This is a genomic window from Epibacterium ulvae (assembly GCF_018678075.1).
Classification (GTDB): Bacteria; Pseudomonadota; Alphaproteobacteria; order Rhodobacterales; family Rhodobacteraceae; genus Epibacterium; species Epibacterium ulvae_A.
Map to the genome: position 1 here is coordinate 1 of NZ_JAHHIR010000081.1, position 57,671 is coordinate 57,671.

Consider the following 57,671-nt stretch of genomic DNA (forward strand, 5'->3'; position numbering starts at 1 on the left):
GATGCCGGGACTGAACAAGTAGCTGAACGTCCGTTCGATATTGGCGGCAGTGTCCCGCCGCGGACCTTCTACCAGGTCTCCCATGCTCTCAAATCGCGTGGACGGGACCGGCGCCGAAATCGCATGCATTCCGCCATCCCAGTCGTTAAAGGCAAATCCAATCGCCGAGATCCCGTTGGCGTGTTCATCCCAGTCATAGGCCAAATCATGCCGGCGCACATTGGCCAACTCTTTGAGAAACGAGGGCAAATCCCCATTCACTCCGTTGCGTTCCCAATCGCTGTTGATCAACTTCAGGGCAGCCTTCTCGTCCAGCGCGGCTTCGTTGCACAAATCGGGTGAGGGTCGGACGTCGCCTTTTCCCAGAGGAACTTATCCTACGGCCTCTGTGAGAAGTACGCCAAGGGCCGTGTATTGATTGAGGACGGCGATGCGGATTGGGATCTCCGCGACCTGCCTGTCGAAGTCCTTGGCCATCAGCGATTGACCGAGCAGTTTTATACAATGCATCTTGGTTTCGACACGGCTTCGGCGGTGGTATCCGCCGGAGCCGTCGCCACAGAGTGCGGCCTAGAAACCGCTGCGCATTGACGGCCTCGTTTCGGGCGGAGGCACTGGCGCTTGTGGGCTTCCATGGCTTGGCATTCTTGCGCGGTGGGCTGACAGCATGGGCATTGCGAGCGGCAATCACCTCGTGACATTTTCGAGTGTCATACGCCCCGTCTGCTGTGACACTGCCGATGTTCTGATCGGGTGGAATTTGATCCAGAAATTCTGGCAGCTTCGGCGCATCACCAATATCGCAGGTGGTGACCTCGCCCCTCGGCAGATTTCTACGCAATCGCCTGTCGGGCAATGGGACGGCAAAGGGTGCTAAAATCAGGTGCCGCCGTGTCCAGTCCGACCAGTCAGCAGGCTTTGCACAAAGCCAGTGGTCTGCCGTAATGGGAGCCCGAACAGGACCTTCAAAGTCAGGCACGTCTATCGCCGCGTCGCTGAAACTCTGTTATCGACCGCGCTTGCCGCTTGGCGGTGGCACCCAGGCCATCGGTGCCAAAATCGGTCCCGGTTGGAAGCTCTTGGCAAGCCATATCGCCTTTCTGGTTATCCTTGCCATTCGTCCGAACGGCCTTTTCCCGAGGATTTCAGCATGAACATTCGAGATTACGCCGTCACCCGTACGTCAAACACCGCCCGTGCTTCTGCCATCCTTGGGTCTGCGGCACCCTACTGGGCCGGACGTGCCGATCTGCGCCTAATGGGAGAGCTATGCCTTTACTTCGCCCTCGCTTCCCTTTGGAAACTGATGGCGGGCTATGCCGGGCTGGATTCGGTCGGACAGCGAGCATTCGTAGGCTTTGGCGACTATATGCTGTTTGCCCTGACGATGTTTGGGGGCCTGCATCCCATCGCCGCAATTGGCGCTGCCGGCGTCCTTGGCGCGTTGATCTCAGTCCCTGTCGCCTTTTTGATCTTCCGCCTGCCTTTTGCCCAGATCAGTTCACTTGGCGGTGGCTCCGGATCCTCGCTGCCGATTGCCATTGTCTAATCCCTGGCGGGGTCGCACAGCGCACGGGAAAGTCTCAGCTACTGGTGGGCGCTTGGGTCTGCGGTCTTGGTTGTTGTATCGGTCTATGCCTTCCTGCGGTCCCGCAAAGGGCTGGCGCTGACCGCAATCCGTGACAACGAGCTGGCGGCAGGCTCGCTGGGTATCGACATCTGGCGCACCAAATTCGTCGTCTACGTCGTGACATCCGCTCTGGCCGCGATGATCGGTGCGCTTATTTTTCTGCAAAAACTATGGATTTCGCCCGATGCGGCCTTCAGCGTCAATGACTGGGCCGCTTTTGTGATCTTCACCGTGGTGATCGGCGAGATCGGCACTATCGAGGGGCCCATCATCGGCACGCTTGTGGTCTTTGCACTGCGCGAAACGGTGGCCGATCTAGGCACCATCTACCTGCTGGTTTTGGGCGTCGTTGCCATCGTCATGATGCTCAAATTCCCCAAAGGTGTTTGGGGCTTCATCCGACAACGCTTTGATCTGCAAATCTTCCCGCTCGCCTACCGTGTGGTGCGACGCGACAAAAAAGGATCCTAATCCATGGCACGCCAGAAGAAGACCGTCCTCACCTGCGCGATCACCGGGGCAATTCATACGCCCACAATGTCAGACGCGCTGCCCTACGCCGCAGATGACATCGCAGCCCAAGCCGTCGCCGCGTCCGAGGCCGGCGCGTCGGTCCTGCATCTCCATGCCCGCAATCCGCAAAACGGATCTGTGTCCATCAACCCGGACGATTTCGCAGCCTTCCTGCCGCGGATCAAACAATCGACCGATGCGGTTGTGAACATCTCGACCGACGGCAGCCTGAACAACACAATCGAAGAACGCATTGCCCCAGCCCTGCGTTTTTCGCCCGAGATGTGTTCGATGAACATGGGCTCAATGAACTTCTCGTTCCACCCGCTGGCGGGAAAACACGATGAGTTCAAATTCGACTGGGAACGCGACTATATCGCCAACTCAGACAGCTATATCTTCCGCAACACATTCGCCGACATCAAGAACGCAGCCACACAGCTGGCCCCACACGGCATCAAGTTCGAACATGAATGCTACGACGTCGGCCATCTTTATAACCTGAAGTTCTGCATGGGCATCGGCCTGTTCAAAGCGCCCATCTTTATCCAGTTCATTTTTGGCATCCTTGGCGGAATTGGCCCGGACGTCGAAAACCTAGTCTTTATGAAGCGCACGGCGGACAAGCTGTTTGGCGACAATTACCGCTGGTCAGATTGGAAGACAGCTTGTTCATTTCCCGCGGCAAACTGGCGGAAAGCAACGCCCAACAGGTGCAAAAAATCCGCCGCATTGTTGAGGATCTGGGCTGTGAAGTTGCAACCCCGGATGAGGCCCGCAACATTCTTGACCTCAAGGGCGGCGATCAGGTCAATTTTTGACGCGCCTCACGTAGCGCACGGATCCTTCCCCAATCTTGGGGAAGGACCCTTTTTCGAACGACCGACGATCAGGCGCTTTGCGCGGTCAGATAGGCATCGAGCTTGGTGAAAAACTCCATCGGCGTTTCCAGCATTGGATAGTGCCCGGCGCCCTCGATCACCTCAAGACGGGCGTCTTTCAACTGGATCATATAGGTTTCCCGCATATGATCCGGACCCAGCGCCCCGTCATGGGCGCCGGCCAGAACCAGGATCGGTGCTTTTATGGCCGCAACATCTTCGGAGAAATCAGTGTTGGTCCAGGTGTTCAGGTAGCCAAGGTAGGCCGCTTTGCTGGTGCCCGCACGTGCGCGTTCGACCAGGACATTCATCACCGACGATGCATGCAGCTTGCCGGTCAGAATGTTGAAAATCTCCGCCAATGCGGCGTCATCATCGCCAGACGACTGGAAGAACGCAGCCGTATCCGCATCCAGACCAAAGCCAGACGCAGGCACAGGTGCCGCAGCCACACCCGAGATCACCCGCTCAGGTGCGAGCAGCGCGATCTTTTGCATGACCATCCCACCCATCGAGTGGCCGACGACGTGGAATTTATCCCAGCCAACGTGATCCACCACAGACAAGGCGTCTTGGGCAATTTCGTCGACGGAATAGTCGCCTGTAAACTCCTCGGACAGTCCGTAGCCCCGGAAGTCCATGAAAATCAGGCTGTATTTTGCGGGGTCAAAGAACGGTTTGACCTGATCGTATACGCCTGAATCGCTCAACCAACCGTGCAGTACGAGCACGCGGATCGGCCCGTCTCCGATTGTGGAAAATCCTACATTCATTGCATTACTCCTCTAATGCGGTGTTAGTTTGCGCGGCGGTGGCAACAGCGCGTGTCACAGACATCACGCGCACCAACCGGCCCCGAATTGAAACCGAGGTGGCCTAAGGGGCCTTCGAAAACTTTTGAAACACACCCACAATACCCTTGCGAAACAGCAGAACGCTTATCACAAAAACCACGCCGATGACTACGTTCACCGGGACCGAGGTGGCGGCAAGATAATTCTGCATCGTCACGATCACAGTTGCGCCAGCTGCCGGTCCGGTCAACGTGCCCAATCCCCCCAACAAAGCCATCAAGATCGCCTCACCGGACATTTGCCAGGACACATCCGTCAGCGTTGCGATCTGAAAAACCAGGGCCTTGGTTGACCCAGCAAGCCCTGCCAGCGCCGCAGACACCGTGAACACAGATAGCTTGTAACGGTTCACATTATAGCCAAGGGAAATCGCGCGCTGTTCGTTTTCGCGGATCGCTTTGACCACCTCACCAAAGGGCGATGTGACGATCCGCCAGATGGTAAACATGCCAATCGCAAAAACCGTCAGAACAAAGAAATACATCGTGACGTGATCTGTCAGATCAAAGATCCCAAGCAGCGTGCCACGGGGCACATTCTGGATGCCGTCCTCGGCGTTGGTGAACGGTGCGCGCAGAAAACAGAAATAGGCGAGTTGCGACAGAGCCAGCGTTGTCATCGCAAAATAGATACCCTGGCGACGAATGGCGATAACACCAATGGCCAGGCCCAAAACAGCCGCTCCGCCAACACCGATCAAGATCCCAGTCAGCGGTCCAACATCCAGAATCTTGACGCAATAGGCGGTGAAATAGGCCCCGCCGCCAAAGAACGTCGCGTGACCAAAGGACAGCAGACCTGTGTATCCCAGCAGCAGGTTCAAGGCGCTGGCGAACAAGGCAAAACACAGGATCTTCATCAAAAACACAGGGTAGAGAACGGCCGGCGCCACCAGCAGCACCACCGCCAGGATAGCAAATGCTGCAAGCTTTAGAACTCGCGCGCTTGGCAGGCTTTGCGCCGGTCCCGGCACATGTGTGGTTGTGTTGGACATGCTATGCATCCTTTCCAAAAAGACCCGCCGGGCGGAAGTAGAGAACGATTGCCATGATCACAAAGACCACCACGTTGGACGCCTCGGAATAGATGACCTTGGTCAACCCTTCGACCAAACCCAGTGCAAAGCCCGAGATGATGGCGCCCATGATCGAGCCCATGCCGCCAATGACGACCACCGCAAAGACCACGATGATCAGGTTCGACCCCATATAGGGGCTCACCTGAAACACCGGCGCCGCCATGATGCCTGCGATGCCTGCAAGCGCTGCACCAAAGGCGTAAGTGGCTGTAATCAATACCGGAACATTCAGGCCAAAAACCTCGCTCAGGGACGGATTTTCAGTTGCAGCACGCAGGATCGACCCGATCTTGGTCCGCTCGATCAAAAGCCAGGTGCCAAAACACACGATCAGCGACACCACGATCACAAAGGCGCGGTAGTGCGGCATGAACATAAAGCCAAGGTTGCTGGCACCGGACAAGGACGCCGGCGGCGAATAGGGCTGCCCCGCAACGCCAAAGACATATTGCATGCCCCCTTCCAGGATCAACGCAAACCCAAAGGTCAGCAACAATCCATACAGCGGATCCAACCCGGCCAGACGCTGCAACATCGATCGCTCCAAAACGGCCGCCAAAGCCGCCAGAATCAACGGAACGATCAACAAGGAGACCCAAAACGACGCCTCCAGATAGGCCGACAACATATAGGCCGAAAAGGCACCCAGCATGTAAAACGCACCATGGGCAAAATTGATGATCCGCAGCATGCCAAAAATGACCGCCAGCCCGAGGCTCAGCAGCGCGTAAAAGGCGCCGTTAAAAAGACCAATCAACAACTGGCCCGCCAGCGCAGGCACTGAAATTCCAAAGATTTCCATTATATTTCCTCCGCCTAGACCCCAAGAACCCGGCTGATAAGCTCTTCGTTTTCCGACAGTTCCTCGGCAGGGAAATCGGCCACGACTAGGCCGTTCTCGATCATGTAAAAATGATCCGCCAACTTGCGGGTAAAGAGCATGTTTTGTTCGACTAAAAGAATGGTGAGCCCACGTTTTTTCAGGTCCTGCAGCAGTTCAGCGATCTTTTGTACAAAAACCGGTGCCAGCCCTTCGGTAGGCTCGTCCAACAAGATCAAGTCCGGCCCCGCCAACAACACCCGCGCCATGGCCAGCATCTGCTGTTCGCCACCAGACAGGGTGCCCGCAGGCGCGTGACGGCGTTCCTGGATATTGGGGAAAAAGCTGTGCAGCTCATCAATGCTCATGCCGCTGTTGCCAACCTTGGGCAGCAGCTTCAGATTTTCCTGAACGCTCAAGCTGTTATAGGTTCCGCGGTCTTCGGGGACAAAGCCTATACCCTTGTAGGCCAGCTTGTGACGCGGCACCGCGCTGATGTCCTGCCCGTCCTTTGTGATCGACCCTTCGGTCCGCGTCAGCTGCCGGGTGATCGCACGCAGGGTCGTGGTTTTCCCCGCCCCATTGCGCCCCATCAAGGCGACGGTTTGGCCGCGTTTGACGTTGATCTCGATACCATGCAGCGCTTTGCTTTCACCGTACCACCCGTGGATGTCCGAGAGCGCGAGACAGTTTTCTTCAATCATAATCTGTTCCAATATATGCGCGCCGCACTTCGCTGTCGTTTCGGATTTCTGAAAACGTCCCCTTTGCCACAATCTCACCACGTGCCAGAACGGTTGCGGTGTCACACAGATCTTCAACAACGTTCAGATTGTGCTCCACCATCAGCGTGGTGCGATCTTGGGAGATCTCTTTGATCAGCGCCGACACCATGCCGATGTCTTCGATCGCCATGCCCGCCATGGGTTCATCCAGTAAAATCACCTTTGGATCGAGCGCGAGTGTTGTGGCGATCTCCAACGTGCGTTTGCGCCCATAGGACAGGTCTGCCGCGCGTTTGTCGGCAAGATCGGCAATGCCAACCCGGTCCAACAGATACATCGCCTCGTCCCGCAGGCTGTCCAACAAGCCCAATCCGCACCAGAATTGAATGTCGCGTCCGGTGCGCCGTTGCAGGGCCACACGCACATTTTCCAGCACCGTCATTTCCGGAAACACGGCTGAGATCTGAAACGACCGCACCATACCCATCCGCACAACCTTCTCGGGTCGTATCCGTGTAATATCCTGGCCCGCCAGTGAAATTGTACCCGATGTCGGTTCATGGAATTTGCTGAGCAGCGAGAAAAACGTGGACTTGCCCGCACCGTTCGGCCCGATCAGCGCATGAATTTGACCAGGTTGAAAATCAACATCTACATTCTTAACCGCATGAAATCCGCCGAAGCTTTTGCACAGACCTCGTACGGAGAGAACGGGCGTGTCCGACACCGCCTGCCCGTCATTCACAAGCTCCTGGATCATTGGAACACCGTTGATGCCAAGGACGGCCGCTGCGTCAGCTGTTCGGACAGTGTGTTGAGAGCCGGAACCCGCGCATGCCAGGCAGCATCCGCAAATCGGAACTGGGTGTAGTTCAGCGCGTTCACAACCGCGATGCCAACAAACCGCTCGGTCAGGACGGCAGCGTTGGACTGCGCGATCTTCTCCAACGCCATCAACAGATCATCAATCGCTTGAAACCGCCGCTGACCCATTTCCGTTTTGTCAAAACTCGGATCCGCTGGATTCCCCGTCGATGCCTTGCGGCTTATGATAATATTCACGGACAGATCGACAACGCTTGCCGCCAGCGACAGCGCCTCAAGCTCTGGGTCACCGGTCGCAAAATACTGCGGATCCGACTTTGTGTTCTCTTTGGCGTATTGCACAATCAACAGCGCTTCTGAGATCGCATGCCCCGCGTCCGTCACCAGAACAGGAACCCGGCGGGCGGGATGCACCTCGGTCAATTCTTTCGGGTCAGACCAGGGATCGACGATTTCAAGTTTCAGATCATCATAGCCAGCTTCGACAAGCGCAGCATGTGCCAGACGACCATAGGGAGAGGTCGGGCTTTTTATCAGCAACATGGGGGAGTTTCTTTCGATGGATTTGCAGCGACAAGACAGCGCCACACCTCATGCGGTGTGGCGCCTATCATCAATTGACGAGCGGGCAGCCACTTTCGGCCGCAGACAGGAAGAAATCCGACCCATCAATGCGCGACAGAATTTTATACAGATCCGTGGGACCTGTGGATTCTGATGGCGCCTTCACCTCGGCCAGCAGCATGTCATAAACCACGCGGCCATTTTCTTGGATGCTTGCGTTCTCAAGAATTCCGGCGTCGACGGGCAAGGAATGCATCATCGCCGTGACCTCAGCCGCGTCTTGCGATTTGGCGGCAGCAACGCTTTTGAGGTAATGCGTGGTCGCGGCATAGGCATTTGCATGCCCCATGGTCGGAACCTGGCCACCATTGCGCTCCATGAACCGTTCGGCCCAGGCTGTGGTGGTGTCATTCATGTTCCAATAAAACGAGGTGCTGACCCGGATGCCCTGCGCCACGTCCAGCGTCAAAGCCTGCGCATTGTTGGAAAAGAACAACAGCGCCGCCAGCTTGTCGCCAACCCCAAAGGATCGCGCCTGTTTGATCGCGGTTTCGGTGTCAGACCCGGCATTGGCAAGCCCCACAACATCCGCCCCAGACGCCTGAGCCGCCAACAGGGCCGACGCCATATCATTGGTGTTGAGCGGGTGCAGCGTCTCGCCTTTCATACCACCGCCGGCATCGACAACGGCATCGGCGGCATCTGTCGACAAGGCGCGGCCAAACACATAATCCGCCGTGATGAAATACCAATCCTTCAAGCCCTGATCGACCAAAGTGCCCGCAACCCCGCGCGCCAATTCACGCGTCGTAGGAGCCCATTGGGTGCCATAGGGGGAGCATTGATCGCCCACAAAATTGGGCGCATAGCCCCCTGTTGTCATGGTGATCACTTTGGATTCTGCCGCACGCCCCTGCACCGCAAGGCCAACCGCGCTGGAGCCGCCAAAGGTGATCGCATCGACGCCTTGTTCATCAATGAAACGCTGCGCGAGGGATGATCCAACGTCGGCTTTGTTCTGGTGATCGGCGCTCAGAACCTCAACCGTGGTTCCCAGGGACGAGGTGTCAAAATCCTCGACAGCCATTTGCACCGCCAGCAGCGTGTTTGGCCCACCATTGCCCGAGAAAATGCCGCGCATGTCGTCCAGAACCAGGATCTTGACCGGGTCCTCAGCAGCGAAAACCGTTTGCGACGTTGCGAGACAGGTCGCAAAAGCGACAGATGTGAGTTTTGATAACGTGCTCATAAGTATCCTCCCAGATTGAGCAAAGTTTTATGGGGCACGCGTGGCCTTTTGATGGGACCCTCGCGCGCCGTGCAAACTCGACAGACCTCCTCCAGCCCGCCGAATTTGCAATCTGCCGCCGGTTAGACTGACATGCAGACGTATTTCAGTTCGAGATATTCATCGATGCCGTATTTAGAGCCTTCCCGACCCAGGCCCGACATCTTGCTGCCGCCAAAGGGCGCTTCGGCGGTGGAAATCAGACCGGTGTTCACCCCGATCATGCCGCTTTCGATCGCCTCCATCACACGGGTGATCCGCGAGATGTCTTTGGCGTAGAAATAACTCGCCAGACCGAACTCAGACGCATTGGCCAGCTTGATAACTTCTTCTTCGGTTTCAAACCGGAAGACGGGCGCCAGCGGGCCAAAGGTTTCCTCGTCGGCCAGCAACATATCGGGCGTGGCATTGGTCAAAACCGTGGGGTTCAGGAACAAATCACCGGCGTCAGAACGCTTGCCGCCCACCGTGACCGCAGCGCCTTTTGACAGGGCGTCCTGCAGGTGGCTTTCGACCTTGTCCCGCGCGCTGGAGGTGATCATCGGGCCGATTTCCACACCCGCCTCGGTGCCGTCGCCAACCTTCAATTTCGCCACACGGGCGCTCAGCTTGTCGACAAATGCATCGTGAATGCCCGCTTGAGCGTAGATCCGGTTGGCGCAGACACAGGTTTGACCGGCGTTGCGGAATTTCGCAATGATCGCGCCCTCGACTGCCTCATCCAGATCCGCGTCGTCGAACACAATGAACGGCGCGTTGCCGCCAAGTTCCAGGCTGACCTTCTTAATTTGCGGCGCCGCATTGGCCATTAGGATCTGACCCACACGGGTGGACCCGGTAAAGCTCAGCTTGCGCACAGCAAAGTTTTCGCAAAACTCTTGGCCAATGTCGGCCGCATGGGTCGACGGCACCACGTTGAACACGCCATCCGGAATGCCCGCTTGGCGACCCAATTCCGCCATCGCCAGCGCCGAAAGCGGCGTCAGCTCGGACGGGCGCGCAACAAAGGTACAGCCCGCCGCCAACGCAGGCGCAACCTTGCGTGCGATCATCGCATTGGGAAAGTTCCAGGGGGTGATCGACGCCGCAACACCAATCGGCTGTTTCAGGACGTGAATACGTTTGTCGGGCTGGTGACCGGGAATGATATCACCATACACCCGGCGCGCTTCTTCGGCGAACCAGTGAATGAACGACGCACCATAGGCGATCTCGCCTTTGGCTTCCGCCAGAGGTTTGCCCATTTCAGCCGTCAACAAGGCCGCCAGCACGTCAGAGTTCGCCAACATCAGATCGCCCCAACGGCGCATGATGTCGCTGCGGCTTTTGGCGGTCAGCGCGGACCAGGCAGGAAAGGCTGCCTCGGCTGCGGCAATCGCTTTTGCCACTTGGGCGCGCGTCAGATCGGCAACCTCGGCGATCACCTCACCTGTGGCCGGGTTTGTCACCTCAAACCGGGTCTCTCCCTCGACCCATTGCCCATCAACAAATGCGCGATCTTTAAAAAGACCTGACTCCGCGATCTGGCTCAACATATTCATTCCTTCTCAAAATCGCCGCATAGCACCGTGGACAAATGCGAACCACGTGCTTTATTGTGATTATCGTTCTGTATATCGAACACCATTCGTTTATATTCTTGATTTACGCTTGTCAACGCTTCGGGTCAGACGACATCACCCGCCCGGCATTTGCAGTTGACAAAGCAAGATTATTTCGGTGGTACAGAGAGACCTTGCAGGGAGCCTAGATGCGGAAGCCCATGACAAAACCGGGATCAAAAAGCCAAGCACCAGCCGTTGTTAAGTCCGTGACCATATTGGATTTGGTTGCGGCCTCGCCGGACGAACTGACGCTTGCGGAACTGTCCCGGCGCATGGACATCGCAAAAAGCTCTGTCTTTTCAGTCTGTTCGACCCTGGTTGAACTGGGTGTTCTGACGCGCAATCCGGATCAGACCTATGCCATTGGCCCCCATGTGATGCGGTGGGCCACGTCGTTTACCCGCCGCAATGATTTGGCAACGGAATTTGCCCGTATCTGGGACGAAAGCACGGTAGAACTGAGCGGTGCGACCATCACGTTGACCGTCCTTGACGGTAATGAGGTGGTCTATATCGCCGCGCGAAACTCTAGCAAGACGGCGTGGTTCACCTATCGCATCGGCATGCGGCTGCCCGCGCCCTTCACCTCAACCGGTCATGCATTTTTGGTTCAGGAATCAGATGCCGCCATTCGCCACCGCTTCAAAGATGGCTTTCCGGAACCACTGACAGGCAACTCTCCCAAAGATGTGGAAGAACTCGTCGCACTGCTGCATGAGGCCCACGAACGCGGCTTTACCCAAGATCGGGAGTATGTGTCGGAAGGCAAAACCTGTTTCGGCGCCCCCATCCACGGCGTCGCAAACGAGGTGATCGCGGCCATTGCGGTCAGCGTTCCAACACCCGAAGTCACGCCCGAGTTTGCAACCGATGTCGTTGATACCCTGCGTCGCCTGTCCGAAGCGATATCTGAACGAATGGGCGCGGAAATCGAAGAACGGTCCAAGATCGGCTCGTAAAACAGCAAAACGACCTTGCGCTATGGCACAAGCCCCGTCTCGGACATGGTCTCGACAATCGCCAGAATGTCCTTTTCAAATTGCCGCGCGGCGGGCGATAGCTCTGTGTCCGCCTTGCGCAGCAGATGAATGTCGCGTTTCGCCGAGGTATCCGCCAGTGGGCGCACCAACAATCCCGATGACCTGACGGATTTCACCGCAATCTCCGGCAACAAGGTGACCCCGCATCCCGCATGCACCATTGCGATGATGGACGTGATGTTATGGGCCATCAGGCGTGATTTGGCGTGGAGCGCGCGCGATGCCTCACTGTTTATGATCTCGGACAGGCTATTGGCGATCAGGCGCACGTCCTGCAAATCGCCCCAGTCCACCGGGGTATCCGATTGGGCAAAGGGATGCGCGGGGTCAAACAGAACAAAAAACCGGTCCGAAAGCAAAGGCAGGCTCTCCATACCCGACACGTTCCCGCTTTTGGTTGCGATGCCAATATCCACCCGACCGCGTGACAATTCATGCAAGATCGAACGGGAGTCCATGTCCCGCAACTCGATACTGACATTGGCGTAAGCCTCTGCACGCAGGGACATAACCTGCGGAATAATGGTGCCCGCAACCGACGGCACCGTGGCAATCCTGACATGACCCAGGGTCGCATTGGCAAAACCGGTAATCGTGCGCACGGTATTGTCAAAATGCTGCACCTCCGCCTCTGACTGTTCCAGCACAAACTCGCCAAGCGGCGTCAGCTTGTTCTTGCGGTCCGTTTCAAACAGACGCTCGCCAAGGTGGTCTTCAAACTGGCTCAGCATCATGGACACCGCCGACGGGGTCCGGCCCAGGATCTCTGCCGCGTCCCGCAGATTTCCGGTCCGTGCAACCGCAGCAAAGCCGCGCAGCATGTCGATCTTCAGCGCCATGATTTCAATTTTCCTGAAGCAAAGTTCAATAACTTTAGTTTGATTGAATTCAAGATTCATGTCCATACATATTTGACACATGCGAAAAGGGACGAGATTGCCATGTCTGACACCCAACGAAACCTGATCGCGGGCGAGTGGCTCGCAGGCGAAGGTGAAATCGAAAACCGCAACCCATCCGATTTGAGCGATCTGGTCGGCATGTTTGCCCAGGCCAGCGCCGACCAATTGGACGCAACCCTCGCACAGGCCAAAGTGGCACAGGCACAATGGGCGACCTATGGCATTGAACGCAAACAGGCCGTTTTGAATGCCATCGGCACCGAGCTGATCGCCCACTGCGAAGAGCTCGGCACGCTGTTGTCGCGCGAAGAGGGCAAACCCTTTGCAGAAGGCAAAGGCGAAGTCTATCGCGCCGGCTAGTTTTTCACCTATTACGCCGCCGAATGTCTGCGCCAGATCGGTGAAAACGCGGGTTCCGTGCGCCCAGACATTGAAATCGACGTGCGCCGCGAGCCGATTGGCACCGTTGCGATCATCTCTCCGTGGAATTTCCCCACCGCAACCGCCTCGTGAAAAATTGCGCCGACCCTGTGCTAAGGCAACGCTGTGGTCTGGAAACCGGCCAATGTCACCCCGGCCTCGGCGGTGGCACTGGCAGAGATCATCAACCGTCGGGACATCCCCAAGGGGCTGTTCTCACTCGTCATGGGTGCCGGGCGCAGCATTGGCCAACGGCTGGTCGAAAGCCCGGACATTGACGCGATCTCCTTTACCGGTTCTGTCCCTGTGGGCAAAGGCATCGCCACCGCCGCCATCCAGAACCTGACCAAAGTGCAGATGGAGATGGGGTCGAAAAACGCATTGGCCACAGTGAATGACACCAATTTCGGCCAGACCTCTGGCATCGTGACCAAATCCCTGGCCCGCGCCACCCATTTCCGCCGCAATGCACGCACGGGCGTTGTCACCGTCAATCGGACCACCGCGGGCACCGACTATCACGTGCCGTTTGGCAGACGCGGCGACAGCTCCTATAGGTCACGCGAACAAGGCAAAGCGGCAGCGGAGTTCTACACCACCGTCAAAACCGCCTATATCAGCGCCGGTCCGGTCTGATGCGTATCGACGGTCTGCAATATGCAAATTGGTCCGAGAAGATCTTTCGCCAACTGCGCGAAGGCGGTCTGGACGCGACCCATGTCACCATCGCCTATCACGAGAGCTTTCGCGAAACCGTTCTGAACTTTGAAAAATGGAACCGCTGGCTCGAGCAGTTCCCCGATCTGATCATGAAGGGGCAATGGGCCTCGGACATCGACATTGCGCGCGAAACCGGGCGCACGGCCGTGTTCTTTGGCTTTCAAAACTCCTCACCCATCGAAGACGACATCGGCCTGGAGGTGGATATGAGCCATTCCGCCGACCGCTCCACGATTGAGGCGGCCGAGTTCTCCGAACGCCCCATCGCAATCACCCATGCCAACCCCTATGACTGGTCGCCCGCACTGCGCAACAAGAAGGATCCGGTCATTCAAGCCGTCGTCGACAATGGCGGCATGCTGGGGTTCTCGGTCTATCCGCATCATCTCAAGGATAAATCGAACTGCACCCTGCACAGCTTTTGCGAAATGATCGCCCGCGCGGCCGACACATACGGCGTGCAAAATCTCGCGATAGGTTCGGACCTGTGTCAGGACCAGCCTGACAGCATCGTCGAATGGATGCGCACTGGGCGCTGGACCAAGGAAATTGACACTTTATCGCGGTGACGCCGCTGTCTTTGGCGCACCTGGATGGTTGGGCTGGTGGACCGTGTTCTTTTGGGGGTGGTTCATGGGCTACGGCCCGTTGATGGCAATGTTCATTGCCCGCATTTCTCGGGGACGTTCGATCATCATTATGCTGTCGGTCATCGCCCCGATTGTCACCAACTTCTGGTTCACCATCATCGGCGGCACCGGAATCGCGATGGAACTGTCGGAACCTGGCACGATCTCAACGGCATTCGAAGGCTTCAACCTGCCCGCCGCGCTCCTGGCGATCACCCAGAACCAGCCAATGGGCTTTGTGATCTCACTCCTGTTCCTGATCCTCACGACAATCTTCGTGGCGACAACCGGGGACTCGATGAGCTATGTTGTCTCAGCAACCATGAGCTCTGAGGGCACGCCGCCAACCGCAATCCGCATTTTCTGGGGGGCTGCGATGGGGGTCATGGCCGTGATCTTGATCTCGGTCGGATCGGGCGGCGCCTCCAAGCTGCAAAGCTTCATTGTCGTCACCGCCGTGCCGGTCTCGCTCATCCTGCTGCCATCACCTTGGCCAAGGGCAAAGACAGCTAAGAAACCATTGGGCACCCTACCCCGGCGCCCAATGCTTCGCCGCATATTCTGGTTGCGTCACGCAGCAACCGATTTGCACCTGTTTCGTCAGCAAAGGCTTATTGGAATGACTGACATTCTCTGCCGCGATCCAAACACAGTCATGCGCCTTGCGCGACTTGACTCGATGCACCAATCCTGCCTGTCCTTTATGCGCGTTCTGACCCGCCGCTTGGCACGGGACAACTGGCGCTTTGAACAAACCGCGTTTGAGATCAACGACAACGGCGAAGGGCACGCGGTCTATACTGCGCATGGCCCCCACCGCACCTATTCACTGATCGCATTTGCGCATAATCTCCCCGCTGAGAAGCGATCAGACCGGGTCATTGCCGACGCCTGGGACGCGACGTTTACACTGTTTGACGGGGTGCCAACCCCCTCGGACATCGAACGTATGTCACAGAATATTCCGGTTCAAGAAGCCGGGCGCGTGACATCCAGTGAACTGTCGGTGTCGCGCGATTGGCCGCAGGGCAACAGCCCCACCGTGACCAGATCGATGCGGTCGGTTATCTGATGCGCACCACTGCCGTCTATGGCTCCGGAAAACTCGGGGCCGCCGATCGGGAAATGATTGCCGATCGCCCCGAATTCGCAGTGCCTTTCCAGGTTGAGATGCTGTCAGTCTACCTGACCCGCTGGTTCGTGGTCGATCTGGTGCAATTCATGGCCGACCGTCGCGCTGCCGCAAACGGCGACATGGCCGCGCGGTTGGATCCCGACATCGCCCGCAGTCTTGCATCGGGAATTCCACCGGCCTTGGCATGGCGCCATTTCTGTTGAACCACTCGGTTTTGTTGAACAATTGGATCGCCGCGCGTGAAAACGCCACCCAGACCGTGCGCAGCCTCGACCAGGCGCAACCGGCGCAGATCGAATTCTTTCATGATCAGGTCGCCCGCAGCAAAATCACCATCCAACGTTGGACAACCAGCCACCCTGTTCAGTTGAAAAAGCTCGATGCGTTGCAAACGGATGTCGCCCTGCTCGATGCCTATCTGCGCGACAATGCTCTGACCGCCCCCCGACCCTGGGACGCGCTCTATCGTTGGGCCGAGGCCGAGCTGTCGCTTGAAGGTCAGGAATGGATCGCCTCGCTGATCCTTGAACCCTATGGTGGGCGCGTCGATCATTTTGCCGAGGACATGGCCGCAGACAACACCGCCACCTTTCGGATCGCAGGCGCTATGCAGATCAAAGACCTGCGTCAGCTGCTGAAATCCATCTACGCCTGGGCCATCGAAACCGATTGGAGCGCGCCAGAAAACCGGGCGTGGGCCTGGTATGTGTCCGAGGAAAAGCTTGAACCTCGTCTCGGCGAACGTTTTGAAGAACTTATTGAGGACTACGATCAACCCCTCGCCCCCGGTCGCGATGCCGCCCGTCTGTATCACGCGCTGACCCATTGGCCCGATGATGCCCAGGCTTCGGAATTCCTCCTGCGCCACTCAGAACATCGCCACGTCCTGCGCCGGGCGCAAATCGTCAACCGCGCGCCCTATGCGGAAATCCGCGACAATACGATCTCGGACCAGGTGCTGCCCATCGACATGCTGCGGTGCAAGCTGTCCTTCTTTGGTGCCACCCAATTTGACCCGCGCTCTGACCGTTGGGTACGTATCTGCATGTATGGCATTGCCCCGCTGCCCAAGGACCTCACACCCGAGAACGCTGACTTCTGGATCTACCCGCAGGCATCCGGACCATCAGGGGAGACCCGCACATGAGCTTTTCTCTGAACGAAATCGAAGCCATGGTCAAACGCGCAGCACGCGGAGCCGGTCTGTCGTGGGGCCTGGCTGAAGAGGCCGCCAAAGGCACCCGCTGGCTCTCCGCCTTTGGCTATCCGGGTGCCGAGATGTTGGTCAAACCGTTGCATCTAAACGACCGAGTGCCCTCCATCGATGTCTCCCCTGTCTCATTGCGCGCCGCCGTTTGGCACGCACCTGCCCGCCGGATGAGCCCGCTGATCGCCGGTGCCGCGCTGAGCGATTGCGCCACGCGTCTGCTGGATCGCAGCGCCATCACCATGGAAGGCGTGAGCTTTCCGCTTTTGGCGGTCCCCTTTATGGGCGGCGCGGCGCTTCGCCTTGGCGTGCCTGTGGCCGCCGAATGGATGGGCGTGCGGATGGCCACCGATGGCAGCCAGCTTTGCGTCACCGGCGACACGGACGCCCTGTCCAGCGCCACCATCGAACAGATGATATTCTTTGCACCGGCTGTGATGTCCCAGCATTGCACCCCGGTGATGCGCGCCCAGATCTCAAACACATGCTGGTCCGCGCTTGGCGCATTTGCCCATCGCTACTTTGCACCCGCCACCGAAGAAAGCCGCAAACGCGGCGCAGGCGCGGGTCAAGGCGACAACGACTGAACCGGTCGATCATTTACTCTAAGATCTTGAACAGACGGAAAAATAATATGGTGGCAACCTAAGCCCTCTCCCTTTTTGATATCGAAGACCTGGCCTTTCGCGCGCGGGTCAAGGTCGGGACATCCGACGTCAACGCACGCCCGGTTGCGGTTGCCACGGCGATGACCGAAGCCGACGGCGCATCCTCGCACGGTCTGGCCTATGTGCCAACCTACGTGCAGCATGTCCTCTGCGGCAAGGTCGATAGCCAGGCGCAGCCGCAAATGTCACAGCCGCGCGCATCGGTTTTGACGGTGGATGCCGCCACGGGCTTTGCCCACAGTGCCATTGACCTGGGGTTCGCATCCCTCGTTCCATTGGCCAAAGAGATGGGCGTCGCCGTCTTGGCCGTCAACAACTCCTACAACTGCCGCGTCCTCGGCGTGCACACGCAACGCCTCGCCCAGGCTGGGCTGGTGGGGATCGGCGTTACCAACGCACCGGCCTCGATCGCGCCCTCTTGCGGTGCAAAGCCCGTGCTTGGCACCAACCCGTTTTCCATCGCAGCCCCCGACGCACAGGGCAAAGCCGCGGTGCTCATCGACCAATCCGCCAGTGTGATCGCAAAAAAGCGAGGTGATGAAACACGCCCGCGAAGGTCAATCGGTGCCGGTCGGCTGGGTCCTGGATGCCAACGGACAGCCCACAACCGATCCAAATGTGGGCTTACAAGGCTCCATGGTGCCGTCCGGCAACTACAAAGGTGTGGGCATCGCTTTGATGGTCGAACTCCTGGCCGCCGCGATGGCAGGCGCGACGTTGGGCACAGCCGCAAGCCCGTTTTCCGGCACCGCCGGTGGGCCACCCAAAACCGGTCAGTTCTTTATCGCGATTGACCCCCAGGCCACATCAGGCGGTCTGTTCCAGGACAGGCTGGCAGATCTCACTGCCTCGATCCGCGACCAGACCAACGCCCGCGTTCCCGGCGATGGACGTCGCAGCTGTCGTGAAAAAGCCGCACTGGACGGCGTGGCGGTGAATACAGCCGTCCTGGAAAAAGTCAGAGCGCTTGTCTAACCCAAACAACCGGCCCCTGTCATGCGTGCGACCACAGGCATGACAGCGGGGCCGCAAACATATTCTCACCAAATGGCACAACCTGGTCATGGTCATAGAGCACCAGACCTTGCACGAATTTCTCACCACAGGCATCGGCGAGCTTGCGCATGCCAGAAAAATCACTTGCCGAAACCGTGGCCGAGGATTTGACCTCAATCCCAATGACGTCGCCGCGTCGGTTCTCCAACACGATGTCGACCTCGTTCTTGTCCTTGTCCCGAAAATGGGAGAACGTGCAGTTCTGATCGCTCCACGTCTCAATCTTGCGCAATTCGCTGAACACAAATGTCTCAAGTATCGCGCCAAATTGGGTTTTATCCGTGCGCACTGTGTCCGGCGTGACATCGCGCATCGCAGCCAACAGACCCGCATCCAAAAAGTGAAGTTTGGGAGATTTGGTCAATCGTTTCAGCCGGTTCGTGAACCACGGCCGCAGGGTATGCACCAGATAGAGGCTTTCAAAAACACTGACATATTTCTGCGTGGTCACATGGTTGAGACCAAGACCAGTGCCGATGCGGGAGTAATTCACCAGCTGCCCCGCATGTTCAGCCAGCACCGACAGCAGTTTCGGCATGATCGCAAGCTTTTCGATCTGGGCGACATCTCGCACGTCGCGCTGGACGATTGCATCCAGATAGCTGTGATACCAATCCTGTTTTCGCGACCACCGCGCCCGGCCAAGCGCTTCTGGATATCCCCCCGACAGCACATTCTGAATCAGATCGTCGCCCACAATCATCTGGCGTGCCATCGGTGTCTTTGCGGCAAATGCCCGATCGATCAGGTTTGACTGGGTGCCCTGTATTTCTGCCTGCGCAAGCGGCAGCAGGCGGACAATTTCCATTCGGCCGGCCAGTGAATCCGCCACTTTTGGAATGGTCATCAGATTGGCAGAGCCCGTCAGTAGAAACCGTCCGGGTGTTTTATCGTCATCCACCAGGTTCTTAATCGCCAGCAACAGGTCGGGCGCGCGCTGGATCTCATCGATCACCGCACGATCCAAGCCACGCACAAACCCTACCGGATCATTGACCGCTGCCCGCAAAACGTTCGCATCGTCCAGGGTCAGAAACGGCGTCTTGCCCGCTGCGATCTCGGTCGCAAGCGTCGTCTTCCCGGACTGACGCGGCCCCGCAATAAGAACCACGCGCGTGTCCTGCAGCGCTTCTTCCACGCGGATCTTGGCAAACCTTGGGTACATCGTCGCATATCCTCTTTCGACCAGTTGAAAGTACGATGCCGACGGATTGAAAGTCAACGTTCGACCAATTGAAAGTGAGGAAACGGCGTGCGCAAGGGCGCCGCCGATATGCGCCCTTGCGCACGCCCTATCTACAAAAACGCATCCAGCTTGACGGGCAGTCCGGTCTGCGCGGATTGCGTGGCAGCCTCGGCCATCGCCAATGCGGTCACCCCATCCGCCAAGGTGACCGGCAGCGCCGCCCCACCTGACAACGCATTTGCAAAGGCATCCCACTCCGCGCGGAACGCCGCCATGTAACGTTCCAGGAAGAAATAGGTCGGCCTGGCTCCAACCACACCCGCCTCCGTCGATTTGACCACGGTGTTCTCCAACATGTTCTGCGCCTGCAACAGACCCTTGGAGCCCAGCAGCTCCACACGCTGATCATAGCCATAGGCCGCACGGCGGGAGTTTTTGATCACCGCAATCCGCCCATCCGCATAAGTCATTGTGATCACGGCCATATCCACATCACCGGCCGCTGCAATCTCGGCCGAGACAACCGACGCGCCATGGGCAGAAATCATCACCGGCGTCTCCCCCATAAAGAAATTCGCCATGTCAAAATCATGGATCGTCATGTCCCGGAACATACCGCCAGAGGTTTTGACATAAGACGTCGGAGGCGGCGCGGGGTCAAAAGACGTGATCGACAGCAGCTCGGGCTTGCCCACTTCGCCCGCATCCAACGCCTGTTTCAAGGCGGCGAAATTCGGGTCAAACCGACGGTTGAAGCCCACCATAACGGGCTGTCCGGTCTCGGCCACGGTCTGCGCACAGGCGCGTGCGCGCTCCAGGTTCAAATCCACCGGTTTTTCGCACAACACCGCCTTGCCTGCCGCGGTGGCGCGTTCGATCAAGTCGGAATGGGTGTCCGTCGGCGTGGCAATCAGAACCACATTGATGTCCGGGTCCATCAAGATTTCCTCGGTGGTTGCAACCGTGCTGTTGAACGCATCCGCCAGTTTCTCAGCGTTCTCAACAAAGACATCCGCCACGGCGGTCAATTCACTGCCCGCATGCGCGGCAATCGCACGTGCATGCACAATGGCAATGCGCCCTGCCCCCAACAATCCAACTTTAATCATGACCTTCCCTCCCGAATCTCCATCGTCGACCACAGGCTTACTATCTTTGCACACGGGTGCAAGTCTCATGTGCACACGGGTGCAAAACGAATGGCAATGCGACCCCTTTTCCGCTATGCAGGCGGCACGGAACGACATGAGAGCGACATGAGCATTGATCCCAAAACCGCCATGGCTACGGCAGATGATGTCGCCAAACTGGTTGGCGTGTCGCGCTGGACGGTGAACCGCGCGTTCAAACCCAATGCCTCGATCTCACCCAAGTCCCGCGCCAAGGTGATGGCCGCTGCCGAAGAGCTTGGATATGCGCCGGATCTATTGGCCGCCAGCCTCGCCTCGGACCGCAGCAATCTGGTGGCGTTGTTGATCGACGACTTCGCGAACCCGCATAAATTGCAGATCATCGAACAGCTGACCCGTATCCTGCGCGGCCATGGTTGGGACACGTTGTTGGTCAATACGTTGAACGCCGCCGACGCGCCCTCTGCCCTGTTGACCGCGAGCCAGCGCCGGGTTGATGCTGCCGTTCTGATCGGGGTGCAATTCAACGACCAAGAGCTGGAATCCGCCCTTGGTGCGCGGCGGGTGCGCAAATTGATCCTCTTTGCTCGCCAGTCCGAAAACCCCAACACAATCTCCATCTGCTGCGACGACCAGGCCGCGATGACGACACTCACCGACTATGTTGGGGAACAGGGCTACACACGCCCGCTCTTTGTGGCCGGGCCGCAGACAACCTCGGCTCATCTGTTGCGGAAAGAGACGTTTGTGTCCCGGTGGCAGCAAGTTCACGCCCAGCAACTGCCCTTTGTCGCGGTCCCCGCCTATGACCCGCAGCTGTCCTATCAGGCCGTTGCCGACCACCTCCGCACGGACGGTGAACGCCCCGATATCTTGGTTTGTGAAAATGACGCGCTGGCGATGGGGGCAATGGATGCCTTGCGATTTGAATTCAACCTCCGCACCCCGGACGATATCGCCGTGATTGGCTTTGACGACGTCCCCCAGGCCGCAACGCCGCAATACCAGCTGACCACCTACCGCCAACCCATCGCCGAAATGGTCAACGCGCTGGTCGATGTGCTCAAAGGCACCGCCGACATGGAAACGCTCAACCAATTCTCCGGCCAGCTGGTGGTGCGCGCCAGCGCCTGATCTGCGAACGCGCGCGCGCCCTCGAAAAGGCCCCTGCGTTCCTGAGCGCAAAAACGGCCCACGGCACCCATACATTGGCACCTCTTGCAGTGAGCAACCCCATAATTTAAATTCCATGAACAAAGACGGTCACAATGACCCGCAACTCTGACGAGTTGGTGTCAGGGGCCAAAGGCTCAACAGCGTCCTGAAACACAATAGAACAAGGAACGACCCTTAATGATCACCGACGTTGATTTACAGAACGCCCTCACCAAATGGGGTAACGGAAAAGTCGCCATTTCAAAGGCATTTGAGGACGACGGCATTGAGAAAGCGCGCGAAATCGCCTCTGCCAATCTCGATCATTACTACGGCTATAATCTTGGACCGGTTCTGTTCAAACCAACCATGGCCAGCGGCGCGCAAACATTCCGCCCCACAAAAGACGGCGCGTTGGCCTATTTCTGCGGCCACTCGGACGAATACCCCCTGGACAACGGCTTCGCGATCATGGGCTGGCGTTCAATGGAAAGCGTCACCTCGGCCACCTTTATCCAAGGCGACGTGGCCATGTGGATGGGCTGGGTCAAACTGACCAACAAGGATGGCTCTGTCACCACAGTGGACAAGAGTTTCGGATACAAGCAAGACGCAAACGGCGACCTGCGCATCGTGCTGCACCACTCCTCGTTGCCGTTTCAGCCTTAACCACCTGGCAAAGGAGACTGTTGCATCATGTGACAAGTTTGGCCGCGCTCTGGATCTCGACAAACCTACGCAACAGTCCCCTTTCGTTGGCGCCATAAACGCCGCGCGCGTCGATCTCCTGCTCGGTGCTGCTTTGCTGGAAAATCCAGGCTCCGGAATCCTCGGCGTTGAGTGCTCCAATAGGGGTATCTGTGCGATCTGCGCCGTCAATCTTATCGAAAAATTGCACTGATCGAAAAACGCGCGTTTGGCTCGCGAATGCCCAAGATCTGTGAAACATGCGCGAAATCTGCGGCGCGGGGCAAAATTTGGAATTGATGATCGTTACGTTATAACGTAGCTAATGATTCAAATTGAGCCCCCCCCGCAAGACCTCAATGGCGATGCGTCGCCCCCACAGGTCACCACAGATCCACGCCAAAGCCGCAGCGTACCGCTGCATCCATTGCCATTGTTTATAGACGAGCCATCGCCATGAAAGACTTCGACCCCACAGATACCCGCCTTCCCGTGACTGTCCTTTCCGGCTTTTTGGGCGCGGGCAAAACCACGCTTTTGAACCGTGTGCTCAACAATCGCGAAGGCCGCCGTGTGGCGGTGATTGTCAATGACATGTCCGAAGTGAACATTGACGCCGATCTGGTGCGCGACGGCACGGAATTGTCCCGTTTCGAAGAGACTTTGGTAGAGATGTCAAACGGTTGCATCTGCTGCACCCTGCGCGATGATCTGCTGAAAGAGGTGCGTAAACTGTCCGAAGAGGGGCGGTTTGACTATCTGCTGATCGAATCCACCGGCATCTCTGAACCGCTGCCCGTGGCGGCGACCTTTGATTTTCGCGATGAAGACGGCGACAGCCTGTCGGATGTGGCGCGTCTGGATACGATGGTCACGGTTGTCGATGCGGTCAATCTGCTGGAGGATTTCTCCAGCCATGATTTCCTGACAGATCGCGGCGAATCCCTTGGCGAAGAGGATGATCGCAGCCTCGTCAGCCTGCTCACAGAACAGATCGAATTTGCCGACGTGGTGATCTTGAACAAGGTCGACGATGCGGGCCGTGAACGCACTGATACCGCGCGCAAGATCATTCGTGCGCTCAACGCAGATGCCAAAATTGTTGAGACGAACCATTCGGATGTCTCGGCGGATACGATTTTGGACACCGGCCTGTTTGACTTTGAAACCGCCCATGAACACCCCATGTGGGCCAAGGAGCTCTATGGCTTTGCCAACCACACGCCGGAGGACGAGGAATACGGTATTTCCTCCTTTGTCTACCATGCCCGCGCGCCTTTTGATCCGCAGAAACTGCACAAGGTTCTGAACGGAACCCTGCCCGGTGTGATCCGCGCCAAGGGCCATTTCTGGCTGGCAACCCAGCCACAATGGGCCGCCGAATTCAACCTCGCCGGGGCGCTGTCCTCGGTCAAAGCTTTGGGGTTCTGGTGGGCGTCGGTTCCCGAAGATCGCCTGCCAACCCATCCAGAAGCCCAGGCCGAAATCGCCAAAAATTGGGCGGAACCCTGGGGAGATCGCCGCCAAGAGCTGGTCTTTATCGGTGTCGGACTTGAGCGTGAGACGATCTGCGCCCGCCTGAATGCAGCACTTTTGGACGTTGAGGAATTCACCCCCGAAGCCTGGACAGACCTGCCCGACCCCTTCCCGCGTTGGGGCCAGCGTTCGTGACTATGGCCACTCAAATCTCTGATTTTGCCACCGCGCCCGGCTTGAAAAGCGTGGCCGTTGTCGAGGGCAGGCCTGGCTTGTCCGCGATCCGGGATCCGGGTTGTGCGGCCGTCATCTGGCAACGCCAGCTTGGGGCGAATGTGACCGATTGGCTCGGCGCGCTCTCTCCCGATCAACTGCCGCGGGCACGGGCGATTCTGTTGCCCAACCGGGTGGCAGAGGCGGTTGACCAGATTTGCGATACCTGCGGCACGCCCGAAGGACCACAGCGCACCACATTAACAGATGACATCGCCGCGCTCTCTGCGCAATTTGCCGAGATGATGGCGGCGCCCTATCTGCGTCTGGATGTTGTCACCACCAATGCCTGTCGCAAATTTCACATCGATGCGGTGACCGCGCGGCTTGTCTGTACCTATCGCGGTCAAGCCACCCAATTTGGTGAGGCGGATCAAGGGCATGACCCGGACATGATCCTGTCAGCCCCCTTGGCCTGCCCCGCCGTGTTGCGCGGCACCAAATGGGCAGGCGACGCCCCACCCCGGTTGCGCCATCGCTCACCGCCAATCGAAGGCACCGGTGAGACACGGCTCGTTCTGGTGTTGGACCCGATCTATGACATGGAGGAAGAGGTCTGAATTTCACCTCTGTCTCGGTTCCCAGCTTGACAGAGCGTTCATGAATAGGCAGGTCTGAGGGCGATGGTTCCCGGAACGCCAAAGGTTATACGGGATGAAAAGGGAACACGGTGAGGCGTAGCCATAAGGCACCAAACCCGTGACTGCCCCCGCAACTGTGAACGGCATATGCGTTGTCAAAACCACTGGCCCTGTTTGGGTCGGGAAGGGACCACGCTGACGACGCCGTAAGTCAGGAGACCTGCCATCCATATACACTTTTAACCCGGGCGAGGAGTCCGGGCGAATCACAGCTACGCCTTGGCTTGATCCATGGTGTGCGGTGACATTTCGCCCAGGATCCTTGCCCTTCTGCGGAGGGCGGAATGGTCGAACGAAAGACGTGCAGAATTGCTGTATGCACCAGCTGCAAGGACAAGCAGACGGGCCAGAACCCCGGCTACCGGATGATTCATGCCCTGCGCGATGCGCTGAACGCCGATACGTGCATCGCCGCAGAGTTTCAGGTCATGGGTGTCGCCTGTATGGCCGGATGTAATCACCCCTGCACGGTTGGCTTTCATGGCCAGGGCAAAGCCAGCTACCTGTTTGGCGACAAACAAGCCCCCGATGACATTACCGATCTTGCGCGTTTTGCCGAACAGTACGCGGCGCTGCACGATGGTTGGTGCTCCTCGGTGGACCGGCCTGGTAAGCTGCGCAAGACCACGCTTGCCCGCATTCCCGCCACGCTGTTTGCAGAAGCCCCATCTGTGGAGGCCGCCGAATGAGCGCTGCTGATCTCACCGTCACCTCCGTCAGCTGGGGCAAGGGGCGCACGCAGCCTCTGATCCTCCATCCAACCTCCTTTCACCTCAAGGCGGGGCGCGTCATGGGGGTCGTTGGTGCCAATGGCGCGGGCAAAACCACCCTGCTGCGGATGATCTACCGCCACGCCCGCCCGCTGTCTGGGTCGGTTCAGGTTGGCGGCGATGACATCTGGTCGATGTCGCCGCGCAGATGCGCCCGTAAAATCGCCGCCGTCCTGCAGGAACAGCCCACCGATTTTGCCCTCACAGTGCGCGATATCGTGGCCCTAGGACGGATACCCCACAAACAGGGATTCTCGGCCCTCAGCACCAATTGCGTCACTGTGATCGAGGCAAGCTTGCGCCGCATGGAACTGTTGAACTTTGCCGACCGCGAATTCGGCACCCTATCGGGGGGCGAACGTCAGCGCGTCATGGTGGCCCGCGCCATCGCGCAGGAGCCGCAAATCCTGGTGTTGGACGAGCCCACCAACCACCTGGATATCCGCAACCAGTTGGAAGTGCTGAAACTAATCAACGATCTGGACATCACGATTGTCACCTCGCTGCATGATCTCAACATGGCGGCCAGCGTCTGTGACGACGTTCTGCTGCTGCACAAGGGTCGCCAAATGGCCTTTGGTTGCCCGACTGAGGTCCTGTCGTCTGACCGCGTCTCGGACGCCTTTGGGGTGCGCGCCGAAGTGGACTGGCTGTCCCGTCGCGATCACCAACATCTCACCTTTGCTCTTCATTCCTCTGACTAGGACACGACCATGAAACACCTGCTTTGCTCCTGCGCCCTTGTGGCCCTCTCTGGCGCGGCATTTGCTGAAACCACCGTCGACAGCTGCAACCGGACCGTCACTTTTGACACGGTGCCCACGGCCGCCGTCTCTAACGATGTGAACCTGACCGAGATGATGCTGGTTCTGGGGCTCGCCGATCACATGGTGGGCTACACCGGGATCTCTGGCTGGAAAACCCTCGACGAAGAGATGCGCGCAGGCGTCAAAGAACTGCCCGAGCTGAGCGCCAAATACCCAACCAAAGAAGTCCTTTTGGGCGCGGATGCCGATTTCTACTTTGCCGGTTGGAACTATGGCATGAAGGTCGGCGGCGAAGTGACGCCAGAAACGCTCGAACCCTTTGGCATCAACGTCTATGAGCTGACCGAAAGCTGCGTCCACATCGCGGACAAACCCAAAGTATCCATGGAGGACATGTACAATGATATCGCCAACCTCGGCCGTATCTTTGACGTCGAAGATAAAGCCAGCGCGCTGATCGACGGCTACAAAGCCGATCTGGCAGCGTTCTCGGCCGACCTCAACACCCAAGGCACCGCCCCGCGCGTCTTTGTCTATGACAGCGGCGAAGAAAGCCCCTTTACCGCAGGGCGTTACGCGATGCCCACCGCATTGATCGAAGCGGCCGGCGGCAAAAACATCATGGATGATTTTGAAAAAAGCTGGGCCACTGTGACCTGGGAAGAAGTTGTCGAACGCAACCCCGAGGTCATCGTGATCGTGAACTACGGCTCGGTCACCGCAGAAGAAAAGCGCGCCTTCATGCTGAACAACCCGGCCTTTGCCAGCCTTGATGCGGTGAAAAACGACCGCTTTGTCACTCTGGAATATGTCGAGGCCACACCTGGCCCGCGCAACATCCAAGCGATCAAAACCCTAGCCTCGGCCTTTTGGCCGCAACCTGTGAACTGATCGCAGGCGGTTTGACACCATGACGGACGCCAGCGCCCAAAGGTCCACCGCGACCCGCAAACGCCCCATGCATCTTGTGTGGGGGGCCGCGGGCGGTGTGGCATTGCTGGCGTCCATCAGCTTTGCGGTCTCGGTGGGGGCGGTGCCGGTTCCCCTGGCCACGGTCTGGGGCGTGTTGCTGGACCATATCCTGCCCGGCAGTATTGAACCCTCTTGGTCCAAAGGCCGCGCCGCCATCGTCTGGGACATCCGCTTTCCCCGTGCCTTGCTGGCGGCATTGGTGGGGGCCGGGCTTGCGGTTGTTGGGGCCGCGCTGCAGGCGGTGACCCGCAATCCGCTGGCGGATCCGCATCTCCTTGGCATCTCATCAGGAGCCGCCTTTGGCGCGATCCTTGCATTGCTGCACACCGGGCTGTTTCTGGGCCTGTTGACCGTGCCTTTGATGGCATTCGCCGGCGCTTTGGCGGCAACGGCAGTGGTGCTGGCAGTCATCGGCTTTACCTCCGCCTCCAGCGCAGATCGCCTTGTGCTGGTCGGGGTTGCGGTGTCCTTCATCGTGATGGCCGGAGCCAACCTGTTGATTTTTCTTGGCGATCCAAAGGCCGCCCATACGGTTGTGTTCTGGATGCTAGGCGGGCTTGGCCTCGCACAATGGAGCCACCTGATCTATCCGCTGGTGGTTCTGGTGCCCTGTGCCATCTGGATCTGGCTGCGCAGCGCCGATTTGAATGCCATGACCATAGGAGATGAGACCGCCACCACTTTGGGCATCCCGGTCAAACGGTTCCGCTTGCAGATCTTTGTGCTGGGCGCGTTGATCACCGGGACCCTTGTGGCCTTTTCCGGGATCATCAGCTTTGTGGGCCTGATGGTGCCCCATATTGTGCGCCTAGTGGTCGGCGGCGACTACACCCGCGTGCTTCCGGCCTCGGCGCTCTGCGGCGCGCTGTTTCTGATCTGGGCCGACATCCTGGCCCGCACCGTCATGGCACCAGAAGACATGCCCATCGGCATCGTCACCGGGCTAATCGGCGGCGTCTTCTTTATCTGGCTCTTGGGCAAAGACCGAAGAACATAAGGCATCCCCCCTGTATCGGGCATTAGCACGTGGTGAAAATACGGCGCCTTCTACCACAACAACCGCCCCCTGATCGTGATCTGACAGGATCTGTCAAATCACCCTTCATCACGCTTGCCAACGCCCGCGCCCGCGCGTAAATACTGCGCAAAGCGCGGTAGTGTGCGCGGTGAATCGGTTTTGTCTGACCCATCGCGCCTCATCCTAGCCCAAATCTGGCAAGGAATTCTCTGTGACATCCCAATCCAAACCTGACCCTCATTCTGTTCCATCGCACCATGGTGATCTCTATGGGATCAACAATTGGGGCAATGATATGCTCTGTGTTGATGGCAGCGGCGCAGTTGCTTTGCGTCTGCCGCTGGAACCCGACAGCACCCCGACCCCATTGCCACAGGTGATGGACGCGATTGAGACGCGCGGTATTTCGGCCCCCGTATTGTTGCGGGTGCAGCAGTTTCTGGACCAGTCGCTGACCCAGCTGCATGATGCGTTCAACAACGCCATCCGGACCGCCGAATACAAAGGTGCATATCGCGGCGTCTTCCCGATCAAGGTCAACCAACAGGCCGAGGTGATCAGCCATCTGATGACCGCCGGGCAAAAGTACAACTACGGGCTGGAAGCGGGCTCGAAACCCGAGTTGGTGATTGCCCTGTCACAGCCCCTGCCCGAAGACGCGCTGCTGATCTGCAACGGCTCCAAGGATGAGGCCTTTGTCCGTCTCGCCATCCTGTCGCGGAAACTGGGTCATAACACGGTTCTGGTCATTGAAACGCTGGACGAATTTGACATCATCCGCCGCGTCGCCACGGAACTTGGCATCCGCCCACTGTTGGGCATCCGGGTCAAGCTGACGGAACGGGTGACCGGCAAATGGCAGGAAAGCTCGGGCGATCGCTCCACCTTTGGTCTGGGCGCCCATGATCTGGTGACGCTGATGGGCAGGCTGCGCGACAGCGGGTTCCTGGACTGTCTGGTGCTGCAACACAGCCACCTGGGCAGCCAAGTGCCCGATATCATCGACCTGCGCCGCGCCGCAGCCGAGGCCTGCCGGTTCTTTGTCGAACTGACCGCCATGGGCGCGCCGCTGACCCATATGGATCTGGGCGGTGGTCTGGGCGTGGATTACACCGGTGAACGCCGCTCCGAGGAGAACTCGGTCAACTACACCGTCACCGAATACAGCACCAATATCGTCGAAACCATCCGCTATGCGCTGGATGAAGCCGGGATCCCGCACCCGACCATTGTCACCGAAAGCGGCCGCTTTGTGGTTGCCCATTCCTCGATCTTCATTTTCGAGGTGCTCGGCGCCACGCTGTATGACGCGCCGCAAAAGCCCGAAATCAAAGACGACGACTACCACCTGATGACCGATCTGATGGCGGTGGAAAACTATATCTCTGGCCCCCGTTTCCAGGAGGCGTTGAACGATGCGGTCTATTACCGCGATGAGCTGCGCGCCCTGTTCCGTCGCGGCCAGATCGGTCTGGATCAGCTGTCGCGCGCCGAACAGGGGTTCCTCTATCTGGCCGGCCTGTTCAAATCCGCCCTACGTCAGGATCCCAACCTGAACGAGGTCGCAGAACCGCTCGCCGCTTTCACCGACCATTACTACGGCAACTTCTCCCTGTTCCAGTCGCTGCCGGATGTCTGGGCTATTGACCAACTGCACCCGATCATTCCGCTGCAACGCTTGAACGAAGAACCCACCCGCCAGGCGATTTTCAGCGACATTACCTGTGACAGCGACGGCAAGATCGACAAATTCGTCCTCGCCGATGGCGCCGCCGACGCGCTGCCGGTGCATGATCTAAAAGAGGGCGAGCCCTATCACATCGGCGTCTTTTTCGTCGGTGCCTATCAGGAAACGCTGGGCGATCTGCACAACCTCTTTGGCGATGCCAATGTGGTCACCATCTCGCTGGATGGTCACGGTGGCTTTGACATCGAGCATGAGACCGAGGCCGATACAATTGCCGAAGTTTTGTCCTATGTGGAGTATGACCCCCGCGATTGTCTGGACGCTTTCCGCAAACGGGTGGAACGCGCGCTCAAGGCGGGTAGGGTCAACGCCAGCGAACGCCGCCAGATGATCACCGCCTACAAGGACAGTCTGGCAGGCAGCACCTATTTTGACTAAAATTACCCCTCGGAAAACACCCCAGGGGCAGATCGGAACAGCGGGGCACAGCCCCATCAAGAGGATGACAACAATGGAAAAGGTTCTGGTTGTTGGCGCAGGCGGAGTTGGCTCTGTCGCGGTGACAAAAATGGCAATGCATGCTGAGATCTTTCAGGAGATCACACTGGCCAGCCGCACGGTCTCCAAATGCGAAGACATCGCTAAAAACGTCAAGGAACGCACTGGCGTCACCATTCGCACCGCTCAGCTGGATGCGATGAATGTGGCCGACACGGTTGCGCTGATCCGCGAAACCGGTGCCGAGCTTCTGGTCAACCTCGCGCTGCCTTACCAGGATCTGGTGCTGATGGACGCCTGTCTGGAAGCGGGCATTCACTACCTCGACACTGCCAATTACGAGCCCGAGGATGAGGCCAAATTCGAATACAGCTGGCAATGGGCCTATCAGGAGCGCTTCAAAGCGGCCGGTCTGACCGCCATCCTCGGCTCTGGTTTTGATCCGGGCGTGACGTCGATCATGGCGACCTGGGTGCGCAAGCACAAACTGGACGGCATCCGCCTGATCGACATTCTGGACTGCAACGGCGGCGACAACGGCAAAGCCTTTGCCACCAACTTCAACCCGGAAATCAACATCCGCGAAGTGACCGCCCCGGTCCGTCACTGGGAAAACGGCGCATGGATTGAATCCCCGGCGATGACCCAGAAGTATGAGTTCGACTTCCCCGCCGTGGGCAAAAAGAACATGTATCTGATGTATCACGAGGAACTGGAGTCGCTGTCGACCCACTTCCCCGAGATTGAGCGCGCGCGCTTTTGGATGACCTTTGGCGATGCCTATATCAACCACGTCACCGTGTTGCAGAACATCGGCATGACCGGCATCGAACCGGTGATGCACGAAGGCGTCGAAATTATCCCGCTGCAGTTCCTGAAAACAGTCCTGCCCGACCCATCTGACCTGGGCGAGCTGACCAAGGGCAAGACCTGTATCGGCGACATCATCACCGGTCCGGCCAAGGACGGCGGGGATGAAAAGACCTATTACATCTACAACATCTGCGACCACGAAGAATGCTACACCGAGGTCGGCAGCCAAGCGGTGGCCTATACCACCGGCGTGCCCGCCATGATCGGCGCGGCCATGGTGATGAAAGGGATCTGGCTGGAACCGGGTGTGTGGAACACCGAACAGCTGGACCCGGATGGGTTTATGGACATGCTCAACACCGACGGCCTGCCCTGGCAGGTTGTGGAACTCGACGGTCATCCTGAGTTCTGATCAGTTCAGCACCTCAAGACAAACCGCCGGTCGCGCCAGCGACTGGCACGCGCCTGCCCGCCCCACGGCGGGCGCGTGCCGCACCCGCCCGGGCAGCCGCTCAACGCTCGTGCATAAACTGGGGACTTGGATCTATTGCACCCATGGACATAAAAGCGCTCTCCACCAAAAGCTTCGCCACATTTGACCTAACCCGGGTGCCGTCGCCCTGTTTCGTGGTGGATGAGGTCGCGGTGGAACGCAATCTGCGCATCCTGCGTGACGTCGCTGACCGCTCGGGCGCCAATGTCCTGCTGGCGCTCAAAGCGTTCTCGATGTTCGCGCTGGCCCCATTGGTGCGCCAATACCTCGCCGGGACGTGTGCGTCCGGTATCTATGAGGCCCGGCTGGCGCGGGAAAAATTCGGCGGTGAGGTCACAACCTATTCCGCCGGATTCAAAGCTGCGGATCTGCCCGAGATCATCGAGCTGTCGGACCACCTGATCTTTAACGCGCCCAACCAGCACCGACGCTTTACGCCGCTGATCAACGAGGCCCGCGCCAAGGGTGAACAGATCAGCATCGGCCTGCGCATCAACCCGGAACATTCTGAGGGCTGGAACGAGAAATACGACCCCACCGCGCCCTGCTCGCGCCTGGGAACCCCGATTTCACAGATCACGACGGCGGACTGGGATGGCGTCGAAGGCCTCCATATGCACACCCTCTGCGAACAGGGGTTTGAACCGCTGCAGCGCACTTGGGCGGTGTTGGAGCCCAAGATCGCGGACCTGCTGCCCCACCTCAAATGGATCAACCTCGGCGGCGGCCACCATATCACTCAACCGGATTACAACCGCGACGGTCTGGTTGAGATGATCCGCGACATCCGCAGCCGCCACGGGGTTGAGGTCTTTATTGAACCCGGCGAGGCCTGCGCCCTGCATTCCGGCATTCTGGTGGGCGAAATCCTCGATGTGGCCGAAAACCACATGCCGCTGGCAATCACCGATATCTCAGCCACCTGCCACATGCCCGACGTGTTAGAGGCCCCCTATCGCCCGGATCTGTTGGGAGAGATCGACAGCGATCACAAACACCGTCTTGGTGGGCCGTCCTGTTTGGCGGGCGACGTGATCGGCGATTACGCCTTTGCGACACCACCCCAGCCGGGGGATCGTTTCGCATTCCTTGACCAGTCCCATTACTCGATGGTTAAAACCAATACATTCAACGGCGTACCGCTGCCCGCAATCGCGCTGTGGAACTCTGACACCGACGCGCTGACCCTGCTGCGCAAAGCCAAATACAGTGATTTTCTGGACCGCCTGTCATGACCTATTTCCTCCAAGGGGAGCTGTCCCCACAAGAACGCGACGCTGCAACCGCCCGGTTCCGCGTGATCCCGGTGCCATTGGAGCGCACCGTCTCCTATGGCGCAGGCACCAAGGGCGGACCGGAGGCCATTCTGGAGGCCAGCGTTGAACTCGAACGCCTGTGGGAGGGCGGCGAACCCTGCGCCCAAGGCATCGCATCCGAGGAGCCCGTCGATTGCAACGGCCCCTTGCCCGAGGTGATGGAACGTATCGCCACCCGCACCGAAGCCGCCGTCACCGCGGGTGCAATCCCGGTCACTCTGGGCGGTGAACATGCGCTGTCTTATGGGGCCGTGCGCGGCGTCGCCCGCGCTTTGGGCCGTCCCGTGGGTATCGTTCAGATCGACGCCCACGCCGACCTGCGCAAGTCCTATCAGGGAGAACGCCATTCCCACGCCTCGGTCATGCAATTGCTGGCCGAAGAAGACGGCATCCGCATCGCCCAGTTTGGTGTGCGCGCCATGTCCCAGGAAGAGGTCGACCGCCGCGCCGCCTGCGACGTCTTTGCGGTGGATGCGCGCGAACTCGTCACTAAGGGCTTGAATGCAGTCGATCTGCCCGCAGACTTCCCTGACGATATCTACGTCAGCTTTGATGTTGACGGGCTGGACCCCGCGATCTTGCCCGACACCGGCACCCCCGTCCCCGGCGGCCTTGGCTATTACCAGGCGCTGGATCTGGTGGCACACGCCCTAGCCGGGCGGCGGTTGGTGGGCTGCGATGTGGTGGAGCTTGCGCCAACCCCCACCAGCACTGTGTCAGATTTCACCACGGCCCAGATCACCTATGCGCTGATGGCGATGGCGATGGCGCGCGCGACGTAGACCGCGATCCACAGATGCTGTGCGGCTGAGCACAGGACGCCGCCTTGTTCCACCGGGGCGCGTCGCTAGATTGGAGAAACCTGAGTGAAAAAATAAGGTTTCTCCATGTCAACCCTGTCCAACCCTTCCAGCCTGTCCGACACCGGCACCTTTGCCACGCCCCATGCGGCGAAATACCTGCGGCAATTGTGCAAACACTTCGCCCACAAGACCGAAGTCACCCAAGACGACAGCACCCCCGACGCGCCAACCGCCGCGATCCGCTTTGATTTTGGCACCGCGCATCTGACAACCTCTGCCGACATGTTCACGGCTCAGGTCGCCGCCACGGATACGGCGACACTGACCAAGATGCGCTTTGTCATCGACAAACATCTGGAACGCTTTGCCTTTCGCGAAGACTTCACCACGCTGACCTGGCAAACTCCCGCGTCCTGATCACCCCGCCGCATGGGGCAGCATAAACCAGGCCCCCGGCACCGGGGCCTGATTGGCGCGCACCCGACAGCCATAGACCGAGGTTAAGAGATCGTCGCCCAGGGTCTCTTGCACCGGACCATCCGCCACCAGACGCCCGCCCTGCATCACCAGAATGCGGTCGCCGAACATGGCGCTCAGGTTTAGGTCGTGCATCACCACCAAAACCCCACCGCCGTGATCGGCAAAATCGCGGGCGATCTGCATCACTTGCAGCTGATGGGCAATGTCCAGACTGGCGACGGGTTCATCCAGAAACAACCAGCGCCCGGACATATTCGCCCCCGCCTGCCAGCCAGCCTGACACAGCACCCGCGCCAATTGGCAACGTTGTTGTTCGCCGCCGGACAGCTCTTGATAGAACCGATTGGCATAGCCCCCAAGCCCGACCCGCTCCAATGCGGCTAAGGCAGGTGCGTCATTGCCCTGCCCGTCGTGACTTTGGACCAGGCCCATGCGCACCACTTCGATCACCTGAAACGGAAACGAAAGCGGCACGGATTGCGGCAGCACCGCGCGCAGCTCGGCCAGCGCCCAGGGTTTCGCGCTTGCCACGTCCAGCCCGTTCAGGGTGACGGCCCCGGAATAGGCATGTTCACCGGTGACCGCCTTCATCAGCGTGGATTTGCCCGATCCGTTGGGACCCACGATGGCCGCAACGGTTCCGGGTTTCAGCAAAAACGAAACATCCGTCAGGATCGGCTTGCGTCGGATGGCGACGCCGATGTTTTCAACGTTCAACATGTTACAGATCCACCACCGATTGATTGCGCAACAAAATCCACAGAAAGGCCGGCGCGCCCAGAACGGCAGTCACAATGCCAATCGGCAGATCCGCCGGCGCCACCACCAGCCGCGCCACAATGTCCGCAGCCACCAACAGGGTCGCGCCCAACAGCGCGGCATTCAGCAACAGACCGCGATGATCCGGCCCCCACAACAGACGCAGCAGATGCGGCACCACAATGCCGATAAAGCCAATGCCACCGGAAATCGCCACCGCCGCCCCGACCGAGGCTGAGACCGACAGGATCGCCCCCATCTTGACCCGCTGCACGTCGATGCCCATGTGGTGGGCCGCCGCCTCTCCCAATGCCAAACCATTCAGGCCCCGCGCCAAGGTCAGGCTAAACAGGCACGCCAGGACGATCACCGGCCCCGCGATCATCAGTTTGACCCAGCTCGCGCCCGCAAGGGATCCCATCCCCCAAAAGGTCAGCTCGCGCAGTTGCAGATCATCCGCCATATAGACCAGAACCCCCGCCACCGCGCCCATCAACGCGCCCATGACAATGCCCGCCAACAACATTGTGGCCACCGATGTGCGCCCAGACCGGGTGGCGACTTTGAACAGCACCATCATCGCAACCCAGGCCCCAACAAAGGCAAAGACCGGCAACATGGCACGTCCCAAAAACGCACCAATGCCCCAGGGCAGAACCCCGCCCAGCACAATAGCCACCAATGCGCCCAGCCCTGCTCCGGCGCTGACGCCCAGAATACCCGGATCCGCCAAAGGGTTGCGAAACAACCCCTGCATCACCGCGCCCGAGATCCCCAATGCAGCCCCCACCAACAGACCCATCACTGTGCGCGGCGCGCGAATATCGCTCAGAATGAGCGCCTCAACTCGGTCCAGCGGCTGCCCCTGCGCCAGGCTCCACAGCGCCGACCACAATGAGGTGCCCGATGGCCCCGCCGCCAGGCTGGTCACCGCAACCACGCCCATCACCACGGCCAGAATCACATGCCCTTTGCGCGCCAAGGCCCGGCGGTCGGAAACCTGCGTGCCCCGCTGTTCGTCAATCGCAACCATCAACCCGCCTCGGCCAGGGCTTGATGCAGACGCAAGACCGCATCCGCAACCCGTGGACCAAAGCCCAGCAACAGTTGCCCATCCATCCGCACCACCGCATCGGCGGCGGCGGCGGGTGTCTCAGTCAACGCCGGCATCGACCACAATTCTGCGTTGGACCCGCCGTGATCTCCACCGCGATCCATCATCACAATCACGTCCGGCGCGGCGGCTGCCACCGCCTCATTGGTGACCGCTTTATAGCCCTTGAAGCTCTGCATCACATTCTTACCACCGGCCATGGCAATGATCGCATCGGCCGAGGTCCCCTGACCGCCCGCCATGATCCGCCCGCCTTGGGTGGACAACACAAACATCACCCGTTTGGGGTCTGTGGTCTGCGCCGCGACCTCGGCCGCGACAGTGTTCAACTGTGCCAAAACATCCGCCGCCAGCGCCTCAGCCTTGTCCTCAACCCCAAGGGCCGCGCCCACGGCCAGGATTTTCGCACCAACCCCGTCGACAGTATAGTCTTCGGGAATTTCCACATAAGCGACCGAGGCCGCTTTGAGCAGATCAACCGCCTCTGCAGGGCCTGCCCCTTCGGCGGCGACAATCAGTTTGGGCCCAATCGACAACACGCCTTCGGCTGACAGCGCCCGGATATAGCCCACATCGGGCAAACCCTCGGCCGCCGCCGGAAATCTCGACGTCGTGTCCCGCGCCAACAGGCGGTCTTCTTCACCCAAGGCATAGATAATCTCGGTCACCGCGCCGCCAACCGACACCACATCGCCCGCCAGTGTCATCTGACCAAAACCGGCCAGCAAAGCTGCGGATAGAACTGTTCGAAACCCCATGATCACGCCTCCACCAATGCGTGGCGTGGCAAGGTGGCCACCAGATCGTTCCACTGCGGCCTGCACGCCATTTCACCGCGTCCCACGCCAAAGGCCTGGAAGATCACGCCGCCGTCAGCGTCAAACGCCTCAACCGAAATGGCCGGCCCGTCACGGGTGGGTTTGTCCACCGCCCAGACCTCGGCGATGTGATCCATCCGCAGATGCAGGTTGAAACCGGGATCCAGAACATTCAGCCACGGCCCCATGGGTTTTAACGTATGGATCGGCCCGGAATGGATCTGGATGCAGCCCATATTGCCAACAAACACCATAATCGCGAGACCCTGCGCCTGGGTCGCGGCAAACATCTGCGCCACCGCACCCACGTCTAGCTGCTGCACAAAGGGTTCGCCCGCAATGTGATAGGCCCCCAACCGGTTCATTTTCAGACGTGACATCAGCCCCATGAATTGATGGGTGTCGGTCAAATTGGTCCATTCTTCGCGTATAATCTCAGCCTTGGCGGGATCGCCCTTGGGGGCGGGGGTGGGTGTGCGCGGCGTAACCTCCAGATGGTCCACCGGATCCGGCAACGCATTGCGACGCTTGGCCTGCTCCCAGGCATCCACATAGGCCTCATCGCGCAGGAAAATCTTGTGCACCGCGTCGCCCGCCGCATCAAAGATCTGTAACGAACGGCGCAACCCGCCCTCAACCGCGCGCTCCACCATAAAGGCATGCTGCCAGTGTTTCGGGAACATCCGCAGATCAATATCGCCGTTAAAGATCATCCCCGCATGCGGCCCATTACGATAGTTGCCGTAGACGCCGACCTTCTCATGCACACAGGATTCGTTGCGCGTCAGCGCCATGACCTCTCCCAGATCCATCGCAATGGACATGGTTGCATCCAGATCGGCCAGAACCGGCGTCACACCGTGACCCACATGGGCAGCCACCAGCTGCGCCTCGGAAATCCCTAGGGTGGCGGCGAAATCACGGTCGCGGGTTTTGGGAGTATCCGCGCGGCGGGCCCGAATCTCTTCGGGGGATAAAGTCAGCAAAGCAGCCATTGAGTGCCCTTTTTCTTTGGGAACTTCTGGCTGCCGTGGAGAGTTCGCGTGGCTGAAGTTAACAGGTTGTAATATTTGTTGACAATATTAATCAGCTTTATTAATCGCTGCAACCCATAACACTCAAAAACATCCAGGCCAGCACGCCGCAAGCACAGGATTCGGAATAAAGGAGCCTCCTGTGCTCAAGACACTCACCCGCCGCGCGGCCTTGGTCGCTTCGACCGCTTTGGTCTCCGCTCACACTGCCCAAGCGCAAGACAACGCCATCGCATTTGATGACAGCGCCTATTTGGGCGAATTGGTCCTGGGCGAAAGCAAACGCGAAGTCGCAACCGAGACCGCGATCCCCACAACCATCATCGACGCCGCCGAAATCCAGGACCGTCAGGCCGGCACAATTGCCGAGCTGATCGACTCGGTCCCCGGCGTCAATCTGGTCAACGGCTCAACGGCCGCCGGATCGGGCATCAACATTCGCGGCTTTGGCGCCAACTCCACCTTTGGCACCGACCAAAAGGTGCTGATCCAGGTCGACGGCGCCACCAAAGGCAGCGAAGAGCTGTATCGCATCGGCTCGCAGCTCTACACCGACCCTCATTTGTACCGCGAAATCGAAGTGCTGCGCGGCACCATCGGCTCGTTTGAATTTGGCTCCGGCGTGTTTGGCGGTGTTGTCCGGCTCGAAAGCATCAATGCTTCCGACCTCACACAGGGTGAGATTGGCACCCGCGTGCGCCAGACCCTGCAGGCCAGCAGCAATGGCAACGGGTTGGTGTCGTCCACAACTGTCGCCTGGCAGCCGACCAAAAACGCCGAATTCCTCGCCAATTACACCTATCGCAAACTGGACGTGCGCGAGGATGGCGACGGCAATGAAATCAACCCGGATGGCGGCGACATCGGCGATCCCTCCTGGCTGGTCAAAGGGCGCTTTACCTTTGGTGAGGCATTGGACCAGTCCCTGACCCTCAGCTATTCCGAGACCAATCAACAAAGCGACGACGTGCCCTATGACACCTTTGGCACCGCCGATTTTGGCAATGTCGATCGTGAGATCAGCAACAATGTCGCCACCGCGCAATACAATTGGAACCCCGCCGACAAAAGCTGGCTGAACCTCACGGCGGAACTCACCTATTCCGACGAAGAGGTCATCAGCCAGGCCATCGACCGCACCGCCAGCGCCGGCACGCTTGCGCTGCTTGATGCGGACAACCGCTATCAAACCACCACCCTGCGCCTGAAAAACGAAGCACTGTTCAACACCGGGCTACTGGACCACACGCTGCGCACCGGGGTGGAATGGATCAAACGGGAACGCCAGGACGCCACCGCAGGCTCGGCCCCCGGTGGTGAAAAAGACGTCTTTGCCATCTACGCAGTGGACGCGGTTCAGATCGGCGACGCCTGGACCGTAACCCCTGCGGTTCGCTACGAATCCCAAACCATCACCCCGGACGCGGCCACCGGTCTGGCGGGGCAAGAATTCGATGCGGACGCGTTGATGGGCGGCCTTGCCCTGCGTTACGCCTTTGCCAATGGCATCGCGGTCTTTGGCTCGGCGTCCTACACCGAAAACCTGCCGATCATCGACGATCTGTTCAGCACCGACCTGATCAACCAATCCGAAAAAGGCACAACCTACGAGATCGGCGTCTCGTATGAGGGCGACAGCATCTTTAACGACGGCGACACATTGGCGCTCAAGCTGAACTACTATGACCAGTCCCTGCGCGATCTGACCACCTATCGCAGCTTTACCCCCGGCAATTCCATCGTGAACGTCGACCGCCAAGGTTACGAGCTGGAGGCATCCTACTCCATGGCCAGCGGCATCTATGTCGATTTCAACGGTCACATCTCGGACGGCACATCAACCACCGAAGGCGGCACCGTGGCCGACTGGCGTCAAAACCCAGCCGACAATCTGCGCCTGACCCTCGGCAAAAAGATCAACAAAAGCGTCGATCTCAGCTGGGAGCTGGAAGCCGCCAAACGCTATGACCGCGATGCAACCGACATCAGCCCCGGCTACGGCGTGCACAACATCCGCGCCACCTTCCTGCCGCAACAGGGCGTGTTTGAAGGCACCGAAGTCCGCGTCAGTCTCGAGAACGTCTTTGACAAACAATACACCCCGCGCCTGTCCACCCGCGCCGCCACCGGTCGCAACCTGACCGTCGCCGTCTCCAAGGTGTTTTGATGCGACATATTCCGATGATGAACGCCCTGCGCGCCGTTGTCACCGCAACAGCAGTGATGCCCCTCACCTTTGGGGCATCCTCTGCTTGGGCCGGGGAAAACGAGACCCTCAACATGCCTTCCCCGGCCCCTCTTTCACTGGAACTCAACGCGGCGGATAATTTTGGCGAATCCTGCCGCCTGTCGTTCCTTTTGCGCAATGAGACCGCCAGCGAAATCACGTCCTTTGTCGCGGAAACGGTGTTGTTCTCGGACCAGGGTCAGGTGGCATTGCTGACGCTGTTTGACTTTGGCCTCCTGCCCAAGGGACGCCCCCGCGTGCGCCAGTTTCAGGTCCCCGATATCTCATGCGATCGGCTGTCCATGGTGTTGATCAACGGCGCCGACACCTGCACCGGCGGCGCGCACACAGCGCAAAGCTGCGCCGCCGCCCTCTCCCTGACCAGCCGTGTCAAAATCCAACTGGAAGGATAAGCGATGTTCACCCTCGACCCGATCCTGCATCTGCTGGACCTTGGCGGCCCGGTGGTCTCCCTGCTCGCCGCGCTTTCGGTCCTGTCGCTGGCGGTGGTTTTGTTCAAGCTTTGGCAATTCTCCGCCGTGGGCGTCGGCCGTCACGCGGCCCTACGTCAGGCCTTGGGCGAATGGGACCGGGGCCACCGCGATGCCAGCGCCAATACACTGACGCTGTCCGACGGCTACCTCTCCCCCCTGGTTGCCCGCGCCATGAGCGCACCCCATTCCGACGACCTCCTCTTTCGCTGCGAGGCTGAGGCCGAGGAGCAATTCCTGAAACTCGAACGCGGCTTTCGCATCCTCGACAGTATCGCGCAGATGTCGCCGCTTTTGGGTCTGTTTGGCACGGTTCTCGGCATGATCGACGCCTTCCAAGCCCTGCAAGAGGCCGGAGCTGCCGTGGATCCCTCCCTGCTTGCCGGCGGTATTTGGGTCGCGCTTTTGACCACCGCCGTTGGACTGGCCGTTGCCATGCCCACCGCGCTTGCGCTGTCGTGGCTCGATGCCCGTATGGAGGCCGAGCGCAGCTTTGCCGAAACCGCCTGGACCACCATCCTCAACCCGCGCCAATCGCCGCTGACCGTGATGCCCCAGACCCATGCCGTCGCGTCCTAAGAAAACCCGGCGCGCGCTGTCCGTCACCTCGCTGATCGACGTGATCTTTCTGTTGTTGCTGTTCTTCATGCTGTCATCGACCTTCACCAAATTCAGTGAGGTCGCACTGATGACCAGTGGCCAGGGCGACAGCGTCGCGCCAAGCGACCGCACCGTGATGTTCCTGCGCCTCAACGGCGATCAGATGTCGCTCAACGGTCAACCGCTGGCACCCGATACGCTGGGCAGCGCGCTCCAAACCCCAGACCAGAAACCACCCTCGGTCCTGATCAGCCTGACGTCCGCAACATCCGCCCAGCACTTGACCGATGCGCTGGTGATCCTGCGCGCCCTGCCCGATCTGTCGCTCACCGTATTGGACCCCACTTGATGCGCCGCCGCTCCATCACCCCCCCCCGTCGCAAGCCCGAACCGACGATTGCCCTGATCAATATTGTCTTTCTGATGCTGGTTTTCTTTCTGGTCGCGGGCACCCTGACCCAACCGTTGGAGCCCGAGTTGGAGCTGATCGACACCGCAACCCTGGACGGGGCAGAGCCACCGGATGCGCTGGTGATCACAGCCCAAGGCGCGCTGCGCTTTCGCGGTGCGCATCTCACGGATAGTCAAGCTTATATGGACACGCTGACCGATGACGCCCCCGCCCGCATCCTGCCGGACCGCGCCGCCCCTGCCGTTACTCTGGTCGCTGTCGCGCAGGACCTACGCAATCGCGGCGCCACGGACGTGTTGATCATCACCCAGCGCAGCCCAAATGAGGCGGCCCAATGAGCACTGCATTAACCGCCAAGGCCCCGATGGCCGGTCTTGCGGCCCTGTCCCTGTCGTTCCTGTTACATTTGGGTGGCGGTCTGCGGCTGGCTTTGCCCGATCCACAGGTCGAAATTGCCGGCGGTGCTCCCACCACCATCGCGCGGCTTGGCAACAGCTTTCGTGACGTGGCCCAAGGGAGCACCCAATCTGCGCCGCCCACGCCTCTGCAGCAAGTTACGCCAGAGAAAACCCAACAGGTGCCGCACCAACCGCCCCTGCAAACGACCACAACTGCGCTCGTCGAACAGGTGCAACGGACCAAGGTGGCCCAACCTGCCCCATCGCAGCAACCACCCCCGCCCCTTCCGCTGCTGTCGCCCAGCAAAACAGCAACAATCACCGCGCCATCACCGACCCCCACAACGACACAGCCACCCACAACAACGGCTTTGACACCTGTTGCAATTGAAACCGTCCCGCCAACGCAAGTAGAACAACCCCTGACGGCAACACCTCCAACAACGCGGATCGCGGCCCTGCCAGAGCCAAAGCCCGCGCCAAAACCGACCCCTGCGCCGCCGAAACCACAGACGCAGGCCCAAAATCCACCCTCTGCCCAAGGGGCCGAACGCGCCGAACGCCAAGGCAGCGCCGATGGGCAACGCGCAGCTTCGGCCAACGCGGCCGCCAAACAACCAGCGGCAAAAGCCGCCGCCTCTGGCAATGCGGAACTGACCAACTACGCAGGCAAAGTCTGGCGCAAGATCCAACGCGCCCGCCCCAACAGCTCCCTCAAAGGGACCACAGTGATTGCCATCGCCATCTCGGATCGGGGGCGGTTGACGTCGGTCTCGGTCGCGCGCAGCTCAGGCTCGGCGCAATTGGACCAACTCGCCCTGCGCGCCGCCCGCAAAGCCGCTCCCTTTCCCGCGCCCCCCGACCGCAAAGCGCATCGCTTTACGTTCAAGGTCCGGGGCCAATAGGCCGCCCTTCAGTTGGTGATCCCACCACATTGCGGCGTCTCAAGGTACTGCCGCAGTGCCGCCCCCTCATACCGGGTCAGGCCCAGCATCAATTTGGCATAAGCCGCCTCCAAGGTCATATCTTTGCCGTCGATCGCGCGCGCTTCCGCCAAGGCAGCACCGGCGCTATAGGTGCCCATCACCATGCCACCCGCCGCACATTGGCTGATCGCCAGCACCGGTAGATCGCGCGCGGCCAGATCCTGTAAAAAAGCACGAAACGCCGCATCCCCAGGCACATTGCCGGACCCAAAACAGCGCAGGATCACGCCGTCGGCGCGGGCGCACATATCCCGCAGCATCGCCGCCTGAATGCCCGGCGTTAGGGTGATCACTGCAATCGACTGGGATGCAAAGATCTGCTGGCGAAACACATCCGCCACGACTGCAGGCACCACATCACGTCGATCCGCATCAAAGGCATCGCGCGCCACCGAATGCACCTTTTGCACCCGCGTCCCCGGCAACAGCTGCCCGGCAAATTGCACCCAGACCCCGGGCGCGGCGCTACAGGCCGCCGCCATCGCCTCCACCAGATTGCGCGCACCGTCATTTCCCGCAACGCTTAGCGGCACCATGGATCCGGTCACCACCACGGGTTTTGCCAGACCTTCCAACGCCAGCGCCAGTGCCGCCGCTGCGTAACACATGGAATCGGTGCCGTGGATCACTACAAACCCATCGTGGCTATCGTGACGCGCGGCAATCTCCCCCGCGATCCAGTTCCAATCGGCGACCTGCGCCTGCGAGCTGTCAATCAACGGATCGGCCAGAACCATGTCATAGGCCACCTGCACCTCACCTGCCTCCACCAACCGAGTCAAAGTCTCCTCAACCAACCCCGGTTTCGGTGCAAACCCGGTTGGCGTCATAGTGCTGCCAATGGTGCCCCCAGTGTGAATAACGCACAGCCGCATCGCGTCCTCTCCCTGCATTAAATGATCTCACAGCCATGCCCCCAGCCCCGCAACAGGTCAAGCTCAGCCGAGAATCTCCAAGATACGATCAATTATCGTTATCGCCTCTTCACGCGATGCAAATACACCCCTTCCCAAATCACGCAACCTGCGCTAACTGGCAAAAAGCGGCACATTAAATTCCACTTGCGTCACTTTTTGGACTTTCGACCTTTGCGATGTTCGATAACCTGTTGCTAATGGGGAATTTGTTTCCTATAGGAAACTTATATCGCCCCTTGGCGGCGCAACCCCTTCTCATTGCAAAGGCCTCATGATGACCGACGCTGCACGCAAGACACCGCTGTATGATCTCCACCTCGAACTGGGGGCCAAAATGGTCGATTTCGCCGGTTGGATGATGCCTGTGCAATATCCGGGCGGGATCATGGCCGAACACGCCCAATGCCGCGACAAGGCGGCGCTGTTTGACGTCTCCCATATGGGTCAGGTCACGCTCACCGGCGACAATCCGGCCGCAGCACTCGAAACCCTGGTGCCCGCAGCACTGACCACCCTGCCCGCAGGCAAGGCCCGCTATACAATGTTCACCAACGACGCAGGCGGCATTCTGGACGATCTGATTGTATCAAACGCCGTTGACCACCTGTTTCTGGTGGTCAACGCCTCGATGCGCGACCAGGACATCCCGCTGATGGCCGCCCTGCCCGGCGTAGATCTGGTGGAAATCACCGACCACGCGCTGATCGCGCTCCAAGGACCCAAGGCCGAAAGCATCCTCGCCCCGCTCTGCCCCGCCGCTGCCACGCTCAAGTTCATGGAAACCACCACCGCCACGCTGATGGACACGCGCGTGCGGATTTCGCGCCTGGGCTACACCGGCGAAGACGGCTACGAAATCTCGATCCCCCAGGACAAAGCCGCCGACATCTGCCGCGCCCTTCTCGCCCATGAGGACTGCGCCCCCGCCGGTCTGGGCGCCCGCGACTCCCTCCGGCTCGAGGCCGGACTGTGCCTCTATGGCAACGAAATCACGCCGGAAACCTCTCCGATCGAGGCAGGCCTCATCTGGTCAATCCAGAAAAAGCGCCGTGAAACCGGCGGCTTCCCCGGTGCCGCCCGCATCCTGGATGAGATTGCCAATGGCCCAAGCCGAAAACTGGTCGGCATCCAACCCGCAGGCCGTGCCCCCGCCCGCCAAGGGGTCGAGATCCAGTCCGACAGCGGCACCCCCCTGGGCCAGATTACATCCGGCGGCTTTGGCCCCACAATCGGCGGCCCGGTTGCGATGGGATATGTGGCACTTGACCACGCCGCCCCCGGAACCGCCGTCAATCTGATCATTCGCGGCAAAAGCCAACCCGCAACGGTTGTCGCCCTGCCCTTTGTTACGCAAAACTACAAACGCTAATCCCAGCATCTCTCTGCCCATATTTCTCTGCAAGGAGCGCCCCATGACCACATATTACTCCGAAGAACACGAATGGCTCACCGTCGAAGGCGACGTGGCGACCATCGGCATCACCCAACACGCCGCCGACCAGCTGGGCGACATCGTGTTCATCGAACTGAAAGAAGAAGGCGACAGCTTCGCCCAAGGCGACGACCTGGGCGTCATCGAAAGCGTCAAAGCCGCCTCCGAAGTCTACGCCCCTGTCGACGGCGAAGTGGTGGAAGCCAACGAAACCCTCGCCGACAACCCCGGATCCCTGAACGAACAACCCGAGGCCGACGCCTGGATCTACAAGATCAAACTGTCCAACCCCTCCCAGCTCGAAGAGCTGATGGATCTGGCCGGCTACAAAGACTTCATCGGCTAAGCCCTCACACACATGATCCCGGAAATGGGCGCCCGCCGCCCTTTTCATCTTTTTCCAAATACTTCCGCCGGAGGCTCCCACACCTTCGTTTCGCGCTGCCCTTCATGACCGGAGCACCCAGATGGCGTTCACACTCACCGATTACCAAGCCTATGATTTTGCCAACCGTCGCCACATCGGCCCCTCGCCGCAAGAAATGGCCGATATGTTGCAGGTGATCGGCTTCAAAACGCTCGATGATCTGATCGACGCCACGGTGCCCGAAAGCATCCGCCAGAAACAGCCGCTGGACTGGGGCCGCGCCCTGTCGGAACGCGACGCGCTGCATCATATGCGGGCCGTGGCCGACAAGAACACCGTGCTGCGCTCCCTCATTGGTCAGGGTTACTATGGCACCGCGACGCCCGCGCCAATCCTGCGCAACATTCTGGAAAACCCCGCCTGGTACACCGCCTATACCCCCTATCAGCCGGAGATTTCCCAGGGCCGCCTGGAGGCGCTGCTGAACTACCAAACCATGGTCTCCGACCTCACCGGGCTTGATATCGCCAATGCCTCGCTCTTGGACGAATCCACCGCCGCAGCCGAGGCGATGACCATGGCGAAACGCTCCGCCAAATCCAAAGCCAACAGCTTCTTTGTTGATGAAAACTGCCATCCTCAAAACATTGCGGTGATTAAGACCCGCGCCCAACCGTTGGGGATCAATGTGGTCGTGGGCTGTCCGGATACAATGGAGGCATCCAGCGTCTTTGGCGCGATCTTCCAGTATCCGGGCACATATGGCCATGTGCGCGATTTCACCCCCCAGATGCAGGCGCTGCACGACAACAAGGCGCTTGGCATTGTCATCGCCGACCCGCTGGCGCTGACCCTGTTGAAATCACCCGGTGAAATGGGCGCGGATATCGCCGTCGGCTCCACCCAACGGTTCGGGGTTCCCATGGGATATGGCGGACCGCACGCCGCCTATATGGCCACCCGCGATGCCTTCAAACGCGCGATGCCGGGCCGGATCATTGGCGTCTCTGTCGATGCACAAGGCAATCAGGCCTACCGTCTGGCGCTGCAAACCCGCGAACAGCACATCCGCCGCGAAAAAGCCAATTCCAACGTCTGCACCGCGCAGGCGCTGCTGGCGGTCATGGCCTCGATGTATGCGGTCTATCACGGCCCCGATGGGATCAAAGCGATTGCCCAAACCGTCCACCGCCGCGCCGCTCGTCTCGCCAATGGGCTGGAAGAAAACGGCTTTATGGTCGAACCCGCCGTCTTCTTTGACACCATCACGGTTGAGGTCGGCGCGCTGCAACGCACCGTTATGGACGCCGCCATCGCCCAGGGCATCAACCTGCGCAAAGTCGGCGACACCAAAGTCGGCATTTCCGTCGATGAGATGACCCGTTTTGACACGATCGAGGCCGTCTGGCGCGCCTTTGGCATCGACCGCAAGGCCGACCGCGAACCGGCATACCGCCTGCCCGACAGCCTATTGCGCACCTCCCAATACCTGACGCATCCGACCTTCCACCGCAACCGGGCCGAGGCCGAGATGACGCGCTATATGCGCCGTCTCGCCGACCGCGATCTGGCGTTGGACCGCGCGATGATCCCGCTGGGCTCGTGCACCATGAAACTGAACGCCACGATCGAAATGATCCCCGTCACCTGGGCCGAGTTTGCCGATCTGCACCCCTTTGTGCCCAAGGATCAGGCCGAAGGGTACTATGAAATGATCGAGGATCTGAGCGACAAACTCTGCCAGATCACCGGCTATGACGCGATCTCCATGCAGCCCAATTCGGGCGCACAGGGCGAATACGCGGGCCTGATGACCATCCGCAACTACCACGAATCCCGCGGTGACGCTGACCGTACGGTTTGCCTGATCCCCACCTCGGCCCATGGCACCAATCCCGCCACCGCCCAGATGGTGGGATACAAGGTTGTGCCGGTCAAAGCCGACGATGACGGCAATATCGACATCAGTGATTTCCGCGCCAAGGCGGAGAAATTCGCCGACACGCTGGCGGCCTGTATGATCACCTACCCGTCGACCCACGGTGTGTTTGAAGAAACCGTGCAAGAAGTCTGCGACATCACCCATGAATTTGGCGGTCAGGTCTATATTGACGGCGCCAATATGAACGCCATGGTGGGCCTGTCGCGCCCCGGTGACATCGGCGGCGATGTCAGCCACCTGAACCTGCACAAGACCTTCTGCATTCCCCACGGCGGCGGCGGCCCCGGCATGGGCCCGATCGGTGTGAAATCCCACCTGACGCCCTATCTGCCCGGCCACCCGGAACACGACGACGCAGTCGGCCCGGTCTCGGCAGCGCCCTTTGGCTCGCCTTCAATTCTGCCGGTCTCCTGGGCCTATGTTTTGTTGATGGGCGGCGAAGGTCTGACGCAAGCGACCAAAGTGGCGATCCTGAACGCCAACTACATCGCAGCCCGGCTCAAGGACGCCTACCCGATCCTCTATACATCCACCACGGGTCGTGTGGCGCATGAATGCATCCTCGACACCCGCCCCTTGAACGAGGCGGGCAATGTCAGCGTCGATGATGTGGCCAAACGTCTGGTGGATTCGGGCTTTCACGCGCCCACCATGTCCTGGCCTGTCGCTGGCACGCTGATGGTAGAGCCCACGGAATCTGAACCCCAAGCCGAGCTTGACCGGTTCTGCGACGCCATGCTTTCGATCCGGGCCGAGGCGCAGGCAGTTATCGACGGTGAGATCGACGCCGAAAACAACCCGCTGAAAAACGCCCCACACACGGTGCGCGATCTGGTGGGCGACTGGGACCGACCCTACAGCCGCGATCAGGCCTGTTTCCCCCCTGGCTCTCTGGGCGTGGACAAATATTGGCCACCGGTGAACCGAGTCGACAACGCTTATGGCGACCGAAATCTGGTCTGCACCTGCCCGACCATGGACGCTTATGACGAAGACGGCGCCTAAACGTCGGTTGTATTCAATGCAAAAATCAACTCAGGGCTGCATATCGCCCTGAGTATGTCATTTACGTGATAAAACGTATCCATACTGCACAAAGTGCTTCGCGGTTGCAGCATTTGTCCGGTAAAATTTAAGGAATTGAATACCCCCAGTTCTTTAACCCGGTCTTGTTGTATGTCAGCCAAAGTCAGTCTCAAACAGCTTCAAGCTCTTGAAGCGGTGGCACGCAATGGCAGTTTCACCCAGGCCGCGCGTGAACTCGGGGTCTCACAACCCACTGTTTCCAATCTGATTTACACGCTCGAGCGGCAATTCAACTGCCGCATGTTGGATCGCAGCGGCAACACCATCACCCCCACCGAACAATTCACCGAAATCGGTGGCCATATCAAATCGGTTTTGGCACTCAGTGACACGATCACCCGCCATCTGACCTCGGGGCGCGATTTGGTGACGGGCCGGTTTGAAATCGGCTATTCCGTGCATCAGATCGCCATTCCCATTATCGCCGATTTTGTCCGCAGCTACCCCGATCTTCAGGTCAACGCTTGCGGAGATTCTGCCCAGGATCTGCTGCAGGATCTGCGCAACGGCCAGCTCGACGTGGCCTTTGTCACCGCGCAGGAACTGCCGGTGGATCTGGCCGGCGTGGAAATCTGTGAGACCCGGATCGGCCTTGCAGTGCCCATCTCGGATCCTTTGTCCCAGAAGCCGTCGTTCAACTGGCATGACGTGGCCAATCTGCCGTTGATCCTGCGCATGCCCGGATCCGGCTCCCAAAAGATCTTTGACGCCACCGCCCGCCGCCGGGGCTTGCCACCCGCCCGCGGGCTCAGATTTGGCGCATGGTGTTCGGCCCTGTCTTTGGTGCAACAAAAGGTCGGGCTGGCAATTTCACTGGAACGCGAATGCGAGGGTGAAACCGATGTGCGGTTTGTGCCCATCAATGACCCGTTGTTGATGGCCAAACAATTTCTGGTCTGCCAACAGGCCTTGCGCGACACCGCACCCATCCAACGATTTTTGGAAACCGCCAGCGCCCACGCCAAAGGTCAGGCCGAAAAAGCGGCGCAGATGGCCTAATCCAAGTGCTGCGCACAGTTGCGCGCGCCAATCAGGCCGAAATTCTCATTCTCATACAGATACACCGGCACGTTCTGCCGCCAGCCCTGATACCGCCCGCCCGCATTGAACGCTGCCAAAAACGCCGCGTCCAGGATATGGGGGTTCTTATGCACCACGCCGCCGGTGACAAAAACACCGCCCAAGGCCTTGACCGTCACCGCCAGATCCCCGGCCACGGCGCCCAGGTATTCGCCAAACAACGCCACGGTGCGCCGGGCAACCGGATCGCTCTGCGCCGAAGCCGCGGCAAAGATCTGCGGTCCCTCCAACGACTGCACCGCCTGCCCCATCGCCTGCGCCACCGCGCGGTAGAAATACGGAAGGCCCGTGCCGGACAAAACCGCCTCCGCCTCAACCGTCAGATCTGACATCGCAACCTCGGGCCAAAGCGCCACCAGCGCCTCAAACACGGGAACCAGATCAGCGCGGCGCGGTCCAATACCCACGTGGCCGCCCTCACCGGGGACCGCAACCGGACGCGCGCCGTCCATCGCCAATGCGCCAACTCCCAAACCAGTGCCGGGACCAATGATCAACCGCGCGCCGGGTGGGAAATCCCCCTGCCCCTGTAGGACTTTGACCTCGCGTGCGGTCACCGTCTCCAGCGACCAAGCCGCCGCCTCGAAATCGTTCAGGATTTTCGCCGACTGCGCACCGCACGCCGCAATCAACCCCGGCTCACTGGCGCTTTGGTCTGCATTGGTCAGCGTCACATGCCCGTTGGCCACAATGCCCGCCGCCGCAATCACCACATGGCGCGGCGCGGAGCCTTCGGTTGTTGCAAACGCACCGCAGGCCGCTTCCAACCCGACCTCACCCTTGCTGGGCAGCGTCTGGTTACGCAGCATCCGCCCATCCTCCGCAACCGAGGCCAGACGCATATTGGTGCCACCAACATCGGCGATCAAATTCCACATGACGCCACTCCCAAAACCGCAATTGTTAACGCTACCATTACATAGTCGAAGGCCGCGCTTCGGTAAACCTCCAGAAATGCGCTCAGGCTGACAATTCATCCAAGGCACCCGCTCGCGACGGGACTATCCATTGATTTAAACCCAAACACTCCACCGGGCCGCGATCACCATCCGAGTGTAGGAAACGTCAACACCCGCGCCGAACGGCACGGGTGTCCATCGCAAAACCGCGTTGATGTATCAGGCAAACAGGCTCAACAACACACTGTTGGTTCCTGCACCGCTACCTGTCGCGCTCAGCGACAGATAGCGATCTCGAATAGTCTCGATGGTTTCGTCTTCCAGCAGCTCGGAAACGATGGATGTTCCAAAAAACGCCTCAGTACGTTCTTGAAGATCACTGGACTGACGGTCGATATCCAACGCGCCAAACGAGTTTGGCAGGTTCAAAACCACTTCAAACACTTCACGCAACGGGTTCGAGGCGATTACAGAGAACCAATTGGCTTCGTTCGTGCCGCCTGCCTGAACAATGCTTTCCAATCCTGTCTCAAAACCCAATGCAAACCGCATGGTTGGATCCACGTTACCAACCGATTCCAAGAATTCCTGATCCAAATAACGGTCTACAAGTGCCTGTGCAAAGCCATCGGGATACTCAATCACCTCTTCCTCAACGGGTTGAGGAATATTAAACGCACGGGCGAAGTTTTCGAACCTTGGATCACGCTGGCTGACGAAATTCGCAAACGAGTTCGGGTCGCTCAGATCCGATTCTAGGATCCGCCGCAAATAGTCCTGCTCGTAGGTATTTTGGGTGGCGTCAGTGCCGTCGGTATTGATCTGGAAGAATTCAAGGCCAAAGAAATCCGGCGCGTTCAGCAAGAAGCCAAAATTACCGAAATAATCGCCCGCCTCTTCCAGCGGTTCACCCGCCGCCGCAATCATATCTTCCAACAGACCTTCAAACGGCTCGGGCGGCTCGTCGCCCTCGGGCGTGGCGGCGATCAGCGCCGCGCGCTCAACACGGTCTGGGAATTCAAATGCATTGGCAAGTGCCGCGAACCGCTTGTCCTCCTCGAGGTTTGCAACAGAGTTTTCGTCATCCAGGTCGGAATTCAGCACCTCGCGCAGATAGTCGAGATCATCCTCAGCTGCACCATCCAGCCCAAACAAACCCAGCGCCGCCTGCAACATATCCGGACGATCAAACAGATCATCCACGGATTGCAGCTCTACGACCTCATCACCGAACACATTCGCAAACCCATAGATCGTACTTGCATCTTCAAGCGCAGCGGCCTGTTTGCCTTGCAGGTCAAAGGCTTCCGCAAATCTCACCAGGTTTTCGTTGTTCATCCGGTTCACAAAGGACGTCGGATCAGACAGGTCGGACTCCAGCACGCTTTTTAGAAACGAGGTGTTATTCTCAAATTGCTCAATGCCGTAAAGAGCCAGTGCTTCGCGCAACACCAGGCGATCCTGCGACCGCTCCCCGGCGAGGAACTCATCAACATCATCGTAGTTCGCAAGCTCTTCCACAACTGGTTCACTGGCAACAAAGCTGCTGAGCCGTGGCCCGCCCGCGCCCCCAAAGTTAAACGCGGTTGCCAGTTCCAGATAACGCGAGTCAGACAACCGGTTCGGCAGCGAGTCGCTGTCAAACGGGTCAGACTCAAGCACTTGGCGGATCAGCCCGGTATTGCCGATTTCATCCTGCAGACCAAAGGCGCCCAGAACCACAGCCAACACATCGCGATCCGCCATCAGATCGTCAACGGATTGAACCTCGTTGAGCTTCTCCACAAAACCATCGGTTTCCCGTTGTACAACAGAGGAGTTCGCCAGCCGCTCTGTCTGCTCTTCGCGGGTATCAACAAGATACTGATATCCAGTCAGACCAGTACCGATAAGAATAGGGGAGAAAATCATTCCGACACCTATGAGATCTCATTTAAAATGGCGCAATTGCGTTGCGTTCGCTTCAAAAGGTCCGCGTTGCATATCTGCAATTCACACACCCCTCGGTCGATAACGCTACACAAAACTGCCTAAAAAGAGATTAAGCGCGACGCTCACGCGGCCAGATCTTCAAAGGCCCCGGGCATCATTTCGCTCCAGAACTCCACCATTTCACGTTCAAGCAGTGCCGCGGCCCACCCCGCCCGGCGAAACTCACCGCGTTCCAGCTCATCTTCCAGACGGCTCAGGAACAGGCGTTTGTCCGCATCGCGTTGGGTTGGCGACCGCTCGGCTGCCAGATCGCGGATCCGCTCAAGACGCGCCGCCCGCAGACCGCGCTCACGCTGTTTGATCTGATCGCGCGCAGCCTCACGGCGGGCGGTCTCGGAACGTTCGGCCTCCAGACGGGCCGCGACCTCTGGATCGACCTTGGGCTTCACCGGCGCCTCGTCTTTGTAATCATCGCGCAAAGCCGCTGTCAGGTAGCGCACCGGGCTTTCGATGCCAGATCGTCCACCAAGATAGTCGAGCTTTTCGGCCACGTAATCCTCACCATGTTCGGCGATCCACTGGCGCGCCAGCCGGTCCGACACGCCAACCGCCAACAGCCGCTGGTAAATCGCCCCCTGGCGCACCCCTGCCCCGTCATCAATGTCCAGCATCGCCAGCTGCGGGTTTTCCTTGATCAGAAACCGCACCTCGGCCACCTGCCGGCCCATCTTCTTGAACTCGGGCGTCAGAATAATGTTCGAGGTCTTGTTGACCTCGGTCACCGCCGGTTTGATCACCTTGGCGTTCAAATGTTTGAAACTCTCATAATAGGCGCTGCCCTCGACCCCCATCAGGCGACGAAACAGATCAATAGGCCACCACCCGGTCGACCCGGTCCGCACAAAGCGATAGCAGTTCTCATACAAGGCCAGCGCATGACCACTGGTGAACCGCCGCTGGATGTTGAGGTTGATCAGGGCGAATACCTTGGGGTCGTGCAGCTTTTCCGCCAGCGCCGGGGAATAGGCATACTCACAAATCCCCCCCGCCAGTTTCGCATAGGACAGCAACGACGACACACCCCATTCCTGTCGCCCTTCGGCGTCCAACATATCCCACTCGGCCACGGTTTCCGCCAGCGAGCGCAGCGACTGTTTCAGCGTTTCCATATCGTTGGAATTGTAGCCGACCATCATGCACAGGGTGCGCGCATCGATCTGGTGCTTCTGCTTGGTGGTCAGCGCGTCATAGGCATTGAGCAACAACACATTCGACAGCTTGCGCTGCAACAGCGTCAGCTTGCCGGAAATGTGGATCGCCGCCACGTTCTTCTTCACCGACTGACGCCGCAGGGGGCCGGTCAATTGCGTATGGGGAATGTCGCTCTGCGCCATCGCCTGTCCTATATGGTCTGCTCCCCACCGATTCTGTGCGGCAGGTGTGTTATGGGCTGACTATGCCACAAAAAGGCACCCACGCTCAATCCTGTCTTGGGAACCCTTCATAGGAACCCGTTTGCAGGATACCCTCTTCCCGTAGATGGGTTCCTTTGGCATCCTGCCTGTGGAAAACTCTGTCCCCTTGCGCGAATTCAAGGTATCAAGAACCGCAAACGGAGTCTTAAAGCCGCTATTTAGAGCCAAACCGGGAATCGGCACCCCTCTTCCTGAGAATCGGACCCCTTCCCCCTGCATGCGGGTGCCACCGGTCCTGCATCCGGGTACCCCAATAACTGGAAACGGGTACCCAATGGGCCGTTAGGCATTGATATATAATAATAATCCTGACGCAAAGATTCTAAAGTAATTACAAGAAATACAAGTTTTATGCAGCCCGTCGTCGTTTCTTTTTGAAGGAATACAGGGGTTTCGCTGCGAAACCTCCCCGAATTGGCCCAGAACGGCTAAATCACATTCGCTGCAATTCTCCGATTCACAGCCATGCCAAGATGTGCGATGATTTGCACGATAACGCCACAAACAGGCGATCTGACCGAGGCACAGCACACATGGCTAAGAAACCCGATACCCCCTTGCCGCCCTATTTCAATTTGGACCCAGAAGCCGCCGCTGGCAAGCTTGGACCATTGGTGGACACCGCACGATTTGCCAAAGCCGCCGCACTCGCCGGGCGCGGACGTGATGATTTGGCCAAACGTGGTTATTCTCCGGATGGCCAGAAACGGCTGCGCAAATTCTCCACCTGGGAGATCTGCCGCTACCTGATCCCCGTCCAGGCCGCCCACCTGCGGCGCGTGTTGAACAAACATCCCGAGCTGCCCCAGGGCGAAGGCAGCGCAGGCTCACGCTGGTTCACCCTCGAAGAGGTGCTGAAACTGCGCGACCATTTCGCCGAAGAAGGCGTCAGCACCAAGGAGTATCGCCCCTATCGTCCACAAAACCTTAACGCCAAGACCGTAGCGGTTGCGAATTTTAAAGGGGGCGTTGGTAAAACCTCTACCGCGGCGCATCTGGCGATGTCTGCGGCGCTGGACGGCTACAAGGTTCTGGTGGTGGATCTGGACAGCCAGGGCTCGATGACATCGATCATGGGCGGCGATGTGCCGGATGAATGGAGCACGGTCTTCCCCCTGCTCGCCCGTGATTACGCCGAACATCTACAGGCAGAGAACAAGATCCGCGCCGCTGCCGGTGACTCGGAATTGCCGCTGGATGAGACCCTAACAGAGGCTTTGCAGGTTTCGTTGCGCGATGTGGTGCAGAAAACCCATTGGCCCAATATCGATCTGATCGGCGCCCAGCTGAACCTCTATTGGGCCGAATTCCAGATCCCGGTCTGGCGCATGGGACTGCGCAATTGGCCCCTGTGGGACGCGCTCACCGGCGCATTGGAGAAAGGAGGCGCTTTGGACGACTATGACATCATCCTGCTCGATACGCCTCCGGCGCTTGGCTATCTGACGATCAACGCGCTGGCCGCCGCCGATATCCTGATGGTACCGCTTGGGGCGTCGTTCCTTGAATTTGACTCTACGGGTCGGTTCTTTGACATGCTCTACTCCACCTTTGCCTCGATCGAGGATGGTGAAAACGCAGGCCGCCGCCGCGCGGGCCTGCCGGAGATGAAGTTTGAATGGGACGTGGTACGCGCCCTGATCACCCGTTTTGACGCCAGCCAACAAGCGGATCTGGCCAATGTGATCCAGGCCTATTTCGGCGATTTCATGAACGCGCACCGCCAGGACTATACCGCGCTGGTGGGTCAGGCGGGCGAAAGCGTGTCCGGCATCTACGAGGCGGATTACCGCAATTTCAACCGTGAGACCTACACCCGGGGCCGCGAGGTGTTCGACCGCACCTACGCCGAATTCAAAGAGCTGTTGATCGGAGCCTGGTGGCGCGATGCACAGATGGCTGAGGCTGAAGGTGACATGGGAGGTTTCGCAGCGAAACCTCAGGAGGAGGCAGAGTAAATGGCACGACGCAGACAATTAGAGGCCCCATCCGCCGAAGCCCTGAAAGAGATCGAAGCAGGCATCGACCAAGAGCTGAGCCGCACCGCCGTGCGCCCACCAATTGCCGATGTGGTGGCGGACGCCGCCATGCGTGCCTCTCCCCTGCCCCAGGCCGATCGGGAAGCGTACGCCAAAGATAAAGCCGACGCCGAACGCCTGCGCGAGGCCGAGGGCAAAGGCCTGGTGGCGGTAGAAATTCCCATTCACCAGATCACCGCCGACGCGTTGTCGCGGGACCGGATGGAGTTGAACGAGGATGAGATGCAGGAGCTGATGACCTCCATCTCCGTCAACGGGCTGCGCCTGCCGATTGAGGTCTATGTGCCGCAACATGTCGAAGACGGCGCACAATACGGGCTGATCTCAGGCTACCGTCGACTGGCCGCGATCCGCCGTCTGAACGCGATGAGCGGTGGCGAACGCTTCCCCACCATCGCCGCCTTTGTCCGTGATCCCGGCGGTGTCAAAGAAGCGCTGGTAGCGATGATCGAAGAAAATGAGGTCCGCGCGGGCCTCAGCCAATATGAACGCGGCCGCGCGGCGGCAATGGCGGTTTATGACGGCGTGTTCACCAGCGTGGACGAGGCGGTTGCGGTTCTGTTTTCCACCGCCTCCAAAGCCAAACGCTCCAAGATCCGGTCGTTTGCGCTGGTGCATGAGGACCTCGGCGATCTTTTGTCCCACGCAATTGCCTATAGCGAACGCCAGTGTTTGCGGCTGGCCACCGCCTTGCGTGCGGGGCTGACCGAAGACATCCGCGCAGCGCTGGAACGTGCGGACCCCCGCGATGGCGAGGAAGAATGGCTGGTGATGCTGCCCTTGGTCGAACAGGCCGAAGGTGCCGCGCCTGATCCCGCCCGTGGCGGACGTCCCAAAGTGAAGGAAAAGCCGGTGGTCACCGGGCGCGAAAAGATGGCCAACGGCATCGAGATCGCGCGCGAAAGTGGACCCAACGGATATGCAATCCGGTTCTACGGC

Annotated in this window: 49 protein-coding genes, 7 pseudogenes and 1 riboswitch (1 of these 57 running past the window's edge); of the genes and pseudogenes, 35 read left to right on the forward strand and 21 right to left on the reverse strand. The window is 59.2% G+C overall.

All coding sequences use genetic code 11. The features are described 5' to 3' along the window. Together KMP13_RS17300 and KMP13_RS17305 are read right to left on the reverse strand one after the other, a co-directional pair. Window positions 1–291 (reverse strand): IclR family transcriptional regulator C-terminal domain-containing protein (locus tag KMP13_RS17300; RefSeq protein ID WP_215267234.1); only part of this gene is annotated, 291 nt, incomplete at its 3' end. Between the two features lie 81 nt (window positions 292–372). After that, window positions 373–1,048 (reverse strand): annotated as a pseudogene (locus KMP13_RS17305) (IS5 family transposase); the annotation flags it as partial. A 102-nt stretch (window positions 1,049–1,150) separates the two neighbouring features. Between KMP13_RS17305 and KMP13_RS17310 the strand changes: the two are divergent. From KMP13_RS17310 to KMP13_RS17320, 3 genes and pseudogenes are all read left to right on the forward strand, one after another. Continuing rightward, complete coding sequence (locus KMP13_RS17310; protein ID WP_215267235.1) at window positions 1,151–1,549, forward strand: hypothetical protein; 399 nt, start codon at window positions 1,151–1,153, stop codon at window positions 1,547–1,549. A 3-nt stretch (window positions 1,550–1,552) separates the two neighbouring features. Next, a complete protein-coding gene (locus KMP13_RS17315) occupies window positions 1,553–2,101 on the forward strand; it encodes a branched-chain amino acid ABC transporter permease (protein WP_285895565.1) in 549 nt (182 codons plus the stop codon). Window positions 2,102–2,104: 3 nt separating this feature from the next. After that, window positions 2,105–2,964: pseudogene (locus KMP13_RS17320) on the forward strand (3-keto-5-aminohexanoate cleavage protein). A 68-nt stretch (window positions 2,965–3,032) separates the two neighbouring features. Here the strand turns inward: KMP13_RS17320 and KMP13_RS17325 are convergent. From KMP13_RS17325 to KMP13_RS17360, 8 genes are all read right to left on the reverse strand, one after another. Next, the gene (locus KMP13_RS17325; RefSeq protein WP_215267237.1) at window positions 3,033–3,797 is read right to left on the reverse strand and encodes an alpha/beta fold hydrolase; all 765 of its coding nucleotides are present in this window, start codon (window positions 3,795–3,797) and stop codon (window positions 3,033–3,035) included. Window positions 3,798–3,900: 103 nt separating this feature from the next. Next, complete coding sequence (locus KMP13_RS17330) at window positions 3,901–4,872, reverse strand: branched-chain amino acid ABC transporter permease (RefSeq protein WP_215267238.1); 972 nt, start codon at window positions 4,870–4,872, stop codon at window positions 3,901–3,903. A gap of 1 nt (window position 4,873) precedes the next feature. Next, window positions 4,874–5,761, reverse strand: a complete 888-nt coding sequence (locus tag KMP13_RS17335) for a branched-chain amino acid ABC transporter permease (protein ID WP_215267296.1) — start codon at window positions 5,759–5,761, stop codon at window positions 4,874–4,876. A gap of 11 nt (window positions 5,762–5,772) precedes the next feature. After that, a complete protein-coding gene (locus KMP13_RS17340) occupies window positions 5,773–6,480 on the reverse strand; it encodes an ABC transporter ATP-binding protein (protein WP_215267239.1) in 708 nt (235 codons plus the stop codon). Then, a complete protein-coding gene (locus tag KMP13_RS17345) occupies window positions 6,473–7,261 on the reverse strand; it encodes an ABC transporter ATP-binding protein (RefSeq protein WP_215267240.1) in 789 nt (262 codons plus the stop codon). Before KMP13_RS17345 ends, KMP13_RS17340 begins: the two co-directional genes overlap by 8 nt. Then, window positions 7,258–7,869, reverse strand: a complete 612-nt coding sequence (locus KMP13_RS17350) for a glutathione S-transferase N-terminal domain-containing protein (RefSeq protein WP_215267241.1) — start codon at window positions 7,867–7,869, stop codon at window positions 7,258–7,260. Before KMP13_RS17350 ends, KMP13_RS17345 begins: the two co-directional genes overlap by 4 nt. Window positions 7,870–7,939: 70 nt before the next feature. Further along, a complete protein-coding gene (locus KMP13_RS17355; RefSeq protein WP_215267242.1) occupies window positions 7,940–9,139 on the reverse strand; it encodes an ABC transporter substrate-binding protein in 1,200 nt (399 codons plus the stop codon). A gap of 122 nt (window positions 9,140–9,261) precedes the next feature. Next, the gene (locus tag KMP13_RS17360; protein ID WP_215267243.1) at window positions 9,262–10,719 is read right to left on the reverse strand and encodes an NAD-dependent succinate-semialdehyde dehydrogenase; all 1,458 of its coding nucleotides are present in this window, start codon (window positions 10,717–10,719) and stop codon (window positions 9,262–9,264) included. A gap of 209 nt (window positions 10,720–10,928) precedes the next feature. Between KMP13_RS17360 and KMP13_RS17365 the strand changes: the two genes are divergently transcribed. Then, window positions 10,929–11,741, forward strand: coding sequence for an IclR family transcriptional regulator (locus tag KMP13_RS17365; protein WP_215267244.1), 813 nt, complete (start codon window positions 10,929–10,931; stop codon window positions 11,739–11,741). 20 nt (window positions 11,742–11,761) lie between these two features. On the opposite strand, the gene KMP13_RS17370 is transcribed toward KMP13_RS17365, so the two are convergent. Beyond that, window positions 11,762–12,661, reverse strand: a complete 900-nt coding sequence (locus KMP13_RS17370; protein WP_215267245.1) for a LysR family transcriptional regulator — start codon at window positions 12,659–12,661, stop codon at window positions 11,762–11,764. 102 nt (window positions 12,662–12,763) lie between these two features. Here KMP13_RS17370 and KMP13_RS17375 point away from each other — a divergent pair. The 6 genes and pseudogenes from KMP13_RS17375 (at window position 12,764) to KMP13_RS17400 (ending at window position 18,478) form a co-directional block, all read left to right on the forward strand. Then, window positions 12,764–13,780, forward strand: a pseudogene (locus KMP13_RS17375) (aldehyde dehydrogenase family protein). Continuing rightward, a pseudogene (locus KMP13_RS17380) lies at window positions 13,780–14,418 on the forward strand (membrane dipeptidase); the annotation flags it as partial. The pseudogenes KMP13_RS17375 and KMP13_RS17380, both read left to right, overlap by 1 nt. Further along, window positions 14,411–14,986: pseudogene (locus tag KMP13_RS17385) on the forward strand (BCCT family transporter); the annotation flags it as partial. The pseudogenes KMP13_RS17380 and KMP13_RS17385, both read left to right, overlap by 8 nt. A 126-nt stretch (window positions 14,987–15,112) precedes the next feature. After that, window positions 15,113–16,775: pseudogene (locus KMP13_RS17390) on the forward strand (hypothetical protein). Continuing rightward, on the forward strand, window positions 16,772–17,422 hold the full coding sequence (locus tag KMP13_RS17395) for a DUF3726 domain-containing protein (protein ID WP_215267247.1): 651 nt from the start codon (window positions 16,772–16,774) through the stop codon (window positions 17,420–17,422). Before KMP13_RS17390 ends, KMP13_RS17395 begins: the two are co-directional and overlap by 4 nt. An 80-nt stretch (window positions 17,423–17,502) precedes the next feature. Continuing rightward, a pseudogene (locus tag KMP13_RS17400) lies at window positions 17,503–18,478 on the forward strand (Ldh family oxidoreductase). A 19-nt stretch (window positions 18,479–18,497) separates the two neighbouring features. Here the strand turns inward: KMP13_RS17400 and KMP13_RS17405 are convergent. Next, on the reverse strand, window positions 18,498–19,724 hold the full coding sequence (locus KMP13_RS17405) for an ATP-binding protein (protein WP_215267248.1): 1,227 nt from the start codon (window positions 19,722–19,724) through the stop codon (window positions 18,498–18,500). A gap of 131 nt (window positions 19,725–19,855) precedes the next feature. After that, window positions 19,856–20,854, reverse strand: a complete 999-nt coding sequence (iolG, locus tag KMP13_RS17410; RefSeq protein ID WP_215267249.1) for an inositol 2-dehydrogenase — start codon at window positions 20,852–20,854, stop codon at window positions 19,856–19,858. A gap of 147 nt (window positions 20,855–21,001) precedes the next feature. Here iolG and KMP13_RS17415 point away from each other — a divergent pair, with 147 nt between their 5' ends. From KMP13_RS17415 to KMP13_RS17475, 13 genes are all read left to right on the forward strand, one after another. Next, complete coding sequence (locus tag KMP13_RS17415; RefSeq protein ID WP_215267250.1) at window positions 21,002–22,009, forward strand: LacI family DNA-binding transcriptional regulator; 1,008 nt, start codon at window positions 21,002–21,004, stop codon at window positions 22,007–22,009. Window positions 22,010–22,228: 219 nt separating this feature from the next. Further along, window positions 22,229–22,699, forward strand: coding sequence for a phosphoribosyl-AMP cyclohydrolase (locus tag KMP13_RS17420; protein WP_215267251.1), 471 nt, complete (start codon window positions 22,229–22,231; stop codon window positions 22,697–22,699). Between the two features lie 474 nt (window positions 22,700–23,173). Then, on the forward strand, window positions 23,174–24,388 hold the full coding sequence (locus KMP13_RS17425; protein WP_215267252.1) for a GTP-binding protein: 1,215 nt from the start codon (window positions 23,174–23,176) through the stop codon (window positions 24,386–24,388). A gap of 2 nt (window positions 24,389–24,390) precedes the next feature. Further along, entirely contained in the window at window positions 24,391–25,026 is a 636-nt protein-coding gene (locus KMP13_RS17430; RefSeq protein ID WP_215267297.1) for a DUF1826 domain-containing protein, read from the forward strand. Window positions 25,027–25,073: 47 nt separating this feature from the next. Continuing rightward, window positions 25,074–25,289: riboswitch (cobalamin riboswitch) on the forward strand. A 102-nt stretch (window positions 25,290–25,391) separates the two neighbouring features. Next, a complete protein-coding gene (locus KMP13_RS17435; protein ID WP_215267253.1) occupies window positions 25,392–25,796 on the forward strand; it encodes a DUF1636 family protein in 405 nt (134 codons plus the stop codon). After that, window positions 25,793–26,581, forward strand: coding sequence for an ABC transporter ATP-binding protein (locus KMP13_RS17440; RefSeq protein WP_215267254.1), 789 nt, complete (start codon window positions 25,793–25,795; stop codon window positions 26,579–26,581). The genes KMP13_RS17435 and KMP13_RS17440 overlap by 4 nt, the downstream gene beginning before the upstream one ends. Window positions 26,582–26,590: 9 nt before the next feature. Beyond that, window positions 26,591–27,535: an ABC transporter substrate-binding protein gene (locus tag KMP13_RS17445; RefSeq protein ID WP_215267255.1), complete on the forward strand. Its 945-nt coding sequence runs from the start codon at window positions 26,591–26,593 to the stop codon at window positions 27,533–27,535. Window positions 27,536–27,602: 67 nt separating this feature from the next. Then, a complete protein-coding gene (locus KMP13_RS17450) occupies window positions 27,603–28,613 on the forward strand; it encodes a FecCD family ABC transporter permease (RefSeq protein ID WP_251363929.1) in 1,011 nt (336 codons plus the stop codon). Between the two features lie 232 nt (window positions 28,614–28,845). After that, the gene (speA, locus tag KMP13_RS17455) at window positions 28,846–30,759 is read left to right on the forward strand and encodes a biosynthetic arginine decarboxylase (protein ID WP_353055728.1); all 1,914 of its coding nucleotides are present in this window, start codon (window positions 28,846–28,848) and stop codon (window positions 30,757–30,759) included. A 73-nt stretch (window positions 30,760–30,832) separates the two neighbouring features. Next, window positions 30,833–32,044, forward strand: coding sequence for a saccharopine dehydrogenase family protein (locus KMP13_RS17460; protein WP_215267257.1), 1,212 nt, complete (start codon window positions 30,833–30,835; stop codon window positions 32,042–32,044). Window positions 32,045–32,187: 143 nt separating this feature from the next. Further along, the gene (locus KMP13_RS17465) at window positions 32,188–33,360 is read left to right on the forward strand and encodes a carboxynorspermidine decarboxylase (RefSeq protein ID WP_215267258.1); all 1,173 of its coding nucleotides are present in this window, start codon (window positions 32,188–32,190) and stop codon (window positions 33,358–33,360) included. Beyond that, the gene (gene speB / locus KMP13_RS17470; protein ID WP_215267259.1) at window positions 33,357–34,223 is read left to right on the forward strand and encodes an agmatinase; all 867 of its coding nucleotides are present in this window, start codon (window positions 33,357–33,359) and stop codon (window positions 34,221–34,223) included. Before KMP13_RS17465 ends, speB begins: the two co-directional genes overlap by 4 nt. A gap of 105 nt (window positions 34,224–34,328) precedes the next feature. Continuing rightward, on the forward strand, window positions 34,329–34,661 hold the full coding sequence (locus tag KMP13_RS17475) for a DUF2218 domain-containing protein (RefSeq protein ID WP_215267260.1): 333 nt from the start codon (window positions 34,329–34,331) through the stop codon (window positions 34,659–34,661). Here KMP13_RS17475 and KMP13_RS17480 read toward each other — a convergent pair whose 3' ends face one another. The 4 genes from KMP13_RS17480 to KMP13_RS17495 are packed head-to-tail and all read right to left on the reverse strand — an operon-like array spanning window position 34,662 to window position 38,410. Further along, complete coding sequence (locus tag KMP13_RS17480) at window positions 34,662–35,444, reverse strand: heme ABC transporter ATP-binding protein (protein ID WP_215267261.1); 783 nt, start codon at window positions 35,442–35,444, stop codon at window positions 34,662–34,664. 1 nt (window position 35,445) lies between these two features. Next, entirely contained in the window at window positions 35,446–36,516 is a 1,071-nt protein-coding gene (locus KMP13_RS17485; protein ID WP_215267262.1) for a FecCD family ABC transporter permease, read from the reverse strand. Next, window positions 36,516–37,355, reverse strand: coding sequence for a heme/hemin ABC transporter substrate-binding protein (locus tag KMP13_RS17490; RefSeq protein ID WP_215267263.1), 840 nt, complete (start codon window positions 37,353–37,355; stop codon window positions 36,516–36,518). The genes KMP13_RS17485 and KMP13_RS17490 overlap by 1 nt, the downstream gene beginning before the upstream one ends. 2 nt (window positions 37,356–37,357) lie before the next feature. Next, a complete protein-coding gene (locus KMP13_RS17495; protein WP_215267264.1) occupies window positions 37,358–38,410 on the reverse strand; it encodes a hemin-degrading factor in 1,053 nt (350 codons plus the stop codon). A 181-nt stretch (window positions 38,411–38,591) separates the two neighbouring features. On the opposite strand from KMP13_RS17495, the gene KMP13_RS17500 reads away from it, so the two are divergent. Genes KMP13_RS17500 through KMP13_RS17525 form a run of 6 tightly spaced genes read left to right on the forward strand, consistent with a single transcriptional unit; the run spans window position 38,592 to window position 43,482 of the window. Then, a complete protein-coding gene (locus KMP13_RS17500) occupies window positions 38,592–40,616 on the forward strand; it encodes a TonB-dependent receptor domain-containing protein (RefSeq protein ID WP_353055729.1) in 2,025 nt (674 codons plus the stop codon). Beyond that, on the forward strand, window positions 40,616–41,089 hold the full coding sequence (locus KMP13_RS17505; protein ID WP_215267265.1) for a hypothetical protein: 474 nt from the start codon (window positions 40,616–40,618) through the stop codon (window positions 41,087–41,089). The genes KMP13_RS17500 and KMP13_RS17505 overlap by 1 nt, the downstream gene beginning before the upstream one ends. Window positions 41,090–41,092: 3 nt before the next feature. Then, window positions 41,093–41,746, forward strand: a complete 654-nt coding sequence (locus KMP13_RS17510) for a MotA/TolQ/ExbB proton channel family protein (protein ID WP_215267266.1) — start codon at window positions 41,093–41,095, stop codon at window positions 41,744–41,746. Continuing rightward, the gene (locus KMP13_RS17515) at window positions 41,730–42,116 is read left to right on the forward strand and encodes a biopolymer transporter ExbD (RefSeq protein ID WP_215267267.1); all 387 of its coding nucleotides are present in this window, start codon (window positions 41,730–41,732) and stop codon (window positions 42,114–42,116) included. The genes KMP13_RS17510 and KMP13_RS17515 overlap by 17 nt, the downstream gene beginning before the upstream one ends. Continuing rightward, window positions 42,116–42,517, forward strand: coding sequence for an ExbD/TolR family protein (locus tag KMP13_RS17520; RefSeq protein ID WP_215267268.1), 402 nt, complete (start codon window positions 42,116–42,118; stop codon window positions 42,515–42,517). The genes KMP13_RS17515 and KMP13_RS17520 overlap by 1 nt, the downstream gene beginning before the upstream one ends. Then, window positions 42,514–43,482, forward strand: a complete 969-nt coding sequence (locus tag KMP13_RS17525; protein WP_215267269.1) for an energy transducer TonB family protein — start codon at window positions 42,514–42,516, stop codon at window positions 43,480–43,482. The genes KMP13_RS17520 and KMP13_RS17525 overlap by 4 nt, the downstream gene beginning before the upstream one ends. Before the next feature lie 8 nt (window positions 43,483–43,490). Here the strand turns inward: KMP13_RS17525 and KMP13_RS17530 are convergent, their stop codons facing one another. Beyond that, on the reverse strand, window positions 43,491–44,438 hold the full coding sequence (locus KMP13_RS17530) for an asparaginase domain-containing protein (protein WP_215267270.1): 948 nt from the start codon (window positions 44,436–44,438) through the stop codon (window positions 43,491–43,493). A gap of 316 nt (window positions 44,439–44,754) precedes the next feature. Between KMP13_RS17530 and gcvT the strand changes: the two genes are divergently transcribed. The 4 genes from gcvT (at window position 44,755) to KMP13_RS17550 (ending at window position 50,306) form a co-directional block, all read left to right on the forward strand. Further along, window positions 44,755–45,849, forward strand: coding sequence for a glycine cleavage system aminomethyltransferase GcvT (gcvT, locus tag KMP13_RS17535; RefSeq protein ID WP_215267271.1), 1,095 nt, complete (start codon window positions 44,755–44,757; stop codon window positions 45,847–45,849). Between the two features lie 43 nt (window positions 45,850–45,892). Beyond that, the gene (gene gcvH / locus KMP13_RS17540) at window positions 45,893–46,258 is read left to right on the forward strand and encodes a glycine cleavage system protein GcvH (RefSeq protein WP_215267272.1); all 366 of its coding nucleotides are present in this window, start codon (window positions 45,893–45,895) and stop codon (window positions 46,256–46,258) included. A 121-nt stretch (window positions 46,259–46,379) separates the two neighbouring features. Beyond that, complete coding sequence (gene gcvP, locus KMP13_RS17545) at window positions 46,380–49,226, forward strand: aminomethyl-transferring glycine dehydrogenase (protein WP_215267273.1); 2,847 nt, start codon at window positions 46,380–46,382, stop codon at window positions 49,224–49,226. A gap of 171 nt (window positions 49,227–49,397) precedes the next feature. Further along, window positions 49,398–50,306, forward strand: coding sequence for a LysR family transcriptional regulator (locus KMP13_RS17550; RefSeq protein WP_215267274.1), 909 nt, complete (start codon window positions 49,398–49,400; stop codon window positions 50,304–50,306). Here KMP13_RS17550 and KMP13_RS17555 read toward each other — a convergent pair. The 3 genes from KMP13_RS17555 to KMP13_RS17565 all read right to left on the reverse strand — a co-directional run bounded on the left by KMP13_RS17555 (window position 50,303) and on the right by KMP13_RS17565 (window position 54,612). Next, window positions 50,303–51,265: an ROK family protein gene (locus KMP13_RS17555; RefSeq protein WP_215267275.1), complete on the reverse strand. Its 963-nt coding sequence runs from the start codon at window positions 51,263–51,265 to the stop codon at window positions 50,303–50,305. The two genes, KMP13_RS17550 and KMP13_RS17555, sit on opposite strands and share 4 nt — an antisense overlap. Before the next feature lie 240 nt (window positions 51,266–51,505). After that, entirely contained in the window at window positions 51,506–53,197 is a 1,692-nt protein-coding gene (locus KMP13_RS17560; protein ID WP_215267276.1) for a DUF1217 domain-containing protein, read from the reverse strand. Between the two features lie 143 nt (window positions 53,198–53,340). Next, window positions 53,341–54,612: a replication initiation protein gene (locus KMP13_RS17565; protein ID WP_215267277.1), complete on the reverse strand. Its 1,272-nt coding sequence runs from the start codon at window positions 54,610–54,612 to the stop codon at window positions 53,341–53,343. Between the two features lie 614 nt (window positions 54,613–55,226). Here KMP13_RS17565 and KMP13_RS17570 point away from each other — a divergent pair. Together KMP13_RS17570 and KMP13_RS17575 are read left to right on the forward strand one after the other, a co-directional pair. Further along, window positions 55,227–56,651, forward strand: coding sequence for an AAA family ATPase (locus KMP13_RS17570; RefSeq protein ID WP_215267278.1), 1,425 nt, complete (start codon window positions 55,227–55,229; stop codon window positions 56,649–56,651). Then, a protein-coding gene (locus KMP13_RS17575; protein ID WP_215267279.1) for a ParB/RepB/Spo0J family partition protein crosses the window boundary here: on the forward strand, window positions 56,652–57,671 show its 5' portion. Its footprint extends 69 nt past the window's final position; the window shows 1,020 of its 1,089 coding nt (coding positions 1–1,020); its start codon is at window positions 56,652–56,654; its stop codon lies off the right edge, out of view.

Bases quoted from the DNA above. Each gene is read 5' to 3' on its own strand.
- KMP13_RS17310 (WP_215267235.1), top strand. From the start codon at position 1,151: ATGAACATTCGAGATTACGCCGTCACCCGTACGTCAAACACCGCCCGT.
- KMP13_RS17325 (WP_215267237.1), bottom strand. From the start codon at position 3,797: ATGAATGTAGGATTTTCCACAATCGGAGACGGGCCGATCCGCGTGCTC.
- KMP13_RS17330 (WP_215267238.1), bottom strand. From the start codon at position 4,872: ATGTCCAACACAACCACACATGTGCCGGGACCGGCGCAAAGCCTGCCA.
- KMP13_RS17340 (WP_215267239.1), bottom strand. From the start codon at position 6,480: ATGATTGAAGAAAACTGTCTCGCGCTCTCGGACATCCACGGGTGGTAC.
- KMP13_RS17345 (WP_215267240.1), bottom strand. From the start codon at position 7,261: ATGATCCAGGAGCTTGTGAATGACGGGCAGGCGGTGTCGGACACGCCC.
- KMP13_RS17350 (WP_215267241.1), bottom strand. From the start codon at position 7,869: ATGTTGCTGATAAAAAGCCCGACCTCTCCCTATGGTCGTCTGGCACAT.
- KMP13_RS17355 (WP_215267242.1), bottom strand. From the start codon at position 9,139: ATGAGCACGTTATCAAAACTCACATCTGTCGCTTTTGCGACCTGTCTC.
- KMP13_RS17360 (WP_215267243.1), bottom strand. From the start codon at position 10,719: ATGAATATGTTGAGCCAGATCGCGGAGTCAGGTCTTTTTAAAGATCGC.
- KMP13_RS17365 (WP_215267244.1), top strand. From the start codon at position 10,929: ATGCGGAAGCCCATGACAAAACCGGGATCAAAAAGCCAAGCACCAGCC.
- KMP13_RS17370 (WP_215267245.1), bottom strand. From the start codon at position 12,661: ATGGCGCTGAAGATCGACATGCTGCGCGGCTTTGCTGCGGTTGCACGG.
- KMP13_RS17395 (WP_215267247.1), top strand. From the start codon at position 16,772: ATGAGCTTTTCTCTGAACGAAATCGAAGCCATGGTCAAACGCGCAGCA.
- KMP13_RS17405 (WP_215267248.1), bottom strand. From the start codon at position 19,724: ATGTACCCAAGGTTTGCCAAGATCCGCGTGGAAGAAGCGCTGCAGGAC.
- iolG (WP_215267249.1), bottom strand. From the start codon at position 20,854: ATGATTAAAGTTGGATTGTTGGGGGCAGGGCGCATTGCCATTGTGCAT.
- KMP13_RS17415 (WP_215267250.1), top strand. From the start codon at position 21,002: ATGAGCATTGATCCCAAAACCGCCATGGCTACGGCAGATGATGTCGCC.
- KMP13_RS17420 (WP_215267251.1), top strand. From the start codon at position 22,229: ATGATCACCGACGTTGATTTACAGAACGCCCTCACCAAATGGGGTAAC.
- KMP13_RS17425 (WP_215267252.1), top strand. From the start codon at position 23,174: ATGAAAGACTTCGACCCCACAGATACCCGCCTTCCCGTGACTGTCCTT.
- KMP13_RS17430 (WP_215267297.1), top strand. From the start codon at position 24,391: ATGGCCACTCAAATCTCTGATTTTGCCACCGCGCCCGGCTTGAAAAGC.
- KMP13_RS17435 (WP_215267253.1), top strand. From the start codon at position 25,392: ATGGTCGAACGAAAGACGTGCAGAATTGCTGTATGCACCAGCTGCAAG.
- KMP13_RS17440 (WP_215267254.1), top strand. From the start codon at position 25,793: ATGAGCGCTGCTGATCTCACCGTCACCTCCGTCAGCTGGGGCAAGGGG.
- KMP13_RS17445 (WP_215267255.1), top strand. From the start codon at position 26,591: ATGAAACACCTGCTTTGCTCCTGCGCCCTTGTGGCCCTCTCTGGCGCG.
- KMP13_RS17450 (WP_251363929.1), top strand. From the start codon at position 27,603: ATGCATCTTGTGTGGGGGGCCGCGGGCGGTGTGGCATTGCTGGCGTCC.
- KMP13_RS17460 (WP_215267257.1), top strand. From the start codon at position 30,833: ATGGAAAAGGTTCTGGTTGTTGGCGCAGGCGGAGTTGGCTCTGTCGCG.
- KMP13_RS17465 (WP_215267258.1), top strand. From the start codon at position 32,188: ATGGACATAAAAGCGCTCTCCACCAAAAGCTTCGCCACATTTGACCTA.
- speB (WP_215267259.1), top strand. From the start codon at position 33,357: ATGACCTATTTCCTCCAAGGGGAGCTGTCCCCACAAGAACGCGACGCT.
- KMP13_RS17475 (WP_215267260.1), top strand. From the start codon at position 34,329: ATGTCAACCCTGTCCAACCCTTCCAGCCTGTCCGACACCGGCACCTTT.
- KMP13_RS17480 (WP_215267261.1), bottom strand. From the start codon at position 35,444: ATGTTGAACGTTGAAAACATCGGCGTCGCCATCCGACGCAAGCCGATC.
- KMP13_RS17485 (WP_215267262.1), bottom strand. From the start codon at position 36,516: ATGGTTGCGATTGACGAACAGCGGGGCACGCAGGTTTCCGACCGCCGG.
- KMP13_RS17490 (WP_215267263.1), bottom strand. From the start codon at position 37,355: ATGGGGTTTCGAACAGTTCTATCCGCAGCTTTGCTGGCCGGTTTTGGT.
- KMP13_RS17495 (WP_215267264.1), bottom strand. From the start codon at position 38,410: ATGGCTGCTTTGCTGACTTTATCCCCCGAAGAGATTCGGGCCCGCCGC.
- KMP13_RS17505 (WP_215267265.1), top strand. From the start codon at position 40,616: ATGCGACATATTCCGATGATGAACGCCCTGCGCGCCGTTGTCACCGCA.
- KMP13_RS17510 (WP_215267266.1), top strand. From the start codon at position 41,093: ATGTTCACCCTCGACCCGATCCTGCATCTGCTGGACCTTGGCGGCCCG.
- KMP13_RS17515 (WP_215267267.1), top strand. From the start codon at position 41,730: ATGCCGTCGCGTCCTAAGAAAACCCGGCGCGCGCTGTCCGTCACCTCG.
- KMP13_RS17520 (WP_215267268.1), top strand. From the start codon at position 42,116: ATGCGCCGCCGCTCCATCACCCCCCCCCGTCGCAAGCCCGAACCGACG.
- KMP13_RS17525 (WP_215267269.1), top strand. From the start codon at position 42,514: ATGAGCACTGCATTAACCGCCAAGGCCCCGATGGCCGGTCTTGCGGCC.
- KMP13_RS17530 (WP_215267270.1), bottom strand. From the start codon at position 44,438: ATGCGGCTGTGCGTTATTCACACTGGGGGCACCATTGGCAGCACTATG.
- gcvT (WP_215267271.1), top strand. From the start codon at position 44,755: ATGACCGACGCTGCACGCAAGACACCGCTGTATGATCTCCACCTCGAA.
- gcvH (WP_215267272.1), top strand. From the start codon at position 45,893: ATGACCACATATTACTCCGAAGAACACGAATGGCTCACCGTCGAAGGC.
- gcvP (WP_215267273.1), top strand. From the start codon at position 46,380: ATGGCGTTCACACTCACCGATTACCAAGCCTATGATTTTGCCAACCGT.
- KMP13_RS17550 (WP_215267274.1), top strand. From the start codon at position 49,398: ATGTCAGCCAAAGTCAGTCTCAAACAGCTTCAAGCTCTTGAAGCGGTG.
- KMP13_RS17555 (WP_215267275.1), bottom strand. From the start codon at position 51,265: ATGTGGAATTTGATCGCCGATGTTGGTGGCACCAATATGCGTCTGGCC.
- KMP13_RS17560 (WP_215267276.1), bottom strand. From the start codon at position 53,197: ATGATTTTCTCCCCTATTCTTATCGGTACTGGTCTGACTGGATATCAG.
- KMP13_RS17565 (WP_215267277.1), bottom strand. From the start codon at position 54,612: ATGGCGCAGAGCGACATTCCCCATACGCAATTGACCGGCCCCCTGCGG.
- KMP13_RS17570 (WP_215267278.1), top strand. From the start codon at position 55,227: ATGGCTAAGAAACCCGATACCCCCTTGCCGCCCTATTTCAATTTGGAC.